Annotated in this window: 47 protein-coding genes (2 of these 47 cut by a window edge); 40 read left to right on the forward strand and 7 right to left on the reverse strand. The window is 71.7% G+C overall.

Going from position 1 to position 57671, the window contains the following annotated elements; translation table 11 throughout:
* The 20 genes from nusA to IT347_09170 form a co-directional block, all read left to right on the forward strand.
* Positions 1 to 1006: the 3' portion of a transcription termination/antitermination protein NusA gene (gene nusA, locus IT347_09075; protein ID MCC6349726.1), read on the forward strand. It extends 377 nt beyond the left edge of the window; 1006 of the gene's 1383 nt are visible here — the last part of the coding sequence; its start codon lies beyond the left edge, outside the window; the stop codon is at positions 1004 to 1006.
* Between the two features lie 49 nt (positions 1007 to 1055).
* Positions 1056 to 3578 (forward strand): translation initiation factor IF-2, encoded by a 2523-nt coding sequence (gene infB, locus IT347_09080; GenBank protein MCC6349727.1) that lies wholly within the window; start codon positions 1056 to 1058, stop codon positions 3576 to 3578.
* A gap of 62 nt (positions 3579 to 3640) precedes the next feature.
* Entirely contained in the window at positions 3641 to 3922 is a 282-nt protein-coding gene (locus IT347_09085) for a DUF503 domain-containing protein (protein ID MCC6349728.1), read from the forward strand.
* The gene (gene rbfA, locus IT347_09090) at positions 3919 to 4290 is read left to right on the forward strand and encodes a 30S ribosome-binding factor RbfA (protein MCC6349729.1); all 372 of its coding nucleotides are present in this window, start codon (positions 3919 to 3921) and stop codon (positions 4288 to 4290) included. Before IT347_09085 ends, rbfA begins: the two co-directional genes overlap by 4 nt.
* Positions 4287 to 5249: a tRNA pseudouridine(55) synthase TruB gene (gene truB, locus IT347_09095; protein ID MCC6349730.1), complete on the forward strand. Its 963-nt coding sequence runs from the start codon at positions 4287 to 4289 to the stop codon at positions 5247 to 5249. Before rbfA ends, truB begins: the two co-directional genes overlap by 4 nt.
* Positions 5246 to 6175 carry a bifunctional riboflavin kinase/FAD synthetase gene (locus tag IT347_09100; protein MCC6349731.1) on the forward strand — a complete coding sequence of 310 codons (930 nt, stop codon included), beginning with the start codon at positions 5246 to 5248 and terminating at the stop codon, positions 6173 to 6175. Before truB ends, IT347_09100 begins: the two co-directional genes overlap by 4 nt.
* 132 nt (positions 6176 to 6307) lie before the next feature.
* Entirely contained in the window at positions 6308 to 6595 is a 288-nt protein-coding gene (rpsO, locus tag IT347_09105; protein MCC6349732.1) for a 30S ribosomal protein S15, read from the forward strand.
* A 154-nt stretch (positions 6596 to 6749) separates the two neighbouring features.
* Positions 6750 to 8939, forward strand: a complete 2190-nt coding sequence (gene pnp / locus IT347_09110; GenBank protein MCC6349733.1) for a polyribonucleotide nucleotidyltransferase — start codon at positions 6750 to 6752, stop codon at positions 8937 to 8939.
* 107 nt (positions 8940 to 9046) lie between these two features.
* On the forward strand, positions 9047 to 10327 hold the full coding sequence (locus tag IT347_09115) for an insulinase family protein (protein ID MCC6349734.1): 1281 nt from the start codon (positions 9047 to 9049) through the stop codon (positions 10325 to 10327).
* A 180-nt stretch (positions 10328 to 10507) separates the two neighbouring features.
* Entirely contained in the window at positions 10508 to 11398 is an 891-nt protein-coding gene (locus IT347_09120) for a DUF3108 domain-containing protein (protein ID MCC6349735.1), read from the forward strand.
* Positions 11398 to 12348, forward strand: coding sequence for a hypothetical protein (locus tag IT347_09125; protein ID MCC6349736.1), 951 nt, complete (start codon positions 11398 to 11400; stop codon positions 12346 to 12348). Before IT347_09120 ends, IT347_09125 begins: the two co-directional genes overlap by 1 nt.
* Positions 12349 to 12679: 331 nt before the next feature.
* Positions 12680 to 13438 carry a polysaccharide biosynthesis/export family protein gene (locus tag IT347_09130; protein ID MCC6349737.1) on the forward strand — a complete coding sequence of 253 codons (759 nt, stop codon included), beginning with the start codon at positions 12680 to 12682 and terminating at the stop codon, positions 13436 to 13438.
* A gap of 13 nt (positions 13439 to 13451) precedes the next feature.
* Positions 13452 to 14825 (forward strand): hypothetical protein, encoded by a 1374-nt coding sequence (locus IT347_09135; protein MCC6349738.1) that lies wholly within the window; start codon positions 13452 to 13454, stop codon positions 14823 to 14825.
* A 23-nt stretch (positions 14826 to 14848) separates the two neighbouring features.
* Positions 14849 to 15643 carry a CpsD/CapB family tyrosine-protein kinase gene (locus IT347_09140; protein ID MCC6349739.1) on the forward strand — a complete coding sequence of 265 codons (795 nt, stop codon included), beginning with the start codon at positions 14849 to 14851 and terminating at the stop codon, positions 15641 to 15643.
* 82 nt (positions 15644 to 15725) lie between these two features.
* Complete coding sequence (locus IT347_09145) at positions 15726 to 16922, forward strand: hypothetical protein (protein MCC6349740.1); 1197 nt, start codon at positions 15726 to 15728, stop codon at positions 16920 to 16922.
* Positions 16919 to 18067 carry an alkaline phosphatase family protein gene (locus IT347_09150; protein ID MCC6349741.1) on the forward strand — a complete coding sequence of 383 codons (1149 nt, stop codon included), beginning with the start codon at positions 16919 to 16921 and terminating at the stop codon, positions 18065 to 18067. Before IT347_09145 ends, IT347_09150 begins: the two co-directional genes overlap by 4 nt.
* Complete coding sequence (locus IT347_09155) at positions 18064 to 19650, forward strand: oligosaccharide flippase family protein (protein ID MCC6349742.1); 1587 nt, start codon at positions 18064 to 18066, stop codon at positions 19648 to 19650. The genes IT347_09150 and IT347_09155 overlap by 4 nt, the downstream gene beginning before the upstream one ends.
* Positions 19647 to 20351 carry a glycosyltransferase family 2 protein gene (locus IT347_09160; protein MCC6349743.1) on the forward strand — a complete coding sequence of 235 codons (705 nt, stop codon included), beginning with the start codon at positions 19647 to 19649 and terminating at the stop codon, positions 20349 to 20351. Before IT347_09155 ends, IT347_09160 begins: the two co-directional genes overlap by 4 nt.
* A gap of 13 nt (positions 20352 to 20364) precedes the next feature.
* Positions 20365 to 20745: a DUF2304 domain-containing protein gene (locus IT347_09165; protein ID MCC6349744.1), complete on the forward strand. Its 381-nt coding sequence runs from the start codon at positions 20365 to 20367 to the stop codon at positions 20743 to 20745.
* Positions 20742 to 21734 carry a flippase-like domain-containing protein gene (locus IT347_09170; protein MCC6349745.1) on the forward strand — a complete coding sequence of 331 codons (993 nt, stop codon included), beginning with the start codon at positions 20742 to 20744 and terminating at the stop codon, positions 21732 to 21734. The genes IT347_09165 and IT347_09170 overlap by 4 nt, the downstream gene beginning before the upstream one ends.
* A gap of 29 nt (positions 21735 to 21763) precedes the next feature.
* Here the strand turns inward: IT347_09170 and IT347_09175 are convergent, their stop codons facing one another.
* The gene (locus IT347_09175) at positions 21764 to 22924 is read right to left on the reverse strand and encodes a DegT/DnrJ/EryC1/StrS aminotransferase family protein (protein MCC6349746.1); all 1161 of its coding nucleotides are present in this window, start codon (positions 22922 to 22924) and stop codon (positions 21764 to 21766) included.
* 156 nt (positions 22925 to 23080) lie between these two features.
* Between IT347_09175 and IT347_09180 the strand changes: the two genes are divergently transcribed.
* From IT347_09180 to IT347_09210, 7 genes are read left to right on the forward strand one after another with little or no spacing between them, the layout of a single operon-like run.
* Positions 23081 to 24625 carry an oligosaccharide flippase family protein gene (locus IT347_09180; protein ID MCC6349747.1) on the forward strand — a complete coding sequence of 515 codons (1545 nt, stop codon included), beginning with the start codon at positions 23081 to 23083 and terminating at the stop codon, positions 24623 to 24625.
* The gene (locus IT347_09185; protein ID MCC6349748.1) at positions 24622 to 26631 is read left to right on the forward strand and encodes an NAD-dependent epimerase/dehydratase family protein; all 2010 of its coding nucleotides are present in this window, start codon (positions 24622 to 24624) and stop codon (positions 26629 to 26631) included. Before IT347_09180 ends, IT347_09185 begins: the two co-directional genes overlap by 4 nt.
* Complete coding sequence (locus IT347_09190) at positions 26628 to 27500, forward strand: hypothetical protein (protein ID MCC6349749.1); 873 nt, start codon at positions 26628 to 26630, stop codon at positions 27498 to 27500. The genes IT347_09185 and IT347_09190 overlap by 4 nt, the downstream gene beginning before the upstream one ends.
* Entirely contained in the window at positions 27497 to 30049 is a 2553-nt protein-coding gene (locus IT347_09195; protein ID MCC6349750.1) for a hypothetical protein, read from the forward strand. The genes IT347_09190 and IT347_09195 overlap by 4 nt, the downstream gene beginning before the upstream one ends.
* A gap of 11 nt (positions 30050 to 30060) precedes the next feature.
* Positions 30061 to 32001 carry an asparagine synthase (glutamine-hydrolyzing) gene (gene asnB / locus IT347_09200; protein MCC6349751.1) on the forward strand — a complete coding sequence of 647 codons (1941 nt, stop codon included), beginning with the start codon at positions 30061 to 30063 and terminating at the stop codon, positions 31999 to 32001.
* Positions 32002 to 32004: 3 nt separating this feature from the next.
* On the forward strand, positions 32005 to 33102 hold the full coding sequence (locus IT347_09205; protein ID MCC6349752.1) for a glycosyltransferase family 4 protein: 1098 nt from the start codon (positions 32005 to 32007) through the stop codon (positions 33100 to 33102).
* A complete protein-coding gene (locus tag IT347_09210) occupies positions 33099 to 34250 on the forward strand; it encodes a glycosyltransferase family 4 protein (protein ID MCC6349753.1) in 1152 nt (383 codons plus the stop codon). Before IT347_09205 ends, IT347_09210 begins: the two co-directional genes overlap by 4 nt.
* Positions 34251 to 34287: 37 nt before the next feature.
* Here the strand turns inward: IT347_09210 and IT347_09215 are convergent, their stop codons facing one another.
* The 6 genes from IT347_09215 to IT347_09240 form a co-directional block, all read right to left on the reverse strand.
* A complete protein-coding gene (locus tag IT347_09215) occupies positions 34288 to 35163 on the reverse strand; it encodes a polysaccharide deacetylase family protein (protein ID MCC6349754.1) in 876 nt (291 codons plus the stop codon).
* Positions 35160 to 37259, reverse strand: coding sequence for a hypothetical protein (locus tag IT347_09220; protein MCC6349755.1), 2100 nt, complete (start codon positions 37257 to 37259; stop codon positions 35160 to 35162). Before IT347_09220 ends, IT347_09215 begins: the two co-directional genes overlap by 4 nt.
* A gap of 103 nt (positions 37260 to 37362) precedes the next feature.
* Complete coding sequence (locus IT347_09225) at positions 37363 to 37773, reverse strand: acyltransferase (protein MCC6349756.1); 411 nt, start codon at positions 37771 to 37773, stop codon at positions 37363 to 37365.
* A gap of 104 nt (positions 37774 to 37877) precedes the next feature.
* Positions 37878 to 38906: a GNAT family N-acetyltransferase gene (locus IT347_09230; GenBank protein MCC6349757.1), complete on the reverse strand. Its 1029-nt coding sequence runs from the start codon at positions 38904 to 38906 to the stop codon at positions 37878 to 37880.
* A 34-nt stretch (positions 38907 to 38940) separates the two neighbouring features.
* Positions 38941 to 40869: an asparagine synthase (glutamine-hydrolyzing) gene (gene asnB / locus IT347_09235; protein ID MCC6349758.1), complete on the reverse strand. Its 1929-nt coding sequence runs from the start codon at positions 40867 to 40869 to the stop codon at positions 38941 to 38943.
* 138 nt (positions 40870 to 41007) lie between these two features.
* Positions 41008 to 42462, reverse strand: a complete 1455-nt coding sequence (locus IT347_09240; protein ID MCC6349759.1) for a hypothetical protein — start codon at positions 42460 to 42462, stop codon at positions 41008 to 41010.
* 209 nt (positions 42463 to 42671) lie between these two features.
* On the opposite strand from IT347_09240, the gene IT347_09245 reads away from it, so the two are divergent.
* From IT347_09245 to IT347_09305, 13 genes are all read left to right on the forward strand, one after another.
* Positions 42672 to 43439, forward strand: coding sequence for a glycosyltransferase family 2 protein (locus IT347_09245; GenBank protein ID MCC6349760.1), 768 nt, complete (start codon positions 42672 to 42674; stop codon positions 43437 to 43439).
* Positions 43440 to 43454: 15 nt separating this feature from the next.
* Entirely contained in the window at positions 43455 to 44420 is a 966-nt protein-coding gene (locus IT347_09250) for an NAD-dependent epimerase/dehydratase family protein (protein MCC6349761.1), read from the forward strand.
* Positions 44421 to 44425: 5 nt separating this feature from the next.
* Positions 44426 to 45286 carry a class I SAM-dependent methyltransferase gene (locus IT347_09255; GenBank protein MCC6349762.1) on the forward strand — a complete coding sequence of 287 codons (861 nt, stop codon included), beginning with the start codon at positions 44426 to 44428 and terminating at the stop codon, positions 45284 to 45286.
* Positions 45283 to 46704 carry an MBOAT family protein gene (locus IT347_09260; protein ID MCC6349763.1) on the forward strand — a complete coding sequence of 474 codons (1422 nt, stop codon included), beginning with the start codon at positions 45283 to 45285 and terminating at the stop codon, positions 46702 to 46704. The genes IT347_09255 and IT347_09260 overlap by 4 nt, the downstream gene beginning before the upstream one ends.
* 2 nt (positions 46705 to 46706) lie before the next feature.
* Positions 46707 to 47888: a hypothetical protein gene (locus IT347_09265; protein MCC6349764.1), complete on the forward strand. Its 1182-nt coding sequence runs from the start codon at positions 46707 to 46709 to the stop codon at positions 47886 to 47888.
* Positions 47889 to 48419: 531 nt separating this feature from the next.
* A complete protein-coding gene (locus tag IT347_09270; GenBank protein ID MCC6349765.1) occupies positions 48420 to 49184 on the forward strand; it encodes a sugar transferase in 765 nt (254 codons plus the stop codon).
* A 104-nt stretch (positions 49185 to 49288) separates the two neighbouring features.
* Positions 49289 to 50770 carry a glycosyltransferase family 39 protein gene (locus tag IT347_09275; GenBank protein MCC6349766.1) on the forward strand — a complete coding sequence of 494 codons (1482 nt, stop codon included), beginning with the start codon at positions 49289 to 49291 and terminating at the stop codon, positions 50768 to 50770.
* A gap of 47 nt (positions 50771 to 50817) precedes the next feature.
* The gene (locus tag IT347_09280) at positions 50818 to 52134 is read left to right on the forward strand and encodes a nucleotide sugar dehydrogenase (protein MCC6349767.1); all 1317 of its coding nucleotides are present in this window, start codon (positions 50818 to 50820) and stop codon (positions 52132 to 52134) included.
* The gene (locus IT347_09285; GenBank protein ID MCC6349768.1) at positions 52118 to 53335 is read left to right on the forward strand and encodes a glycosyltransferase family 4 protein; all 1218 of its coding nucleotides are present in this window, start codon (positions 52118 to 52120) and stop codon (positions 53333 to 53335) included. The genes IT347_09280 and IT347_09285 overlap by 17 nt, the downstream gene beginning before the upstream one ends.
* Positions 53302 to 54504, forward strand: a complete 1203-nt coding sequence (locus IT347_09290; protein ID MCC6349769.1) for a glycosyltransferase — start codon at positions 53302 to 53304, stop codon at positions 54502 to 54504. The genes IT347_09285 and IT347_09290 overlap by 34 nt, the downstream gene beginning before the upstream one ends.
* Positions 54501 to 55475 (forward strand): glycosyltransferase, encoded by a 975-nt coding sequence (locus tag IT347_09295; protein MCC6349770.1) that lies wholly within the window; start codon positions 54501 to 54503, stop codon positions 55473 to 55475. Before IT347_09290 ends, IT347_09295 begins: the two co-directional genes overlap by 4 nt.
* Positions 55469 to 56650, forward strand: a complete 1182-nt coding sequence (locus IT347_09300; GenBank protein MCC6349771.1) for a glycosyltransferase family 4 protein — start codon at positions 55469 to 55471, stop codon at positions 56648 to 56650. Before IT347_09295 ends, IT347_09300 begins: the two co-directional genes overlap by 7 nt.
* Positions 56650 to 57671 carry the 5' portion of a glycosyltransferase family 4 protein gene (locus tag IT347_09305; GenBank protein ID MCC6349772.1) on the forward strand. Its footprint extends 79 nt past the window's final position, so 1022 of the gene's 1101 nt are visible here — the first part of the coding sequence; the start codon lies at positions 56650 to 56652; the stop codon falls past the right edge of the window. The genes IT347_09300 and IT347_09305 overlap by 1 nt, the downstream gene beginning before the upstream one ends.

Here is a 57671-nt window from a genome sequence, read left to right on the forward strand (position 1 = left end):
GTTCAAGGAGTACGCCGACAAGACCGGCCAGCTCGTGCGCGGCGTGGTGCAGCAGGTGGACCGCGGCAACGTCATCGTGAAGCTCGACTTCTCCGAGGGGCTGCTGCCCGCGCGCGAGCAGATCCCGCGCTCGTACCACCGGCAGGGCGACTACGTGCGCGCGGTGGTGATCAACGTGGACAAGGCCGCGAAGGGTCCCCAGGTCATCCTGTCGCGCACCCACCCGGATTTCCTGCGCCGGCTGTTCGAGTCCGAGGTGCCCGAGATCGCGGACAAGATCGTCGAGGTCAAGGCGGTCTCGCGCGAAGCCGGCGCGCGCTCGAAGATTTCGGTGCTCTCGACCGACCCGCGCGTGGACGCGGTCGGCTCGTGCGTCGGCCTGAAGGGCTCGCGCGTGCAGAGCATCGTGCGTGAGCTCGGCGGCGAGCGCATTGACATCGTGCCGTGGTCCAGCGATCCGGCCGTGTTCGTGTCGCGCGCGCTCGCGCCGGCACGGGTCATGGACGTGAAGGTTGCCGAGGCCGACCAGCGCATGATCGTGGTGGTCGCCGACGACCAGCTGTCGCTGGCGATCGGCAAGGGAGGCCAGAACGCGCGTCTCGCGGCGCGGCTCACGGGCTGGAAGATCGACCTCGTGTCGAAGAGCGAGGAGAAGAAGCGCCACGAGCTCGAACGCGCGAGCCGGCTCGAGGTCGAACGCCTCGAACTGGGCGAGGCGACGACCGAGAAGCTCATCAGCGCGGGAATCGAGACGGTGCAGGAGCTGGTCGCGACGCCGCTCGAGAAACTCATCGAGATCCCCGGCGTCGGCGAGAAGACGGCCGAGAAGGTGCTCGCGACCGCGCAGGAGTTCATGGCCGCGCAGGCCGCGGCGCTCGCCGCGGCGGCGGTCGAGCACGAGTTCTCGCCGGAAATGGAACCGGCCGCGGAGGCCCTGCCCGCCGGGGAGAACTCCGGGGCGTCCGCGTCGCCTGAAGCCGCGGAAGGAGCGAGCCGTGGCGAATAGTCCCGCAACGCGGAAGCAGCGAATCTACGAAGTCGCCAAGGAACTCGGCATGTCGAGCGACGTGATCATCCAGATCGCGAAGAAGCTCGGCGTCGAGGTCAAGAACCACATGAGCACGCTCGGCGGCGACGTGGTGGACAAGGTCCGATCCGAACTCGCGCAGGGCAAGGCCGCGGCCCGCGAGGAGGTCGTGCGTCACCAGGAGGCCGAGGCGCAGCGCGCCCGCGACGAGCGCGCGCGCGCGCAGGCGGCTCCCGCGGCCGAGCGGCTGAATCCGAACCTGCCATACAACCGCCCTCCCGGCGCGGGCTCGGCCGTCGTCTATCGTCCGCCGACGCCCACGGTGCCCGGTGCGCGGCCCGCGCCGACGGGCCCTGGACCGCGACCGCAGGGAGCGCCCGCGCGCCCCGGTGGCCACGGCCCGGGCGCACCGCGCACGGGCGGATACGGCGGCAGGCCCGGCGGCCCCGGCGGCCCGCGCCCCGGTTTCGGCGGTGCGCCTGGCGGCGCCCCCCGCAGCGGATTCGGCGGTGGCGCTCCGGGCGGAGCGCCGCGCGGCGGTTTTGGCGGCGGACCCGGATACGGCGGCGGTGGCTATGGCGGGCGACCGGGTGGCGGCGCGCCCGGCGGCGGACCTCCCGGCGGCGGTCCGCGCGGAACCGGCCGGCGCGATCGCAAACGCAAGAAGAACGTGGACGAGAAGCTCGCGGCCGAGAGCGTTCGCAAGACCCTCGCGAGCCTCGACACGGGACTCACGAAGCGCAAGCACCGGCGGCGTGACGAGGAGGGCGGCGACGCCACCGCGGAAGCGGCCAAGATCCTGAAGGCCGCCGAGTTCATCACCGTCGCCGAGCTGGCGAACGCGATGGAGGTGCGGCCCCAGGAGGTCATCACCGCCTGCATGCGCATGGGGCTGATGGCCACCATCAACAAGCGGCTCGACAAGGACTCGATGATGGCCGTGGCCGACGAGTTCGGCTACGAGATCGAGTTCGTCTCCGAGTTCGCGGAGGAGGACGTCGCCGGGCAGGCCGAGGAGGCCGCACCGGAGAAGCTCGTCCCGCGCGCCCCGATCGTGACCGTCATGGGGCACGTGGACCACGGCAAGACGTCGCTGCTCGACTACATCCGCAAGGCGAACGTGATCGCCGGCGAGTCCGGCGGCATCACGCAGCACATCGGCGCCTACGAGGTGCAGCTGCCCGACGGCCGCCGCGTGACGTTCCTCGACACGCCCGGCCACGAGGCGTTCACCGCCATGCGCGCCCGTGGCGCGCAGGTGACGGACATCGTTGTGCTCGTGGTCGCCGCCGACGACCGGGTGATGCCGCAGACCATCGAGGCGATCGATCACGCCAAGGCGGCGAACGTGCCGATCGTGGTCGCGATCAACAAGATCGACCTGCCGGCCGCCGATCCGCAGCGCATCAAGACCGAACTGGCCGGCCACGGCGTCGTGGTCGAGGAGTTCGGCGGCAAGTACGTGTGCGTCGAGATCTCGGCGAAGAAGGGCACGAACGTCGACAAGCTGCTCGAACTGCTGCTGCTGTCGGCCGAGCTGCTCGAGCTGAAGGCGGACCCGTCGCGCCGCGCGCGGGGCGTGGTCATCGAGGCCCGCGTCGAGCAGGGACGAGGCGTCGTCGCCAGCGTCCTCGTGCAGTCGGGAACGCTGCGCGTCGGCGACGCGTTCGTGGCCGGCCAGAACTTCGGGCGCGTGCGGGCGATGTTCGACGAGCGAAAGCGCACGGTGAAGTCGGCCGGACCCTCGACCCCGGTCGAGGTCCTCGGCTGGGATTCGACCCCGGGCGCCGGCGACATGTTCGTGTCGCTCGAGGACGAGCGCGAGGCGCGCGAGATCGCCGGCAAGCGCTCGGCGCTGCACCGCGAGCAGGAACACCGGGCGGCGAACCGGGTCGTGCTCTCCGAGTTCCACAAGCAGCTCACCCAGGGCGGCCCGAACGAACTCAAGGTGCTCATCAAGGGCGACGTGGACGGTTCTGTCGAGGCGCTCAGCGAGTCGCTGCAGAAGCTCGGCACCAGCGAGGTGGCGGTGCGGGTCATTCGCCAGGCCGTCGGCCAGATCACCGAGTCCGACGTGCTGCTGGCCGCCGCCTCCGGCGCCATCATCGTCGGCTTCCACGTCCGACCGGACGCGAAGGCCCGCGAGCTGGCGGAGCGCGAGAAGGTCGAGATCCGCTTCTACGACATCATCTACAAGGCCGTCGAGGACGTGAAGCTGGCGCTCGAGGGCATGCTCAAGCCCGAACTCAAGGAAGTCGTGCTCGGCAGCGCCGAGGTGCGGCAGGTGTTCAAGCTCTCGAAGGGCGCCGTCGTCGCCGGCTGCATGGTCGCCTCGGGGAAGGTCTCGAGGAACGAGCAGATCCGGCTGGTGAGGGCCGGCGAGACGCTGTGGACCGGGCGCGTGGACATGCTCAAGCGCTTCAAGGACGACGTCCGCGAGGTGCTGCAGGGCTTCGAATGCGGCGTCACGCTCAACGGCTGGAACGACATCCAGGAGGGCGACCGGCTCGAATCGTTCAAGATCGAGGAGCTGGCGCGCACACTTTCGTGACGGGAGGCGGGCCGCGTGCGGCCCGCCTCCCGCCCGCGGCACCCGTGGCCGGGACCTTCGCCATGGTCGTCGGAATCGTTCGAATCGAGCTGCACCTGCCCGCGTCGCGATCGCTCAAGGACAAGCGGCAGGTGCTGCGAAGCCTCAAGGACCGCATTCGCGAACGCGCGCAGGCGTCCGTGGCCGAGGTGGAGCACCAGGACCTCTGGCAGCGGGCCGCGCTCGGTGTGGCCGTGGTGGCGACCGACGGCGGCCAGGCCCGCGAACGACTGCAGGTCGTGCGCGGGCTGGTCGAGCAGGCGTTCGAGGCGCAGATCACCGACTGGCAGGAGAGCTTCGAATGAGGATCCGTCCCGAAAGGGTCGCGCACCTGATGCGGCGCGAGGTCGCGGACATTCTCGAGCGGCGGCTGCGCGATCCGCGGCTCGGCGCGACCGTGACCGTGACCGACGTGCAGGTGACGCACGACCTGTCGTTCGCGCGCGTGTTCGTGACCGTGCTCGGCGACGAGGCGGCACGCGGACCGGCCATGGAAGCGCTGCGTCACGCGAGCGGTTTCGTCCGTCACGAACTGGGTTCGCGTCTCGACCTGCGCGAAGTGCCCGAAATCCGCTTCGAGTACGACGCCTCGCTGGACCAGGGACGGCGGGTCGAAGGCCTGCTCCGGCGCATCGAGCAGGGCGATCCCGTCCAGGACGAGGAGTCCGAGTGAGGCGCGACCCGCCGGCCGGGTCCGGCGCCTGGGCGGGCCTGCTTCCCGTGGACAAGCCGGTGGGCGTCACCTCGCACGATGTCGTGGATCGCGCGCGCCGCTCGCTCGGACTGCGCGCGATCGGCCACCTCGGCACGCTCGATCCGGGCGCGAGCGGGCTGCTGGTGCTCGCGGTCGGGGTCGCCACGCGCTGCGCGCTCGTCTGGCAGGGCGGCGAAAAGACCTACGAGGGCGTCGCGCGGCTCGGAATCACGACCGACTCGCAGGACCTTCACGGCCGGGTGCTCGCGACGCACGAAGTGCGCGCCGGCGAAACCGCGATACGCGCCGCCGCGGAGGCGCTGACCGGCGATCTGCTGCAGGTGCCGCCGATGGTCTCGGCGCTCAAGCACCGCGGCCGTCGCCTGCACGAGATCGCGCGCGCGGGCGGGACCGTCGAACGCGCGCCGCGCCCGGTGCGAGTCGAAGGCTGGGAATGGCTCGGGTTCGAGGGCCCGGATGCGGCGTTTCGCGTGCGCTGCTCGGGCGGGACGTACGTGCGCACGCTCGTGCACGACCTGGGCGTCTCGCTCGGCTGCGGGGCGGCACTCGCGGCGCTGCGGCGCACGCGCAGCGCGCCGTTCGGCATCGAACAGGCCTGCACGTGGGAAGACCTCGGCGGGCTCGGCGCCGTCGAACTGCTCGGGCGCCACGGGATTCCGCTCGATCGGGCGCTCGAAGTCCTGCCCGCCGTGACGCTCGACGCCGTCGCCGCCGAGGCGCTCGGGCACGGGCGCGGCTTCGCGGTCGCGGCCGATTCGGCGCCGGTCGGCACGGGCGAGCGGTCGGTGGTGTTCCGCGACGTCTCCGGGCGCGCCCTCGCGCTGGGCGAACTGCGCCCCGGCGGGTTCGCCGGCGAGGCGCTGGCGGCGCCGCGGGTCGTCTTCCCGTGGGCGCTTCGCGAGGGGCGCGCGGCGTGAGCGGCGCGGTCGCGGTCGGCGTCTTCGACGGCCTGCACCGGGGTCACCAGGCGTTGATCGCCCGCGCCGTCGCGCGCGCGGCCGGTGGACGCTGCGTGGCGGTGAGTTTCGATCCGCATCCCGACCTGGTGCTCGCGAAGGAGTTCCTCGCCCGCGCGCCGCTCACGCCGATTCCCGAGAAGCAGGAGCGGCTCGCGGCGCTGGGTGCGGAGCTGCATGTGCTGCCGTTCACGCGAGAGCTGGCGGCGCTGTCGCCCGAGGCGTTCGTGGACGAGCACCTGGTCCGGCCGCTGCGGCCTTCCTGGCTCGTGGTCGGGGAGGACTTCGCGCTCGGGCGCGCCCGCGCCGGCGACGTCGCGCGCCTGCGGGCGATCGGTCGCGAGCGCGCCTTCGAAGTCGAGGCGGTGCCGTTGCTCAGCGATGGCGGTGAGCCGATCACGAGCACCCGGATTCGCGAGCTGCTCGCCGCCGGGCGCGTGGCCGAGGCGGGCAGTCTGCTCGGGCGGCGCTACACGCTCGCGGGCCATGTCGTGCGCGGCGACGGAATCGGCCGCAAGCTCGGCTGGCCGACCGCGAACCTGCGCCTGCACGAGGAGAAATGCCTGCCCTCGCTCGGCATTTACGCCGTGTGGGCGAGGATCGCGGGGGAGGATCGCTGGCGGCCCGGGGCGATGAGCATCGGGGTCCGGCCGACCTTCGGAGGTCAGGCGGTCACGCTCGAGGTCCACTTGATGGATTGGGAAGGGGACCTCTATGGCCGGGAGCTGGAGGTCCAGTTCGTGGACTGGCTGCGGCCGGAGCTCTCGTTCGACGGGGTCGAGGCGCTGGTGGCCGCCATCGCCGCCGATGTGGCGCTTGCCCGGCAACGACTTGAGGCGGCCCCGCCAGCCGAGGACCTGTTCGCCGGACACCGTCCGGGAAACTGAGATCCCGCTGGAGTGCGGGCGCGCGTGGTGCTACATTGCCCCGTCGCTCCGATCCCCTCGGGGCCACGGGACGCACCCCGCTCCCTCCGTGGAGACCCTGACACTCCCGGAAGGGGCCTCCATCCCCACCTCATGGCAGGAGACGCCGCTGTGACGCTCACGAAGGAGCAGAAGCAGGGCATCATCGAGAAATTCAAGACTCACGAAGGCGATTCGGGCTCCCCGGAAGTCCAGATCGCGCTCCTCACGGAGAAGATCAACTACCTCACGGAGCACTTCAAGGTGCACAAGCGCGACCATGCGTCGCGCCGCGGCCTGCTCCGCATGGTGGGCCAGCGCCGCAGGCTGCTGGACTACCTCAAGGCGACCAAGGTGGATCGCTACCGAAAGGTCGTCAAGGAACTGGGACTCCGCCGCTAGGAACCTCCTGGCGGCACGGAAACGCGGCTCCCTCGGGGGCCGCGTTTCTCAAGGGCGGGGAAGGCCTCCGCCCGACCCGGCGGACATCGCAGATCCGCGCGGGTGTCACCGCGCCCGGGAAGGTCCCGGGGGCTTGCGAGAGACAGGAAGAGGAATGGCAGAGCACAAGGTCTCCGTTGATCTCGGAGGCAAGGAACTGACCATCAGCACGGGCAAGTGGGCGAAGCTCGCCGGCGGCTCGGCGGTGGTGCAACTCGGCGGGACGATCGTCCTGGTCGCGTCGAGCGCGGCGAAGAGCGCCAAGCCGGGGCTCGATTTCGTGCCCCTGACGTGCGACTACCGCGAGCGGACGTACGCCGCCGGCAAGATTCCGGGCGGCTTCTTCAAGCGCGAGGGGCGGCCGACCGAGAAGGAGACGCTGTCCTCGCGGCTCATGGACCGTCCGATCCGGCCGCTGATGCACAAGCAGTGGACGTTCGAGACGCAGGTCATGGCGACGGTGGTTTCGTCGGACCAGGAGCACGACGCGGACGTGCTGGCGCTCGTCGGCGGCTCGTCGTCGCTGGTGCTGTCCGACATTCCGTTCCCCGAGCCGGTCGCGGGCGTCCGTGTCGGCCGCGTGGACGGCAAGTTCGTCGTCATGCCGACGTTCGCGGAGCTCGACGAGAGCGACATGGACATCATCGTGGCCGGCACCGCGAACGACATCATCATGGTCGAGGGCGGCAGCCGCGAGGTTTCCGAGGCCGACATGATCGGCGCGCTCGACTTCGCGATGGGCCACATCCGCAAGCTGGTCGCGGCCCAGAACGAGCTGGTCCGCCTCGCGGGCAAGCCGAAGCGACCGGTGGTCGAGAAGGTGGACGTTTCCGATCTCGAAGCCGAGCTGCGCGCCTCCTACACCGAGCGCCTCAAGGCGGCGATCCGCATCCCCGGCAAGGAGCGCCGGCAGGAGGAGATCGACATCATCACCGCCGAGGCGGTGAAGGCGCTGGCCGAGAAGTACGCCGACAGGGCGGCCTTCATCGGCAAGATCCTGCACGAGGTCGAGAGCGACTCGCTGCGCGGCATGATCCTCGACGAGGGCGTGCGCGCCGACGGCCGCAATCCCGACCAGATCCGCCCGATCACGATCGAGGTGGGCACGCTGCCGCGCACCCACGGTTCCTGCCTGTTCACCCGCGGCGAGACGCAGGCGCTGGTGGTGACCACGCTCGGCACCAAGGCCGACGAGCAGCGCGTCGAGGAGCTCGAGGGGCAGTCGTGGAAGTCGTACATGCTTCACTACAACTTCCCGCCGTTCTCGGTCGGTGAGACCCGCCCCATCCGCGGGCCGGGTCGCCGGGAGATCGGACACGGGGCGCTCGCCGAGCGCGCCGTCGAGCCCGTCATCCCGGCCGACACGCACTTCCCGTACACGATCCGGATCGTCAGCGACATCCTCGAGTCCAACGGCTCGTCGTCCATGGCTTCCGTGTGCGGCGCGTCCATGGCGCTCATGGACGCCGGCGTGCCGATCAAGGCGCCCGTCGCGGGCGTGGCGATGGGCCTGATCAAGGAAGGCGACAAGGTCGCCGTGCTGACCGACATCCTCGGCGTCGAGGACCACCTCGGCGACATGGACTTCAAGGTCACCGGCACGACCGACGGCATCACCGCCTTCCAGATGGACACCAAGATCGGCGGCATCAGCCTCGAGATCATGAAGAACGCCCTCGAGAAGGCGCGCACCGGCCGGCTGTTCATTCTCGGCAAGATGAACGACTGCCTGCAGGCGCCGCGCAAGGAGATGTCGCCCTTCGCGCCGCGGATCACGATCCTGCACATCCACCCCGACAAGATCCGCGAAGTCATCGGGCCGGGCGGCAAGGTGATCAAGAAGATCACCGAGGAGACCGGCTGCCAGATCGACATCGAGGATTCGGGTGAAGTGCGCATCGCCGCCGTCAACATGGAAGGCAGCAAGCGCGCCGAGGAGCTGATCCGCAACATCACCGAGGACCCGGAAGTGGACCGCGTCTACCAGGGCAAGGTCCGCAGCGTCGTCAACTTCGGCGCGTTCGTCGAGATCGTGCCGGGCCGCGACGGCCTGCTGCACGTGTCCGAGATCGACTGGGGCCGCACCGAGAAGGTCGAGGACGTGCTCAACGTCGGCGACATGGTGATGGTCAAGGTCATCGGCGTGGACCGGGACGGCAAGATCAAGCTGTCGCGGCGCGCGCTGATCCCGCAGCCGGAAGGCTACGTGGGCAGCGCCGTCGGCCAGGGCGGACGTCGGGACCGTGAAGGCGGCGACCGCGACCGCGGCCGTGACCGCGACCGGGGCCGAGACCGGCGCCGGTAGGAACAGAGTCGAAAACGGCGGACGGCGCGAGCCGTCCGCCGTTTGTGTTTCGCATCCCCGGGTGTCAGGGTGCCGCGCCTGTGAAGCCCGCGACCGAGGAGGAAGCCATGAGCGCCGGCGTCGACAAGAGCACGCTCGCTTCCGGGATCACGCTGCTCACGCAGCCGATGCCGGACCGCCGGACCGTGTCGCTCGGCGTCTGGGTGCGGACCGGTTCGCGCGACGAGACCCCCGAACGCCTGGGCATCGCGCACTTCATCGAGCACATGATGTTCAAGGGCACCGAGACGCGCGACGCCCGGGCGATCGCCGCCAGCCTCGAGTCGCTCGGCGGGCAGCTCGACGCGTTCACGACCCGCGAGCAGGTGTGCTACACGGCGCGGGCGCTGAGCGAGCACCTGCCCGAAGCCGTGGACGTCCTGGCCGACATCCTGTGCCGCTCACGCTTCGACTCGTCGGAGGTCGAGCGGGAAAAGTCGGTGGTCCGCGAGGAGATCCTTTCCTACGAGGACAATCCCGAAGAACGGCTCGGCGACCAGCTCGCCGCGCAGGTCTGGGGTGATCACGCGCTGGGCCGGCCGATCCTCGGAACCGCGGACACCGTTGGCGCCTTCACGCCCGAGTCCCTGCTCGCGAATTTCCGCCGCCGCTATCGCGGCGATCAGCTCGTCGTCGCCGCGGCGGGCGACCTCCGGCACGAGGACCTGTTGCGCCTGATCGAATCCTCGTTCGCGCCCCCTTCGGGCGAGCCGCCGGTCGCGGACCCCGTGCCGCGCGCCCTGCCGCCGAGCGTGCGCCACACGGTGGACGACGTGCAGCAGCTCTACCTCTCGCTCGGGGCGCCGGCGATGCCCTACGGCGATCCGCGCCGCTACGCGCTGGTCGTGCTCGACACGCTGCTCGGCGGCGGCATGAGCTCGCGACTGTTTCAGCGCATCCGCGAGGAAGCCGGCCTGGCCTACTCCGTCTACTCGGCCCTCGATTTCCTGCGCGATGGCGGCTCCCTCTCGATCTGCCTGGCGGTCGCGCCCGAGCGAGGGAGGAAGGCGCTGGAGCTGCTGCGCGAGGAGCTCGCGAAGATCGCGGCCGAAGGCCCGGCCGCGGCGGAGGTCGACACGACGAAGCGCCAGTTGCACGGCTCGATCGTGATCGCGCAGGAGAGCGTTTCGGGCCGCATGTACCACATGGCGCGGCAGGAGCTGTACACCGGCGCGTACACGCCGCCCGAGCGCCAGGTCGAGCGCATTCTCGCCGTGACGCGCGAGCAGGTGGCCGCGCTCGCCGCCGAGTTCCTGCGCCCCGAGCGGTTCACCCTCGGCGCTCTCGGCCCCGCACCCGGCGGCCCGATCACGGAAGCTGATTGGCAGGTGGAGTCGAGCGCGTCGTGAGCGCGGAGCGAATCGGGCGCATGCCGCGGACCGATTCGAGTGTGCGATCCCGCCACGCGGGAGTGGCGAGCGGGCGACGAGGGTCGAAAGACTGTTCTCGACTCGTCACGGCGTCGTCCAGGCGAGTCGCCGAGGGCGGGCGTTGACAGTCCTCCGGGGGCTGAGGATAGTCGCGATGGCATGCCCGAGCCGTTCGGCACCGGACTTGCGTGTGACCCGTTCATGACCCAGAGCGCCCATTCGTCGCAGTCGCCGCCCCTTCGCGCGCGTACCCCGCGAGCGCTGGCCTGCCTGTTCGCCGTGCTGATCCAGTGCGCGGGTCCCGCGGTCTTCGCGCAGGACGATTCGTTGCCGGATTCGAGCAGCATCCAGCCCGGTCCCGTGCTCGAGGTGCTGCCGGCCTCGCCCGAACCGTTCCGGGCGGGCGAGTCGCTGCGCTTCTCGGTTCGCTACGGGTTCATCTCCGCCGGCTCGGCCTGGCTCGAAGTGCCCGAGGTGGTGGACTGGCACGGCCACCCGAGCTGGCGACTGGTCGCACGGGCCGAATCGAACGGCTTCTTCGACAAGGTGTACAAGGTTCGCAACCGCATCGAGTCGGTCTGGGACCAGCAGGGCCATTTCAGCTGGCGCTACTTCGAGGACCGTCACGAGGGCGGGTACACCGCGAACGACACGCTCACGTTCGAGCCGGATTCGGGCCGGGTGCGCTACAAGAACGGCATGACCTACCCGGTGCCGCCGCAGGTGCAGGACGCGCTTTCGGCGTTCTACTTCACGCGCTTCCAGGCGCTGCCGCTCGGCGGCTCGGTCACGTTCGACTATCATGCGAGCCGCAAGAGCGCGCCGATGGAAGTGAAGGTGCTCGGGCGCCAGCGCATCAAGACGCCGGCGGGGCGCTTCAACTGCATCGTCATCGAGCCCCTTCTCAAGGCGGGCGGCATCTTCAAGAACAAGGGCCGGCTCGTCATCTGGCTCACCGACGACGAGCGGCGCATGCCGGTCCAGATGCGCAGCAAGGTGCTCATCGGTTCGATCAGCGTGACGCTGCAGGAAGCGAAAACGGGGAGCTGATGTCTCGATACCGCGAGGCCGATCTGTCCCGGCTCACCAACACCTCCGTGGCCGACCGGCCGACGCGGGTGAGTGTCGCCGACTTCGCGAAGCCGCTCGATCCCGGCGTCGCCCGAACCGTCCTCGAGTCGCTGCCGGACCAGCTTGCCGCGCGCGCCCTGCGGGAACTCGTCGCCCGCACCGCCGCCGCCCACCGGGAGGGACGTCCGATCGTGGCGATGATCGGCGGGCACGTGATCAAGGTCGGCGTCTCGCCCTGCCTGATCGCGCTGCTCGATCGCGGCGTGGTGACGCATCTCGCCATGAACGGGGCGGCCGCCATCCACGACGTCGAGATCGCCCGGATCGGGCGGACGTCCGAGGATGTCGAGGCGAACCTGCATGCCGGCCGATTCGGCATGGTGGACGAGACCGGCGACTTCATGAACGAGGCCATGCGGGCGGGCGCGGCCCTCGGCGAAGGGCTTGGCGAGTGCTGGGGGCGTGCGGTCGAGGAGGCGGGCGCGCCGCACCGCGACGTCTGCCTGCTCGCCGCGGCCTGGCGCCGGCGGATTCCGGCGACGGTCCACGTGGCGATCGGCACGGACACCATCCACCACCATCCGCGGTGCGATGGCGCGGCGCTGGGCGAAACGACCCTGCGCGACTTCCGGATCTTCGCCGCGACGCTGGCGGAGGCGCGGGGCGCCGTGGTGTTCAACTTCGGCTCGGCGGTGCTCATGCCGGAGGTGTTCCTCAAGGCGCTGTCCGTCGCCCGGAACCTGGGCGCGGACCTGGCCGGGCTGACGACCGCCAACTTCGACCAGATCCAGCACTACCGGCCGCGCGTGAACGTCGTGGAGCGTCCCACCCGGGGCGCCGAGGGCGGGAAGGGTTACTCGCTCACGGGCCACCACGAGATCCTCCTGCCACTGTTCACGGCGGCCGTCCTGGCCCGGCTCGGGGACTGAGGCTCCGGCACAGCGATTGCGTTTCCTTCCAATCGCTCGACCCGAGCGGCCGGGACCGTTGACAGTCGCAAAACCCGACACCTATACTTCATGCCCTGAAGTCGCTGACACTTACGGCGACGAGCCGGTCGCAGGTGGAGGAACGACCCAGACGCGTCTTGCTACTGCTTCGGGAGGGGTCCTGTGTCTTTTGACCCCGCCGTCGTTCTAGCCGGGTTCGATCGAAAGGAACCCGAGCGCGTCCGGAAACCTGCGCGCCATCCCCCAGATGGCGAGCCAGACGGCACGTGCTCGCGCTCCGGTTCGAACCCAACCTGGACCGGGAGAACTCGTGAATCGCCACGCCGCCCTGTTTGCCTGCAAGCTCGTGCTCGTCGGAATCCTCGCGCTCGCCGCGGGGCGGCCCGCACTGGCCCAGCAGGTGGAAGCCGATTCGCTCGCGATGGACTGGAGTCGCGTCCCCGAGTACCGGATCGTGCCCGGCGACAAGCTGGTGCTCGACCTGGGGCCACGCGCCGACGCTCCCATCAACAATCGGATCGAGCAGGTCGTGCGGCCGGACGGCCGGATCACCGTCTACCCGATCGGGGACGTGGTCGCGGCCGGGCTCACGCCCATGGATCTGCAGCGTTCGGTCACCAGCCTGCTGTCGGCGGACCTGCGCTCGCCACGCGTGACCGTCGAACTCTCCGCGACGACCACCAACCTGGTCCACGTGCTGGGCCGCGTCACCAGGCCCGGTCCCGTTCCGGCGGGACCGTTCATCACGGTCTCGCAGGCGATCGCCGGCGCCGGCGGCTTTTCCGACGACGCGGCGCGCAACAGCGTCGTGATCATCCACCGCAACGGCGCGAACTCGGTGCGGGTGGCGCGCCTGCGCATGGACCGCGTTCTGAAGGGCGAGGATCTCGTGGATCCGCCGCTGTCGCGCTTCGACATCGTCTATGTGCCCCGTTCGTCGGTCGGCAACCTCAGTGTGTTCATGAAGCAGTTCTTCGAACCCCTTGCCCCGATCATGGACACCGCGATGAAGGGCTGGGAACTGTTCAATCTCGACCGCGTGTACGTCACGCGGGTCGTCCGGGACTGAGAGCGGAGGCGGCATGAGCACGGTCGAATCCCCCTCGCCCTCCACGGGCCGCCAGGCGTCGCTGCGCGAATTCGTCGCCGTGCTGTTCCGCCGGCGGGCGCTCGTGCTGGGCCTGTTCGCGGTCGTGACCGTCACCGTGGTCGTGCTCACGCTCACCGCGCCGGTCACCTACACGTCGTCCGGCCGAGTGCTCGTGTACCGCGGCGAACGCACCAGCGCCCTCAACGCCACCCGCATGTTCTACGGCGAGTGGGAGTCCGAACTGGGCAGCGAGGTCGCGCGCGCCAGGAGCGCCGCGGTCATCGCGCGCACGCGCGAGGTGCTGGAGCAGCGCGCCCGGCAGACCGGCCGGACTGCGCCGAAGTTCGATCCCCAGGCGGTGGACGTCGAGGTGATGGGACGCAGCGACGTGCTCGGCATCGCCTACACCGACCGGGATCCGAACGTGGCGCAGGCGCTGTGCGACGCGCTGATCACCGCCTATCTCGAAGTCCGGCAGACGTCGGCCCTCGGTCGGCCCGAGAGCTTCTTCCAGGCCGAGATGCAGAACCTGCAGGGCGAAATCGCACGACGCATGCGCGAACGGGAGGACATCGGCGAAGCGAGCGGCGTCACGAGCAACCTCGAGCAGTCGCGGGCGTGGAGCAACCAGCTCGCGATGATGGAGGCGAAGCGCGCCGACGCCGCCGCCGACCTGGCCGAGGCCAGCACGACGCTCGACGCCATGCTGCGCCTGCAGCAGGACCCCGACGCGGACGCGTCCTCGTTGTCGCTGGTCTCCGAGAAGCAGACCGCGGTGGACGCGCTCAAGACCCGGATCGTGGACCAGCAGGGCCGCATCGCGTCGCTGCGCGAGCGGTACCGCGACGACGCGCCCGAGGTCCAGAACGCCGTCTCGACGCTCGCCACCCTGCAGGCGCTGCTGCGCAAGGAGATCGAGGCCGGCATCGAGGTCGCCCGCCAGCGCATCGGGCTGCAGAAGTCGCGCGTGGACGTCCTCGACCACGACATCGCCGACATCCGCGCGCGCATGGACATCATCCCGCGCAACCAGCGGCGCACGGACGAACTCGAGGCCGAACTCAAGACCCTGCGCATGCGCTACGACGACTACGCCAAGGCGCGCGACATGGCGCGGATCAGCTCGAACACGTCGCAGGCGCTCAACGTCGTGCTGCTGAATCCGGCCGCGCCGGCGCACGCCGGCAACACGCGCGACTGGGTCCGGCTCGCGCTCGCCCCCGCGTTCAGCCTGGTCGTCGGCATCGGCCTGGCGTTCTTCATTGACGGCCTCGACCTCACCGTCCGCACGTCCGCGCAGGCGGAGGAGTACCTCGAGGCGCCCGTGCTCGCTTCGCTTTCGGAGCGGCGGCGGCGGCGCGGCTAGTTCACCCGGAGAGACCCTTCGCCATGACCCGCATCTTCGACGCGCTCAAGAAGGCCGAGGCCTCCCGGCAGGCTCCCGCACACGCGCCGGCGGTCGTGAATCCGCTGCCCGCGGCGGCCCCGCACGTGCAGGGTCTGCGCGTGCCGTCGCGGGGCCCCGAGGCCCAGCACGCGGCGCTGCCGCTGCTCGGCGGCCTGCCGATGTCCGAGGAGGTCGTGCGCGAGATGATGTCGCTGCGCGTCACGCTCGACGTGACGCTGCGCGACCGCATGCCCCGCATCGTCATGTTCACCAGCCCGCAGGGCGGCGAGGGAACGAGCACGATCGCGCTGCAGTTCGCGCAGATCCTCGGCCGGGACTCCGGGCTGCGCCCGCTGCTCGTGGACACGCACGTGCGAAGGCCCGCCTACGAGCCGGATCCGTCGCGCCGCTGCGCGGTGCTCTCGCCCGGGCTCGTCGAGGATGCGCCGGATCAGGCGGCCGTCCTGGCGCCGAACCTGCTCGTGGTGCCGGTGCCCGAGCCGCAGCGCGCGAACGGCATCTACCAGCCCGCGGCGTTGCGGCAGCTTCTCGAGCAGCTCGGCTCGGACTTCGACTGGATCGTGCTGGACGGCCCGCCCGTGCTGGAGTCGCCGGATGCGTCGGCGATCGGCTCGATCGCCGACGGGGTCGTGCTGGTGGTGCAGGCGGGGCGCTCCAAGCGCCCGGTGCTTTCGCGCGCGGCCGAGTTGCTCCGCAAGTCCGGCTCGCAGGTGCTCGGCAGCGTCCTCAACCGCCGCGTTCACGAGATCCCGGAGTTCATCTACCGCCGCATCTGATCCGGACCCTGCGCCCGAGCCTGCCGCCTTCGTCCGTTGCTTCGGCCGCAATCCGACGCCCCACTGGGAGCCTCGCCCGGGCATGACGGCACCCTCACCGCTTTCCGCGGAGTCCGTGACGTCGGCGGAGCCGGCGCGGGGTTCGCTCCCCGCCGCCGTCGCCGAGGCGGTCGCCGTCGCTCGAGAATGGGCGTCCGGGAGCCTCGTCGCGCTGCTGCTGTCGGGCAGCCACGCGACCGGCGAGGCCGTGTGGCTCGAGCTCGACGGGCGCGCCGTCACGCTCTCGGATGTGGACGTTTACGCGGTCCTCGCGCACGCGCGCGCCTGCCGCGAGGCGGCGGCCCGGTCCCGCGCCGGCCGGCGCGCGGCCGAGCGCAGGCTTCGTGAAGCCGGACTCGCGGCGCCGCTCGAGGTGGGTTTCCTCACGCCCGAAGGCCTCTCGCGCATGCCCGCGAAGCCCGGCACGATCGAGCTCTCCCGCCACGGGCGCGTCGTCGCCGGCGATCCGGAAACGCTCGCGCGGGCGCCCCGCTGGACGGCCCGCGACGTTCCGGCCGAGGAGACGCGGCTGCTGCTCGAGAATCGCGCCTTCGAGCTGCTGCTGGCCTGGCCGCTGCTCGGCTCGGTCGGAGCGCTCGAGCGCGCGCAGGCGCGCCACGGCACGCTCAAGGCCGCGGCCGATCTCGCCGCGGTGCTTTGCCTGCGCGAGGGCGAACTGCCCGACGGCACCGCGGCACGCATCGCGCGCGCCCGCGAACACCTCGCGGCCAGGCCCGGTCTGCCGCCCGCAGCGCGCGAGGGGCTCGAGAGGCTGTGGGATTCCAGCCGGCTCTGGCGTTCGGGCGGCGCGACACCGCCGGACGCCGGCGCGGCACGGGAAGAATGGCGCATGGCCGTCTCGGCCTGGTGTGCCGTCTGGCGGAGCGGACAGGCGGGTGGGAGCGACTCCTGGGAGGACGCGCTTCGGAGCGCCGCCCGTGCTCCGCTGCCGCGCAGATTGCGTCGCTCCCTGCAGGCCCCGCGCGCGGGCTCCATCGCGGATCGCGTCAGGCTGGGATTGCGCGGCACGCCCCAGCACCGGATCAATGCCGGCGCGGCGGTGCTCCTGCTCGCGGCCGATGCGACGCCCGCGGCGCCGCGGCTGCCCGGAGCGGCGGCCGCCGCGCTGCGCGGGCTCGGCGTGAGCGCCGCCGGGGAGTGGGAGGACGCGCGCCGCGACGTCGTGCGCGCCTGGGACGAGGTCGTCCTCGGCGGCCGGCGCGGAACGGAAGGCGCGTGAAGCCCGTGATGGTGATCCTGTTCGTGGACGCGCTGGGCTGGCGTCTGGCCGGTTCGGTCCCCGGCTTCGCCTCCGCGCTCACGAACCGGCGCGAGCTCGCGACGATCCTGGGATTCAGCTCGGGTGCCCTGCCGACCGCGTTCTCGGGCCGACTCCCGCGCGAGCACGGACGCTGGCTCATGTACCGCCGCGCCGGGGAGGGCGGCGGCGTGTTCAAGGGTTTCGAGCGCTTCGCCTGGCTGCCCGGGCGGCTGCGCCGCAGCTGGCGGCTGCGCCGCTGGCTCGCGGGCCGGCTCGGGTCGCGCGCGGTGAAGGGCTACTTCAATCTTTACGAGGTGCCGCTCGACGAGCTCGCGCGCTTCGACCTCGCCGAGCGCGACGACCTGTTCGCGCCCGGGGGGCTGCCGGTGGACACGCTGTGGGACGAGTTCACGCGCCGGGGCATCGCCTGGCACGGCTGGAACTGGCGCACGCCCGAGGCGCAGGCGCTGTCCGAGCTGCACGCGCGCCTCGCCGCGGGCCGTGACGACGTGCTGTTCCTGTACACCGCCGACCTCGACGCGCTGCTGCACCACGAAGGCTCCCGCGGTCCCCGGGTGCACGAACGACTGGGCCGCTACGACGCCGGCATTCGCGAGCTGGCGCGGACGCCGGCCGGGGCGCGCCCGCGCTGGCTGTATCTGTGTTCGGATCACGGCATGGTGGATGTCACCGAGCGCGTGGACGTGATGGGCGCGCTGGCGCGGCTGCCGCTGCGGCGCGGGCGCGACTACGACGCGTTCTTCGACTCGACCATGGCCCGCTTCTGGTGGCGCTCGCGCGACGCCCGGCGCCGGGTGCGCGACGCGCTGGCCGCCGAGCCCCGCGGCCGCTGGCTCGACGCGGACGAGCTGGCCCGTGAGGGCGCCGACTTCGCCGGGCACGAGTACGGCGAGGACCTGTTCCTGCTGCGCCCCGGGGCGCTGCTGGTGCCGTCGTTCATGGGCTCGCGCCCGGTCGCCGCGATGCACGGCTACGACCCGGCCCATCCGGACATGACCGCCCTGCTGGCCTCCAACCGGACGATCCCGGACGGGGTCCGGCACCTTTCCGACCTGCGGGGCTTCCTGCAGCGCGAACTCGACGCAGCGGAGGCCGCGGCATGAAGCGCGGCGAGATCGCCGGAAACTTCACCCGCGGCGCCTTCTTTCTCGGGATCGAGAAGGGCGTGGCCATGGCGTCCACGCTCCTCTACACGGCGCTCATGGCGCGCTGGCTGGGGCCGCACAACTACGGAATGCTCACGGTGGCGTTCTCGATCGTGACGCTCGCGACGGCGTTCACGGGCAACTTCGAGATGTTCATGGAACGCTACTCGGCCGAGTACCAGATGCAGAACCGGCTGGGCAGGCTGCGCCGCGCCTTTCTCATCGCGCTCGCCCTCAAGACGGCGCTCGGGCTGGTGGCGTGCGCGGGCCTGCTCTCGCTGACCGGCTGGCTCGCCGGCTTCTACCGCATCGAGGAACTTCGCCTGCTGGTTCCGCTGCTGACCGTGTTCGTCGCGACGGACGGCCTGTCCACGACGGGACGGGCCCTGCTCTTCGGGCTCCAGCGCTTCGAATGGGTGAGCGGCCTCTCGCTCATCTTCAACGTCGGCAAGACGGTTCTGGTCGGCCTGCTGTGGCTGGGAGGGCAGGGTCTGGTCTCGCTCGCGATCGGATTCTCGTCGCTGGCCGCGCTGCAGGCCATCGTGACGTTCATCGCCGCGGAGCGCGTGCTGCGCCGCACCTCCGGTCCGCCCGCCGCCCCTGCGCCTCCGGCGGGCCCCGAAGGCGGACTCCTGCGCGCCATGTTCGCATACTGCGTTCCGTTGTACGGCGCGCGGCTCTCGTTCCTGTCGGGCCAGAACCTGGGCAAGCTGGTGCTCGGCAAGCTGCTCGATCCGTCCGCGCTCGGCCTGTTCACCTTCGCGTTCCAGACCGTCGAACGCTTCGTCGAGCTCGCCCATACCGTGCCGAACTCGCTGCTGCCCTCGCTCACCCAGCTCGTGGCCCACGGCGACCGCGAGAGACTTCGCTACATCACCGACCAGGCGTTCCGGCTCATCCAGCTGCTCGCCTGCGCGCTGTCGTTCGTGCTGTTCGTGTACGCGCACGAGCTCGTCCGGATCGTCGGGAGCTCGTCGTTCCTGCCGGCGGTGCCGTACCTTCGCATCCTCGCGCTGGTGCCGATCGCGCGCACGGCGCAGCAACCGCTGACCATGCTCTTCCAGGCGATGCGCCGGCCCGGTTACGTGTTCCGGCTGGCGGTGCTCAAGCTTGCCGCCGAGGTCGCCGGCTACTTCCTGCTGCTGGTGCCCTTCGGCGCCGCCGGGGCCTGCTGGGCCAACCTCGGCGGCGCGGTGGTTTCGTTCGCCGGCGCCCTCGCGCTCGCCGCCGTGCTCGTGCCCGAGGGAGTCGAGGAGCGGCTCGGCGCGGTGGTGCGGAACCTGCTGCTGCTGACCCCCGGGCTGCTGGCCACGATGTTCGCCGAGCGCGAACTGGGCACGCTGGGGTCGCTGCCGGTCCGCCTGTTCCTGGTCCTGCCCGCCGTGCTCGGAGTGTTCGCCCTCGGCCTCGTCACCCGGTACGATTTGGACAAACTCGCCCACCTGGCCCTGCCGGGAACGTGGCTGCCCCGGCTGCGCGACCGCGTCGTCGCCGGGGCGGATCGCCTGGCCCGGGTGTTCGAGAATCGGAGAACCGCATGAGTCCCCCGCGCGTGCTGGTCATCGTTCCGGCCCACAACGAACAGGAGAGCCTGCCCGCCACGCTCGCCGAGGTGCGGGCGGCCGCTCCCGAACTCGACCTGCTGGTCGTGGACGACGGCTCGCTCGACGCGACGTCGAAGGTCGCGCGCGAGGCGGGCGTGAACGTCGTGCGGCATCCGGTCAATCTCGGCGTCGGCGCGGCGCTGCAGACCGGTTTCCGCTGGGCGGTCGAGCATGGCTACGACATCGGCGTCCAGCTCGACGCCGACGGCCAGCACGATCCGCGCTACCTGCCGGCGCTTCTGGCTCCCGTTCTCGAGGGCGGGTGCGACGTCTCGATCGGTTCCCGGTTCGTCGCCGCGAGCGGCTATCGTGCGCCGCTCAACCGCCGTGTCGGCATGGTCCTCTTCCAGGCCGTGGTGAAGCTGGCGATCGGGCGGCGGATCACCGACACCACCTCCGGGTTCCGCGCCTACTCGCGGAGCGTGATGCAGGTCTGCCAGCACGACTTTCCGAAGGACTTTCCGGACGCGCCGCTGCTGATCGGCCTCGCCCGGCGCGGTTTCCGGCTGGACGAAGTGCCGGTCCGGATGCGCGAGCGGCAGGCGGGACGGTCCTTCTACACGCTCGGCAAGCAGCTCTACTACCCGTACAAGAACCTGCTGGCGTCGCTCATGGCGATGATTCGCAGACCCGTCTGAAGCGGAGGTGTCCGTGCACTTCTTCCTGTCGAAGGCCCAGGTGGTGACGGCGTTCGGTGCCGTGCTGCTGACGCTCTACGTCCTCGATCTCGTGCGGCGTCGCAAGCTGTCCGAGGAGTACTCGCTGCTGTGGGTGATCGCCAGCCTCGCCATCGCGGTGCTCGGCTTCTCGACGCCGATGCTCGTCTGGATCACGCACGCCCTCGGAGTTCTCGGCGAAGCGTCCACCGTGTTCGCCTTCGGGCTCGCGTTCGCCGTGGCGATGCTGCTGTACCTCTCGCTCAAGCTCTCACGGCTCGGTTTCGAGAATCACGCGCTGACGCGCGAGCTGGCGCTGTTGCGTCACGATCTCGAGGAGCTGCAACGGGGCCGCGCCGGAGAGCAGCGGCGGTGAAGCGCACCCTGCAGTTCGCGGTCGCGATCGGCATCTCGGCGCTGTGCGTCTGGCTGTCCATGCGCGAAGTGGACCTGGCGCGCGTGGCCGAGTCCCTGCGCAACGCGAACTACCTGGGCTTCGCGGCGGTCATGGCGATCACCCTGTTCGCCTTCTGGGTGCGGGCGATTCGCTGGCGGCTGCTCCTGCGGGTGGACCGGCCGATCGCCGGCATGAGCCTGTTCAGCGCCACCATGATCGGCTTCATGGCGAACAACGTCCTGCCCTTCCGGCTCGGGGAGTTCGTCCGCCCCTGGGCGCTGGCGAGGCGCGAGAAGCTCTCCAAGTCCATGACGCTCGCGACCATCGTGGTCGAGCGCGCGATTGACATGCTGACGCTGCTCGCGATCTTCGGCGTGGCCCTGCTCGTGAGTCCGATCGCCGAGAACACGTCGGCGGGCCGGCTCGTGCAGGGCGGAGCTCGCATCCTGCTCGTGCTGTCGGTGGTCCTGACCGTGTTCGTGGTCGCGGCGGAGCGCAACCGGCGCCTCGCGCATTCGCTCCTGCGTCTGGCCCCCGCGGCCATCCGCGACCGCGCCGGCCGGCTGCTGGACCGCTTCCTGGACGGATTCGCGCTGTTCCGCGATCTCGGCCGGCTGGCGCAGGTGTTCGCGCTGTCGTTCGGGATGTTCCTGAGTTTCGCGTTCGCGCTCTGGATCACGGGCTGGTCGCTCGACATCGCGCTGCCCTGGTACGCCGGGCTGGTGATGCTGGTCGTGACCGCGATCGGCATCATGGTGCCCGCGGCCCCCGGCTACGTCGGCACCCTGAACGTGGCGTGCACCGCCGGACTCGCCCTGTACGGCGTCGGCAAGACCCCCGCGAGCGCCTACGGCTGGTTCTACTTCTTCAGCCAGTGGCTGCCCATCACCGCGGTCGGCCTGTGGTTCCTGAACCGCGAGGGCCTGTCGCTCCAGTCACTCGGCCACGTGCAGGACGACGCCCCGTGACCCACGACCGCACCCGTCCCCGGCCGCGCTCAGCGCCGGAAGGCTCCCGCGACCCGGCGCACCGCCTCGACCACGTCGTCGGCGTCGCGGTCGGACATACGCGGGAAGAGCGGCAGCGTGATCGCGCGCCGGTAGGCGTTCTCGGCGACGGGGAAGGCGCCCTCGCGCAGACCGAGGCTGTCGCGGAAGTGCGGGTGAAAGTGGATCGGAATGAAATGCACCGACGTGCCGATGTTCTCGGCGCGCAGCTCCTTGATGAAGCGGGCCCGGTCGATCGAAAGCCGCTCGAGATCGAGCGCGATCGGGAACAGGTGCCAGGCGTGCTCCACCTCGGGCCGCTCGATCGGCAGGCGCACCTCGGGCACGTCCGCCAGGCCCGCGCTCATGCGTGCGACCAACTCGCGCCGCCGGCGTTGGAACTCCTCGAAGCGCTCGAACTGCCCCACGCCGATCGCGGCGAGCACGTCGCTCAGGTTGTACTTCCAGCCCGGCGCGACGACCTCGTAGTACCAGGAGCCGGTGTCGCTGTAGCGCTTCCAGGCGTCCCGGCTCATGCCGTGCAGGCTCAGCAGCCGGATGCGCTCGGCGACGGCTTCGTCGTCGGTGACCGCGGCGCCGCCTTCGCCGGTGCTGAGGTTCTTGGTCGCATAGAACGAGAACGCCGTGACGTCGGCGAGGGTGCCCACGGGCCGTCCGCGGTAGCTCGCGCCGAGCGCGTGCGCGGCGTCGTCCACGATCACGAGGCCATGGCGGTCCGCGAGGGCCTGCAGACGGTCGTACTCGCACGGGTGTCCGCCGTAATCCACGGTCAGGATGGCCTTCGTGCGCGGCGTGATCGCCGCTTCGACCGCGGCCGGGTCCAGGTTCAGGGTGTCGGGTTCGACGTCCGCCAGGACGGTCGTGGCGCGCACGTGCTCGATCACGTTGACCGTGGCGACGAACGTGTAGGCCGAGGTGATGACCTCGTCTCCCGGGCCCAGGCCGAGGGCTTCGAGCGCGAGGTGAAGCGCGCCGGTCGCGCTGTTGACGACGACCGAGTGCCTGGCGCCCGAGAGTCCGGCGATCCGCTGCGCGAGCAGCTCCGATTTCGGTCCCGTCGTGATCCAGCCGGATTCGAGCGATTCGAGCACGAGCTGCTTTTCGCGCTCGCCGATCCACGGCAGGGCGACGGGCAGGAACGTGGCGCGCACCGGAGTGCCGCCCTGCGAGGCGGGCGCCGGGGAAGCCCCGGCGCCGGGTTCGGGAGTCGTCACGAAGCCAGTCTAATGCGCGGACTCGCGGCCGCGCCAGCCACCAGTCCGCCCGGAAGCGGCGGCTGACCGGCGCACGAGGAAGCGTTCCCCCCAATGTATCCTCGCAAGTTCATCCGGGATTCGTTCGGCATCGCGCTCGCGCAATACGTGGTGCGCGGCACGCTGATGCTGCGGACGCTGCTCGCGGCGCGGCTGCTCGGGCCTCTGCCCCTCGGGGCCTGGAACGCCATCCAGCTCGTGCTCGACAACGGCTCGTTGCTGCTCCTCGGCAGCCAGCAGGGCCTCGACCAGATGGTTCCGCCGCGGGTCGTCGCGGGGGACGCCGACGCCGAGCGCCGCGTGAAACGGGCCGCGCTGTTCAACATCCTGGTGCTGACGGGCCTCTACGCCCTGTGCTGCCTGGTGTGGATCGCGGTCGGACGCAGCAAGATCCGCGACGCCTGGGGCTTCGCCGGCATGGCCGTCGCGCTCGCGTGCGTGGTCGCGACCAACCTCTCCAACTACCAGACCTCGATCCAGCGCTCGCACGGCGACCTGCGGACCGTCCGCTACTGGATGCTGATCCAGGGCGCGATCGGCGGCCTGCTCGGGCTGGCGCTGATCCCGGTGCTGGGCCTGTGGGGGCTGCTCGGAGGCTGGGCGGTGGGCTGCGTGGCGGCGCTCGTCTACACGAGCGTGCGTTCGCGCCGGCTCGCGCCGCTTTCGCCCGCGCCGGCGGCCGAGGGGCTCGATCTCGTCCAGACGGGCTTTCCGCTGTACGTCTACCTCTCGTCCTCGCTGATGATGCGTCAGCTCGACCGGCTGATCATCCTGCGCTTCCTGGGCGTCGAGATGCTCGGCTACTACGGGCTGGCGGTCATGGCACTGGCGTTCATGCTTTACATGCCCGACGCCGTGACCTACGTGCTCTATCCGCGGCTCCAACGCGACTTCGCGGCCGCGGGCGGCAACCCGGAGGCGATACGCGAACAGGTCGAGCGCGTGCTGCGAACCTACTCGATTCTCGTTCCCGCGCTCGGCGCTCTGGCGTTCTTCCTGGCCGGCCCGGCGGTGCAGTTCCTCCTGCCCGACTTCACGCCCGGGGTCCGGGCGATCCGCGTGCTGTGCTTCGGGGCCGTCGGGCTCGCGTTCGGCAACCTCGCCTCGATCGTGCTCATGACCGTCGGACGCCAGACCCTGCTCATGCCCGGCGCGGTGCTGTCGGCGGTGGCGGGCGCGGGTTTCGACCTGCTCGCCGTCCGCCTCGGCCACGGCATCCACGGCGTGGCCTGGGCGACGGTCACGACCTACTCGGTGAGCGGGGCGATGCTGCTGACGATGGCGCTGACCGGCCTGGCCCTCGCGCCGCGGCGGGTGCTGGCACTGCTGGGGCAGCTCTTCCTGCCGCTGGCGGTGGCGATCGCCCTGACGCTCGCCGTCTCGCAGGTCGTGCCGTGGGTGGGAAGCTCCTCTCTGGGCCTGCGCGCCGCCCGGTTCGCGATCTCGGCCGTGAGCTTCACGCTCCTTTACCTGTTCGCCGTCCGGCCCCTGGGCCGCGGGCTCGGCCTGCGGCGCCTGCTGTTCGAACTCAACGTTCCCGTCGTCGGGCCGCTCCTGCGGCGATTCGGCGGCGCGGACTTCCAACGGGACAACCCATGAAGATCCTCGTCACCGGCGCGGCCGGATTCATCGGCATCCGGCTCGTCCACCGGCTGCTGGCCGAAGGCCACGAAGTCGTCGCGTTCGTCCGCACGCCGCGCGGCGAGCTCAAGCTCGCTCGTCCGGGCCTCTCGGTGGCGCGCGGCGACATGACCGACCGCGACTCCCTCGCGAAGGCGGTGCGCGGATGCCAGGCCGTCGTCCACCTCGCCAACGCGACGCTCGTGACGGACTGGGACCGCGCCCGCGCGATCAACGTGGACGGCACCCGCGCCCTGCTCGAGGAGGCGAAGCGTGCCGGCGTCGGACGGGTCGTGTTCACCTCGACGCTCTCGGCCGTGCGCGAGCGGCGCGGCCCCTACGGCCAGACCAAGCTCGAGGCCGAAGTCGTCGTGCGCCAGTCGGGATTGCCGTTCGTGATCCTGCGGCCGTCGCTGGTTTACGGCGTCCACGGCATCGGGCTGGTGGCGAACCTCGCGGCCTACCTTCGCGGGCTGCCGGTCGTCCCGGTCATCGGCGACGGCCGGACCGAGCTGGACCCGATCCACATGGACGACGTGAACGAGGTGATCGTGCAGTGTCTGACCCGGGACGATGTCCTGGGGCGGGCCTACGATCTCCTCGGACCGGACCGCGTGACGTTCGACCAGTTCCTCGACCGCCTGAGCGCGGAGATCGGCGTGCGCAAGCCGTACGTCCACCTGCCGGGCGGCCTGATGCTGCTGGCCGCCCGCGTCGCGACCCGGCTGCTGGCGAAGCCGCCGGTCACCGAGGACAACGTCCTCGGGCTGATCTCTCCGGTGAAGGTGGATCGCGAGTCGGCGTTCCGCGACTTCCCGATCCGCTGGACGAAGCTCGAGATCGGCCTGCATGACGCGCTCGAGGAGCCCGATCCCGGAGACGAGGGCGCTCCCGCCGCGGGTCGCGCCGGCGTGCCGGTCGCGCCCGGGATGCGCGAAATGGCGAGGCCGGCGCGCCCGGTGCGCGTCGCCGTGGCCGGACTCGGCAAGCTCGGCGTGGCGCACACCGCGGTGCTCTCGATGGTGCCGGGCGTCCAGATCGTCGGGTTCACCGACACGCTGCCGGCGGGCGGCAAGAACCTGCGTGGAATGGGATTCCTCGCGCCCTTCTATCCGACGCTCGCCGGGCTGCTCGCGCAGGCGAAGCCCGACGCGGTGTGGGTGTGCACGCCGCCGCACGCGCACGAGCCGGTTGCGAAGCAGTGCGTCGAGGCCGGCGTGGCCGTGTTCATCGAGAAGCCGCTGGCACAGTCGGTCGAGAGCGCCGAACGGATCGCCGAACTGGCGCGCCGTCCCGGGGCGCGTGTCGCCTGCGGTTACACGCTCGCCTTCTGGCCGACCTTCGCGGCGGCCCGGCATGCCCTCGCGAGCGGCACGATCGGCGAAGTCCGGCGAGGACGCTCGAGCATGTTTCTTTCACAGGTGTTCGGCCCGCAGAAGGGCTGGATCGCCGATCCGTCGAAATCGGGCGGCGGCGTCGTGGCGAACATTTCCTCGCACCTGCTGTTCGTGATGCGCTGGTGTCTCGGGCAGCCGGTCGCCGTCCACGGCGAATGGAAGAAGGTGCACGGACAGGTCGAGGACGAAGTCACGGCGGCGTGGCGGTTCGCGAGCGGCGCCGAGGTCTCGTTCGAAACGTCGTGGAGCGTTCCGGGCTATCCGATGTCGGAGACCGTCCTCGAGCTGGAGGGCGACCACGGAACCCTGCGCGTCACGAACGAGTCGTTCGAGCTGGACCTGCGAGAGGCGCGCGCCGGCTGGCCGGCCGGGCGCACGAGCCTGTTCCACTCCGAGTTGCCGCAGCCCTCGCGCTTCGACTTCAACGGTGAGGCCTACGTGCTCGAGGACGCGTCGTTCGCGGCCTGGGTCGCGGGAGGCGAGCCGCCACCGGGCTCGACCGAGCTGGCGCTCGACGTGCAGCGGATGATGGCCGCGCTGTACGCCTCGTGCGAACAGGGCGGCGCCGAGACGGAGGTGGCCCGATGAGCGCGCCGAGGCTGCTGCTTTCGACCGAAACCCTGCTCGGGGTGACCCGCCATCCGCGCGCCGAGGCCCGCGCGCTCCAGACCCGCTTCGCGGACGCGGCGGCGCTCGCGCAACAGATTTCGGCGGCGCTCGACGCCGGCGCGGACGGCGTTCTCGCGGCGCCCTCCGCCGTCACGCGCGCCGCGCTCAGCGCGGCCGGCCGGCCGGTGCCGACCTGGGCGCTGCTTCCCAACGTGCCGGCCTACGTTCGCGACTCCTCGGAGGCTGGACTCGCCGGCGCGGCGATCAAGCGCGTCCGGGGCGCGGGTCCGGGAACGCTCGCGCGCCTCGGCCTGACCGGAGTCCAGCACGCGCTGGGGGTGGTGGGCGGGGATTTCGCCTCCATGGTGCCGCTGCTGCTGGAGCTCGAATCGGCTGCCCTCGGGGCGGCGAGGCTCGAAGGCGTCGTGATCGCGGCGGCGATCACGGATCTGGCGCTCGCCGGCCGCAATCGCCGCTTCTTCGCCCACCTGACGGCGTTCATGCGCGCGCGCTTCCGGGCGCGGGCCGGCTTCGAGACCCACAACGTCGGCCACCTGTTGCGCGCGCTGCGGGACTGGGGCGTCGAACCGGATCTCGTCGTCGGGCCGATGAACCCGCAGGGCTTCATGATGAAGCCCACCCCGGAGCGCGCGCTCGAGGAGATCGCCATCGCCGATGTCCCCGTGCTCGCCAAGGAGCTGACGGCGGGGGGGATCGGCGACCTCGCGACGGCAGCGGCCTGGGCAGGCGAACACGGCGCTCACGGGCTGGTCGTGGACCTCGCCGACGTGCGCGGTGAGGCCCGGGAACTCGCGAAGCTCGTCCCGGTCGCGGGAGCGCGCGCATGACACGAAGGCGCGCGGCCGCCCTCGCCGCCTCACAGCTGGCGATCCACCTGCTGCTGCTCACGGAGATCGCCCACTTCCTGCCGGGCGGAGCGCGGCTGGCGCTGGCGTTCGTGGCCCTGGTGCTGCTGCCCGGCGCCGGCTGGCTGGCGGCGATCGGAGCGCGGGTGCCCGGCGGCGCCTGGCTCGCGCCGGGATGGGCGCTCGGCCTTGGGGTCGCGTGGCAGGCGGCGCTGGTGCTGGTCACGCACTTCGCACACGTGCCCTTCACGGCGCTGGCGGGAGCGGGCGCGGTGGCATCGCTGCTGCCGTGGGCGGTCGCCGCGGCGCGCGGGGGCGAACTCAGGACGCGGACCACGGACGAGAGCGCACTCGGGGGCGCGGCGCTCGCCGCGGTGCTGCTCGCCGCCGGACTCGCCGCCTGGCACTGCGCGCGGCTCGGGACGCCGGTGACCTACTACACGGACTCGCCGGATCACATCGGCACGATCCGGCGCATGCTCGCGAGCGGGGACGCGTTTCCGACCGACGCCTTCTTCCGGGACGCGGGCGCGCTGGGCGCCGATCCGCGCAAGGGTCTCTGGCACCCGGTCGTCGCGCTGCTGTGCCGGCTTTCGGGCGTGGATCCCTGGCCCGCCTGGAAGATGCTCGGTGCGCTGATCGCGCCGCTGTTCGTGCTCAACGCGGCTTCGTTCGCCTGGCTGCTGGGCGGGGCGCTGCCGGCGGCCGCCGGAGCGTGGGCGCTGCTGCTCACCTACGGCGGATCGCTCTCGACGGTGTTCCTGCGCGAGGCGGGCCTCGCGACCAAGCTCGCCGACCAGCTCGCGATCGCGGTGGCCGCCGCGGTGCTCGCCGACCTGCGCGAACGCTCGGCGCGCAGCCGCACGGTCGCGATCGCGCTGGCCCTCGGCGCGGTCGTCACGCACGTCTTCGCCGCCCTGCAGTTCGCGACCGTCTTCGGCGCGCTCGCGCTCGGCCTGCTCGTGCGCGACCGGCGCGCGGGCCCGGAGCTGCGCCGGCTGCTGATCACCTCGCTCACGCTCGGGCTCGCGTGTCTGCCCTACCTGCTCTGGCGCACGCACGGCGCCTACGCCCCGGGCAACCCGATCCATCTCGAGCGCCAGGGCCTGCTGTACGTGAGCGATCATCTCTTCACGGTCGGCCTCGGTCCCTTCTGGGAATGGCTCGGCTTCGGCGCGCTGCTGTTTCCGCTTTCCTGGTGGGCGTGGGCGCGCGCCTCGGGGCGCACCGCGGTGCTCTACCTGCTGACGACCTCGCTCGCGGTCTTCGCGATCATGCTGTTTCCGCCGGTGACGATGGCCCTGGAGCCCCGGCTCGGTTACCTGCTCATGCGTTTCGTCTGGGTGCTGCCCCTGTTCGCGGCCTACGCGTACGCCTTCGCGGCGGTCGTCGGAAGGCTGCGCGCGGGCGCGACGCGGGCGAGGCTCGCGGGCGCCGCGGGGCTTGCGGGACTTCTGGCGCTGCTGGCCCATCCGCTCGTGGACGCGGGGCTCGTCTTCGCCGACCCGGCCAGGCACGCGGGTGGGCGCGAGGCGCTGGCCGGCATGGAGCGCTGGCGCGCGCCGCTCGCGTGGATGGACGGGCACCTGCCCGCAGGTTCGGTGGTGCTCAGCGACCCGGCGACGTCGTACGCGATCCCGATGGCGACGCGGCACTGGGTCGCGGCACTCGTGGACCAGCACAGCTCGCCGAACGACTCGCTGGGGCTGGTGCGCATCCTGCAGGCACGCGACGCGCTCGACCCGCACGCGGACTGGGCGACCACGCGGGCGGTCGTCGCCGCACGCGGGGTCACGGCGATCGCCCTCAACGACCGCTTCCGCGAGGTGCCGAGCCTGGACTACTGGACTCCGCGTCACGCGTGGTTTCGCGCCGCGCGCGCGCGGCTGGACGCCGAACCCCGGGCCTTCCGGCGCGTCTACGACCTCGGGGACTTCGTGATCTACGAGGTGGACCCGGTCGCGCTTTCGCGGCTCGCCGCCGGCGGCACGCCGCGCGGCTACGTCTCGGCCGCCGATCCGACGCCCGGGACGCCGCCCGTCGCGATGGGCCCGGGGCTGCCGGACCTGGCGTCGTTCGCGCTCTCCCGCGACCAGGTCGTGGCGGGGGAGACGCTGGTGGCCGTCTGCGTCTGGCACGCGCCGCGGGCGCTGCGCGCCGGTTCATACAAGGTCGCGCTGCGCTTCGACCGGAACCTGCCGCCCGACCTGAAGTCTCCGGCGTGGCTCGCCAAGCCCGCCCGCAAGCTGTACGAATCCCGCGCCGGCGAGCGCTATCGCTTTCGTGCCGACCATCTCCCGGTGGGCGGCGCCTACGGACCGGATCTGTGGACGGCCGCGCAGTGGATCGCCGACTCGGCGGTCGTCACCGTTCCCGCCGACGTCGCGCCCGGCGAATACGAGGTGCAGGTGAAGATGATCCGCGAGCCGCACTACCCGAACTACCGGCTCGGCGACTTCTTCTTCGATCACGACTACTACTCGGGGCCCGCCGTCGCGACGTTGCGGGTGCTTCCCCGGGCGAAAGGCTGAGGCCCACGACCATGTGCGGCATCAACGGCGTCTTCCACTATCGCGAGGGCGCACCCGACCTCGCGCTCGTACGGCGGCAGACGCACGCGCTGCGGCATCGCGGTCCCGACGACGCGGACGTGTGGAGCGAAGGTCCGGCCGCGCTAGGGCAGCGCCGCCTTTCCATCCTCGATCTGAGCCCCGCGGGCCACCAGCCGATGTCCAACGAGGACGGCACGGTCTGGGTGACCTACAACGGCGAGCTCTACAACTGGCCCGAGGTGAAGCCGCAGCTCGTCGCCCGCGGCCACCGGCTGCGCGGCAACAGCGACACCGAGATGCTGCTGCACCTGTGGGAGGAAAAGGGCGCCGCGCTGGTGGACGACCTGCGGGGCATGTTCGCCTTCGCGCTCTTCGACACCCGCCGCCGCACGCTGCTGCTGGCGCGCGACCGCGTCGGCAAGAAGCCGCTCTTCTGGCACGACGATGGCCGCAGGATCGTGTTCGCCTCGGAGCTCAAGAGCCTGATGCTGGATCCGTCGGTGCCGCGCGAGGCGGACCCGCGGTCGGTGGCCGACTACCTCACCTTTCAGTACGTCCCCAGCCCGCAGACCATCTTCGCGGGGGTCCGCAAGCTGCCGCCCGGGCACCGGCTCGTGTGCGACGCGAACGGCCCGCGGGTCGAGCGCTACTGGTCGCTGCCGGTGGAGCCCGATCCGACCATCGGACCGGCCGAGGCGGTCGAACGCCTGCGCGAGCTGCTCGCCGAGGCCGTGCGCATCCGGCTCATGTCGGACGTGCCGCTCGGCGCGTTCCTATCCGGCGGCCTCGACTCGAGCGCGGTGGTCGCGCTGATGGCGCAGGCGGGCGCCACCCCGGTCCGGACGTTCAGCATCGGCTTCGACGCCGCCGACTACAGCGAGCTCGAGCACGCGCGCACCGTCGCCCGCCATCTCGGGACGGAGCACCACGAGCTGATCGTGAAGCCGGACGCGCTCGATCTGCTCCCGAAGCTGGTCTGGGGCATGGACGAGCCGTTCGCGGACGCCTCGATGCTGCCGACCTTCCACGTCGCGCAGATGGCGCGACACCACGTGACGGTCGCGCTCTCCGGGGACGGCGGCGACGAGGCGTACGCCGGCTACACCACCTATGGATTCGCGCGCGACTATGCGCGCCTGGACGCCATTCCGGCGCCGCTGCGGCGGCTGGCGGCGCTGCCCGCGCGCTGGCTGGCGGGCGACCACCCGCTCGGGCGCAAGCTGCGTCGCGCGGGTCAGGACGTCGCCGGACGTCACCTCGAGGTCATCGCGCACTTCCCGCCGCACGAGCTCCCGGGCGTGCTGTCGCGTGAGCTGCGCGAACGCACGCGCGGACACGATCCGTTCCGCGCCGCGCGCGCCGTGCACGCGCGGGCGGCCGGCCCCGCCGGGCCCGTCGCGGCGCTGCTGCACCTCGACGCGGCCACCTACATGTGCGACGACGTGCTCGTGAAGGTGGACCGCACCTCGATGCTCAACTCGCTCGAGGTGCGGGCGCCCCTGCTCGATCAGGTCGTGCTCGAGTACGTGGCGCGACTGCCCTTCCACCACAAGCTGCGCGGCAACGTGACGAAGTGGGTGCTGCGCGAGGCGGTGCGACCGTTGCTGCCGCCGGCGATCCTGCAGCGGGGCAAGCAGGGTTTCGGCGTGCCGCTCGAGCACTGGTTCGGCTCCGGCTTCGGCGATCTCGCCCGCGACGTGCTGCTCGATCGCCGCTGCCGGGAGCGAGGCTGGCTCGACCCGACGGGCGTCGAGCGAGTGCTCGTGCCGGGCCGCCAGCGAGACGACCGCCGCGCGCGGCAGGTGTTCACGCTGCTGGCGCTCGAGCTGTGGGCGCGCACCTGGCTGGACCGTCCGCGCGAGGAACTGGACCGTCCCGAGTCGGGCGCCTGGCCGCTGCATCCGGCGGTCGCGGGCGTCGCGAAGGACTGAGACGTGCACCTCGCGATCGTCATCGGCCGCTTCCCGCCGGGAGTGATCGGCGGGGCCGAACTGCAGGCCGAGGCCTGGGCGCGCCGACTCGCGGCGCGACATCGCGTCACCGTCGTGACGCGCCTCGATGTGCCGGGTCAGCAACCGGTCGAGGAGCGCGACGGCTTCACGGTGCGCCGGCTGCCGGTCTCGCCGCTGCCGGGCTGGAGGACGTTCGCCGACCTCACCGGGATCGAGCGGCTGCTCGCCGGGCTGCGGCCGCGGCCGGACGTGCTGCTCGGGTTCATCACGTTCGCTTCCGGGCTCGCTGCGGTCCGCGCGGGCCGCAGGCTCGGCGTACCGGCGGTCGTCTGGATCCGCGGCGAAGCCGAATACCGCCTCGGCGCTTCGCGCTTTCATCGTTATCTCGCGCCGCGCATCTGGCGCGGTGCGACCGGCGTGCTGGTCCAGAGCGACTGGAACCGGCGCGAACTGCTCCGCGAGCTCGGTTCGGTTTCGCCGTCCGCGGCCCGGGACGTGGAGGCGAAGCTCGACGTGGTCCCCAACGGCCTCGAGCTGCCGGCAGGTCCGTTCCCACCCGGCGACGGCGTGCTCGCGGTGGGACGGCTGATCGCCGACAAGGGCGTGGACGTGCTGGTGGACGCCTGCGCGTCGGCGGGGCTTGCGCTGGTGATCGCCGGCGACGGCCCCGAGCGGGGCGCGCTCGAAGCGCGCGCTCGCGCGCGTGGCGCGTCCGTGCGGTTCACGGGCCCGCTGTCACGACCGCAGCTCGACCCCCTCTATCGAGCGGCCGCGGTCTGCGTGCTCGCCTCGCGGCGCGGCGAAGGACTGCCGAACGCGGTGCTCGAAGCCATGTCGTATGCGCGGGCGCTCGTCGTGACGCCTTCGGGCGCGACGCGCGACCTGCTCGTGGACGGCGAGAGCGGACTGTTCGTGCCCGCGGACGACCCTGAAGCGCTCGCCGCCGCGCTGCGGCGGCTGCACGGCGAGCCGGCGCTGGCGGCGCGCCTGGGAGCGCGGGCGCGCCAGGCCGCCGAGGCCTACGCCTGGGAACGCGTGGTGCCGCGGCTCGAGCAGACGCTCGGCAGGTGGCTGCGGTGAGCGTGCAACCGGTGCGCGTGTGCTTCTTCTCGCCGCTCCTTTGGCCGGTGTGGAGCGGCGGCGCGGTGCCGTTCGCCGGCGGCGCCGAGATGCAGCAGGCCCGCCTCGCGCGCGGACTCGCGGCGCGCGGCTTCGACGTAACGGTCGTGACCTGCGACTTCGGGCAGCCCTCCCCGGTCACCGTGGACGGCGTGCGCGTTCTCAAGACCTACCGGCGCGAATCCGGAGTGCCGGTGCTGCGCTTCTTCCACCCGCGGCTCTCGCGCAGCGTCGCGGCGCTGCGCGCGGCGGCCGCGCACGTCTACTACGTCCGCGCCGCCGGGCTCGAGGCGGGCATCGCCTTCGACGTGGCCCGCTCGCTCGGGGCCGCGTTCGTGTTCGCCGCGGCGCACGATCACGACGCGCGCCGCGCGCTGCCGCTGCTCGGCAATCCGCGGGATCGCTGGTGGTACGCGCGCGCGCTGCGCGGAGCGGACGCGGTCATCGCCCAGTCCGGGGCGCAGCGCGAGCTGTTTCGCCGGGAGTGGAATCGCGAGTCCGAGGTGGTGCCCAACCTCGTCGAGCTGCCGTCCTCGGCCGGACCCCGCACGGGCACCGACGTGGTGTGGCTCTCGACCTACAAGGCCGCCAAGCGCCCGGAGTGGTTCACGGCGCTCGCGCGCGCGTTGCCGGCGCAGCGATTCGTCATGGCGGGCGTGGTGCCCCGCCCGCCCGACCCGGTCGAGGCATGGGAGGCCGCGCAAGCCGCCTCCCGCGAGTTGCCGAACCTCGAGGTGCGCGGTTTCGCCGATCCGGCAGGTGTGTCCGAGCTTCTGCGCGGCGCCGCGCTGTTCGTGCACACGTCGCCGGCCGAGGGCTTCCCGAACACGCTGCTCGAGGCGTGGGCGCACGGCGTGCCGGGCGTCTCGTGCGTGGACCCCGACGGCGTGGTCGCCCGGGAGGGACTCGGCGAACAAGTCGCGGACCGCGAAGGGCTCGTACGGGCGGTCGGTACGTGGATGGCCGACCCGGCCCGCCGCCGCGCCGCGGGCGAGCGCGCCCGCGCCTACGCCGCGCGCGCCCACTCGCCCGCGGCCACGATCGAAGCGCTGGCGCGGATCCTCGGGCGCGCGGCCGGTGCCCGCCCGCGCACGTCCGGCCGCGGCTGAACGCGGATCCGCGCGTCCGCGGCCGCCGGCGCGCCGCTCACTCCTGCAGCCAGCCCTCGCTCACGAGGATCTCGCGCATGGGCGCCCATTCGTAGCGCCGAAACAGGTTCTCGAGCTTGCCGACGACCGAGTGCAGGTTGACGTAGGTGATGAAACGGTTCAGCGGATCGAGCGGCATGCGGCGCGATTCGGGCGTGACCTCGCGCGGGTGCAGGTAGAGCACGAACGGGCGGCGGCGCAGGATGTAGTCGAGGCCGGCGCGAAACACCGGCAGCGGCAGCGCCCGCAGGTAGAAGCCGCCGCCGAGCGGGAAGCGCATCCGGTAGATCTGCGCGGTCGCGACCGGGAACTCGACGAGGTCGGCGTGCGGGTCGTGCTTCGTCAGGTCGGTGGGCGAGGGGCGGTAGATCCAGCACGGCGCGCCCCGCGTTCCGTACATCTTCACCTTCATCGGGAAGATGCTGGAATCGTAGCGATAGCCCTCGGCGCGCAGCACGTCGAGCGCCCACGGGTTCGAGCGGTCGATGCTGAAGGTCGGCGCGCGAAAGCCCATCACCGGAAACTCGCCGAGCGCGTCGGTGACGACGTCGCGGAACTCGCGCAGCTCCGCGCGAAAACTCTCGGGGCTGGCCCTCCACAGCGGCCGATGATCCATGCCGTGACAGGCCAGCTCGTGGCCTTCGTCGCGCATGCGCCGCGCCAGGTCGGGGTGGGCGCGGACCACGGCGCCGAGCACGAAGAACGTGCTGCGCAGCCCGTGCCGCCGGAGCAGGTCGAGGATCTCCATCGTGCCCTGGCGCACGATGCTGTCGTGCCCGCGCTGGCCCGTCTCGACGCGATTCACCTCGCTGTGATGCCAGTCCTCGATGTCGAACGAGAAGGCCGCCTTGTGCGGGAAAGGGGAGGGGCTCAAGGCGACTCCAGCAGCACGAGCCGGTAGATGCGGTAGCCGTCCGCGGAGTAGCGCCGCTCGGCGCGCGCACCGGCCGCGGCCTCGAGGCGCGCCCACGGCGCGTCGCCCGGCGCGAAGTCCTGGGCCCGGTAGAGCAGGTGGATCGCGCCCACGCGGTGCACGCGCCGCGCGCGCGCCACCACGTCGGCCAGGTACCCGGCGTCGGCGTCGAACGCGGCGACGGGACCGAAGAGGTCGGCGGTGACCTCGCGGCGGCGCTCGAAGTCGTGGAGCGGGTAGCCGGCGCGGTCGGCCCCGGCGCGCGTCGCGACCAGCATGCGGCGGGGCCCCTGCACGGTGAGCAGGTCGCGGTTGGCGGTCTCGAGGAAGACATCGTCGGGTGAGGTGTTCGAGCGGAGCCACGCCAGCATCGCCTTCTCGCCGGGCCGGGGGTTGAGCGCCGGCGATTCGGTGCGCATCGGGTCGCGCACGACCCCCTGCAGGAACGCCAGCGGCGGAACGGCGAACAGCAGCACGATCACGACCGCGAACGCGGGCCGCCCGAGCCGGGTCCGCCAGCGCTCGAGGGCGGGCAGGAACTCGACCCCGCCGAGCAGCGCCAGGACGAGGAAGGCGACCCAGACGTACTTGTGCTCGTTGCCCTCGGGCAGGTGGACGACGCACTGCATGAGCACGACGCCCAGCGCCCACAGGGACAACCAGGCCGCCAGCGGCGCCCGCTCCCGCCAGGCGCGGCGGATTCCCGGCCACGCGAACAGCAGGGTCACCCCGCACGCGGTGGCGAGCGTCCACGGCATCCGCCAGCCGGGTTGAATCCAGTGCTGGTCGAGTCCCGTCACGTCGTTCCGCCAGCCGCTCGCGATCGAGATCAGATAGGGCAGCCCGAGCGCGAAGCCGACGCACGACGCCACCCAGAACGGCAGCGTCTGGCGCGCCGACGGCAGCCAGGGCGCGCGGCCGCGCAGCAGCCAGCCGAGCGCGAGCGCGCCGGTGGTGACGGGAATCATGCCCATGCCCACGACGCTGTGGGGAAGGATGCTGCCGAGGCCCGCGAGGAGGGCGACGGCGAGCCACCGGCCGCCGCCTCCGCTCAGCACCCGCGCGAGCGCCAGGAAGTGCACGAGCAGGAAGAGATAGGCGTAGCCGAGCGGACCGCCGAGCGTGATCTTGTCCCAGAACTGCACCATCCACGCGAAGGGCGCGGCGATGACGTAGATGACGTCCCAGGAGCCGACGTGCATCAGCGAGAGCTGCCGGCGGATCTCGTCCATGCCGCGCACCTCGCCCGAGAGCGCGAGCAGGAAGCGAAGCGGCGTCAGCAGGTAGGCGCCCGCATTGAGCCCGAAGGTGAACAGGACCAGCGTGCCGCGCGCCGCGCGCTCGCCACCCCACAGCGCCCAGGCGAGCTGCCAGACGAGCAGGAACTGGATCGCGGTCGTCACGACGTTGAGGAGGGCCATGAACACGAACGGATCCTGGCCGCGCAGGGACGCCAGCTGGGCGATGAAGTACTGGTAGATCCAGACGTAGTTCAGGTGCAGGCCGATGAACCGCGGGTCCACCGGCGGCACGCCGTGCAGGCGGATCTCGCCGCTGATCGCCGCGTGCACCCACGTGTCGGAGCGGATCAGCGACCACGGGTTGAGCGCGAGGCAGGCGACCACGAAGGCGACCGCCCCGAGCGTCCAGCCCCACGCGAAGCGCGACACCGGCGCCTCGAGCGGATCGTCCGCCGGCCGGCCCACGGCCCGGGCCTCGCCACCGGCGAACAGGATCCAGCCCCCGACGCCGACGAGTCGCGCGGCGGTCGCGAGCTCGAGGCCGCCGCGCACCAGGGCGAGCCCGGCGAGGACGCTGACCAGCGGCGAGAGCGCGAGGCCGATCGTCCAGCGGGTGGAGGCGCCGGCCCGCGGGAGCACCAGCCGCGCGAGCGCCATGCCCGGGAACACGCCGAGCCAGACGAACGCGCCCGCCTGTCCCGCCAGGCCCGGCAGCGCCAGTCCGCCCGCCGCCAGCGCGCTCAGGGCCAGCAGGGCCCAGACGCTCGGAGCCAGCGGGCCAGCGAATGCACCTCGCCCCGGTACGCCGCTCGTCAAGCAGCCTCCCGGAAGCACCGCGTCGCCGGGCCGCCCGGCAACGCCGCGAGCGGCGGTGGCCGGCGCCTCCGGAGCTTCGTCACTTGGACCCGGGGCGCCTGCTTCATCGCTCGGCTTCCTTGAGCCGACGCGCGGGAACGCCGCCCACCACCGCGCCAGCGGGTACGTCGCGCGTCACCACGGCGCCCGCGGCGACGACGGCGCCCTCGCCCACCGTGACGCCGGGCAGCACGATGCAGCCCGCGCCGAGGTAGCAGCCGCGTTTCAGCACGACGGGCGCGACGGTGCCGTCGCCCGCGCCGGCCTGGGTTCGGTCGAGGCGCTTGGCGTCGTCGTGAACCACGACCATGACGCGGAACGAGATCGTCACGTCGTCCTCGACCACGACGAGTTCGGGGAACTGGTCGTCGAGCCAGGTGTCGAGTCCGATGAAGACGTGGCGCCCGACCCGCACGCCCATCCAGCGGTAGAGCTGGTTGCGCAGGGCGGGGGCGATCGTCGCGCGGGCGATCATGTGCAGCTGCTTCTGCCAGAACGTGCGGAGCAGCGTTCGCGGCGCGATGCGTGTCTCGTACTCGCGCCGCGCCACGCGGCCGGCGATCTTCGGGTGCTCGTCGCTCACATCACCTCCGGGAACAACCGCTTCGCCGGCTCGCCCAGCAACGCCGCCAGCGGCAGCGGCAGGCGCTTCCAGAGTTTCGTCGCAAGATCGAGCGAGCCCTTCTGGTCGTCGAGCGTCGGAAACCGCTTCGCCGTGCCGAGTACGTACTGGTAGTGCAGCGGCACCGGCTGCGCGCCCCACTGTTCCTTGAAGCGGAAGGTCGGAGAGCCCCACTGGCTGCGGCCGAAGTCGAAACGCCTGAGTCCCCGGGCGATGGCCCGCTGGATCGCCTCCCAGTAAAGCACCTGGTTGGGGCAGCGCACGAAATGCCGGCGCAGCGACGACGCCCAGGGATCCATGAGCGTGTCGCGATGCGTGACCGTGAACATCGCGCCGGCCGCGTCGCCGGCGTGCTCGATCACCAGCAGGTCGGCCGCCGCGCCGAGCAGCTCGAGCGCCAGCCGGTAGTAGGCCGGGCCGCGAAGCGGGGTGCCGAGGTCGCGCATGTTCTCGAGCATCACGCGGTGAAAGGCCGCGAGGTTCGCGTGCCCCCAGCGCCGCTCGTACCCGGCCTTCTCGCCCTTGCGGATCTGGTTGCGGAGCTTGGCGCCGAAGCGCGCCCACTGCCCTTCGGGTTCGCGGGTGAGTTCGAGAACCATCGTGAGGTGCTCGCGATTCGTCTCGAGGTCCGGCCAGGCGCGCGGCTGGTCGCGCAGCTCGAGCCAGGCCAGGCGCTCGCGCGCGACCTCCTCGCGCGCCGGCGCGAGCAGTGCCGCCGCGACGGCCTCGTCGTCCGCGAGCAGCCCCCCCGGCGCCGAGAACAGCGCCGGCCGCCGGCCGCGCTTGCGAAACAGGGGCAGCACGCCGCGCACGCGGCCGTCCTCCTCCGCAAGCCAGTAGCGCGCGGACACGCCGTACGCGCGCGTGGTCAGATCCCTCCAGGCGATCCGCTGCCCGAAGTGCGAGAGCGGGCTGGCCTGCACGTAGGCGTCCCAGGCGGCGCCGTCGGCGGCCTCGCAGGGCCGCACCCGAAGCGTCGCGCTCACGCGGGCCGCTCCGCGTGCCGGCGGCGGGCCCGCCTCACGCGGGCACTTCCGCGGCGGCGCGCGCGGGGGGCGCCCAGGCGGACGGCGGTTCGGGGGCGCGATCCACCCACTGCCGGTGCCACAACTCGAGCGTCAGCAGCGTCCAAAGTTCCCGCCCGCGATCGCGACGCCCGGCCAGATGGTCGTCCACGTAACCGCGCAGCACCGCGGGCTCGAAGTAACCGCGCCCGAGGCACGCGGGGGAGAGCAGCGTGTCGGCCAGCAGTTCGCGGAGCGGACCGCGGAACCACGGTGAAAGCGGAACCGTGAACCCGACCTTCGGCCGGTCCACCACCTCGGCGGGCAGGAGCTTTCGCGCCAGGCGCTTGAGCAGCACCTTGCCTTCGAGGCCGCGGATCTTGTGTCGCGGCGACAGTCGCAGGGCCCAGTCCACGAGCGGGTTGTCGAGCAGCGGCACGCGCGCCTCGACCGAAGCGGCCATGCTCATCTTGTCCATCTTCATCAGCAGGTCGTCGGGCAGCCACAGCCGCAGGTCCGCGTCGAGCATGCGGTCGAGCGGCTCGCGCGCCGCGCTCCCGGCGAGCGCGCGCCGGAACGGGTCGGTGGCGGCCGGCGCGTGCGGGCGCAGTACCGGGCCGAGCAGCCGGTCACGCTCGCGCCCCGCGAAGCCGGCGAACCAGGCGGCGAGCCGGTCGCCCTCGTCGCGGAAGCGGGCGCTGCGTCCGACCACCTGCAGCTTGCGGAAGCCGAACGGCAACCGGTCCACGAGGTGGTCCAGGAACGGATCGCGCAGCGGCGCCGGCACGCGCGCGAGCGCGCGTGCCCACGGCTCGACGGCGTACTTGGGGTAGCCGGCGAACAGCTCGTCGCCGCCCTCGCCGGTGAGCACCACGGTGACCGTGTTCCGCGCGAGCTGCGTGACGAGGTAGGTGGGAATCGCGGCCGGCTCGGAGAGCGGCTCGTCCTGGTGCCAGACCAGCCGGGGCAGCTCGCGCAGCACGTCGGCCGCGCCGACGACGAGTTCCCGGTGATCCGTGCGGCAGTGCGCGGCGACGAGGCGCGCGTAGGGCAGCTCGCTGTACGGCCCCGGCGCGTCGAAGCCGACCGAGAACGTCTGCACGGGCCGCTCGAGGATGCGCGACATGAGCGCCACGACCAGGCTCGAGTCCACCCCGCCCGAGAGCAGCGCGCCGAGCGGAACCTCGCTCATCAGGTGCGAGCGCACCGAGGCCTCGAGGCGTGTCTCGACCTCGGCGAGCGCCTCGTCGTCGGACGGATCGAGGCGCGGCTCGAACGCCGGGCGCCACCAACGGCGCACCGACTCGCGGCCGCCGTCCACCGTCAGCGAATGCCCGGGGGGCAGCTTGTGAATGCCCTCGAAGAGCGTCGCGGGTGAAGCGCAGTAGCGCAGCGTGAGGTGCTCGACGACGCCCTCGGGCCGCGGCCGGCGCCCGACGCCGGGGAACGCGAGCAGCGCCTTGATCTCGGACGCGAACGCCCATCCGCCGCCGCTGCGGGTCCAGTACAGCGGCTTGATGCCCACGCGATCGCGCGCGGCGAAGAAGCGCCGCCGCGGACGGTCCCAGAGCGCGAACGCGAACATGCCGTCGAAGCGTCGCAGGCAGTCCTCGCCCCACTGCTCGTAGGCGTGGACGATCGTCTCGGTGTCGGAGTGCGTCCGGTAGCGGTGCCCGAGCGACTCCAGTTCCCGGCGCAGGGCGGCGTGGTTGTAGATCTCGCCGTTGTAGGCGATCCACACGTCGCCGTTCTCGTTCGAGATGGGCTGGTGGCCCGAAGTCACGTCCACGATGGCCAGGCGGCGAAAGGCGAGCCCGGCGCCCGGCTCGGCGAGGAAGCCCTCGTCGTCGGGTCCGCGGTGCCGCAGCGCGTGCGCCGCGGCCGCGAGCCACGCGGGCTCCGGCGTCCGGCCGTCGGGATCGTGGTAAGCCGCGAAACCGCACATCAGCGACGAACGACCGGGCGGAACCAGGCGCGCATGCGTGAATCACCGGAGGGGAGCGGGGGAACGTATCGGGGAGCGCGGATCACGCGGAAGCGTATCCCAGCGATTGCAGGCCCGGCAACGCGCGGCCGCCGGGCCTCATGACGCGGGCGCCCGGGAGCCGGCCGCGGGGTTTCGCGCCACCTTGTAGGCGGCGGTCCACACCGAGAACATCGCCCAGACCACGATCTGGTACGTCGGATTGCGCAGGTAGTCGATCTTGAACTCGTTGATCGCGAACAGCGCGAACTGCACGTGGGCGATGATCAGGAACGATTCGGCGTAGGGACCGTGAACGAGGTCGTCCGTCCGCGGCCGTGTCATCTGCCAGAAGCGGAACATCATGATCAGGAAGAACGCCAGCCCGATGAAGCCGACGATGTTCGCGTAATAGAGGTACACGTTGTGGGGCCACGTCGGTTCGAAGCCGAACATGGTGCCGTAGTGAGGGCCCTTGCCGACGAGCGGATGGACCCAGGCGCGCGCCCAGGCGTTCGTCCAGGCGTCGGCGCGCGAGTCGGGCATCCAGCCCCCGACCAGCTTCGTGCCCTCCAGCCGCCCCAGCAGGTCGCCCGAGCGGGTGAAGTGGGAAACCATGAAGTTCATGCCCAGGAACAACGCCAGGCCGGCGCAAGCGGCGATCGTGAGCGGGACGACTTTGAGGCGGCGGCGAATCGACCAGAGCAGCACCGGCAGAGAGAGCAGCAGAGACAGGATCGCCCCGCGCGTGACGGTCGCGAACAGGATGAAGACGTTCAGCACCATGAAGAGGGTGTACAGGCTGCGCTCGTTGTTGGATCGCGCGCGCGCCCAGCGAAAGCCCGCGAGCAGCAGCGTCAGCGCGCTGTACTCGGAGAGCAGCTCGTAGTCGAAGAACGCCGAGCCGATCCGGACGTTGCGGGTGCCGAAGTCGGTGCCGATCGTGTGCTGGAAGCCGAACCAGCCGGGAATGAAGTCCTGGCCCGGATGGTTCAGCTCCCACAGCCCGAGCAGGAAGATCGTCAACGCGGAGAAGAGCTGCGCGTCGTGCAGGCGCTTGAGACCACGTTCGTCGTGGACGTTGTTCGTGATCAGGAAATACATGAAGACCGAGCCCACGAACAGGATCAGGTTCCGCAGGCCGAGGTCGAGATCGATCGGGTCGCGCACGTTGCTGAACGACAGGATGTAGACGATGAACAGTCCGATCAGCGGCAGGTCGATCGGAGAGCGTCGCGGCGCCGCGAGCTGGCGCGTGGAGACGCGCACGAGCCAGAAGATGACCAGCATCAGGATGAACGCGATGTTGGTCGTTCCGAAGACGGTGCCGCGCGGGAAAGGCAGCGCGACGATCAGCAGGCTGATGCCGGCCAGCATGTCGAGCCGCCAGGTGATCCCGACGACGACCACGCTGATCAGCAGCGGGATCATTCGCTTGTCCGGGAACACGTACTGCTGGCCGATCAGGATGCCGGCGGCGGCGATCAGCAGGCCCTGCAGCCAGCGGCCGACCCCGGTCGCCTGTGAGCTTGCGGGGACGCGCGGGCGTGCCGGACTGACCGTGGGCGGATTCATCGGATCGAAAGGGTCCTCGGGACGTCGCGCTGCGCTCGCATACCCGCTGAAAGTCTAGCGCGGACGATTCGTGAGCCGCCAGCCGGGAGTGAGGCCCGGCGCGCCGCGGGCGGCGCCCCGGTCCACCGCGCCGGCGTCCTCAGTGCAAGATGCAATCCGACCCCCGCCGCCCTCGCCGCCCCGCTTCGCTGTGCTACCGTGCGCCGTCCATGTCCGCGCCGCGAAGCATCCCACCGGAGCCGCCCGCCGGGCAGCTCGCGCTGATCGACCCGGCGCGTGTCGCCATCGTCGTTCCCGCGTGGAACGAGGCCGGCAAGATCGGCCAGGTGGTGCGCAGGATCCCGCGCCGCTGGGCGGGGTGCGTGATCGTGGTGGACGACTGCTCCGGCGATTCGACGGCGGACGAGGCGCGCGCCGCCGGGGCGGACGTCGTCCTGCGGCACGAGCGGAATCTCGGTGTGGGCGCGGGTATCCGCACCGGCCTGCTCGAGGCGAAGCGGAGGGGCTACGAGGTCGCGGCGGTTCTCTCGGGCGACGACCAGCATGTGCCCGACGAGCTGCCGCGCATCCTCGCGCCCGTCTTCGCCGGCGAAGCCGACCTCGTGCAGGGCTCCCGCTGGCTGCCGGGCGGCGCGACGCCCGGCATTCCGCCGGCGCGGCGCTGGCTCACCCGGCTGTATCCGCTGCTGTTCCGGCTGGCGAGCGGATTCCCCGTGACGGACGGCACGAACGGAATGCGGGCGTTCCGGCTTTCGCTGCTCGACGATCCGCGCATCCGGCTCGAGCAGGCGTGGCTCGACCGCTACGAACTGGAGCCCTATCTGCTCTATCAGGTCGTCCGTACCGGCCATCGCGTTTGCGAGGCCCCGGTCACGGTCTGCTACCATTCACGCGGCACGACCAAGATGAAGCTGCTGTCCGACGGCTGGCGCATCCTGCGGCCGCTCGTCTTTCTGCGCCTCGGACTGCGGCACTGACCCCCGGAGAACCGCTTGATTCCGCTCGAAGACACCCGCGTCCTGGTGACGGGAGGCGCGGGATTCGTGGGCAGCAACCTGGTCCGCCGCCTGATGAGTGCCGGCGCGCGCGTGACGGTGCTCGACGACCTGTTCACCGGCCGGCTCGAGAACCTGCCCGCATCGGGTTTCGAGTTCGTGCACGGTTCGGTGTGCGAACCGGCGCTCGTCGGCAGGCTGGTGGCCGAAGCGGAGGTCGTCTTCCACGCGGCGGCGCGCAACATCGTGGTCTCGACCCAGAACCCTCGCGAGGACTTCGAGACCAACATCGGCGGAACGCTCAACGTCCTGCTCGCCGTGCGCGAGCACCCCGAGCGCGTCCGCCGGGTGCTGTACACGTCGAGCACGTCCGTGTACGGCAACCCGCGCTACCTGCCCATCAACGAGGACGACCACCTTTCGCTGCTCACGCCGTACGCGGTTTCCAAGCTGGGCGGCGAGAACTACTGCATGGCGTTCTACGAGTCGTACGGGCTTCCGGCGACGGCGGTGCGCTACTCGAACATCTACGGACCCGGCCAGGATCCCGCGAACCCGTACTGCGGGGTGGTCGCCAAGTTCATCGAGTCGCTGTTCGCCGGCGAACCGCCGGTGATTCACGGCGACGGCAACCAGACCCGCGACTTCACGTTCATTGACGACGCCGTCGAGGCCACGGTGCGGGCCGCCACGAGCGACCGCGCGCTCGGCGAGGTGTTCAACGTCGGCACGGGGACCGAAACGCGCGTCAACGAGCTCGCCGCGCTGCTGGTGCGCATCGTCGGTTCGGACCGGGTGCCCGTGCACAAGGACCGGCGCGACGTGGACAACATCCGCCGCCGGGTGGTCAACATCGAGAAGACCCGGCGCGCCCTGCGCTGGATTCCCGAGACGACGCTCGAGCAGGGACTGCAGCTGACCGTCGCGTGGCAGCGCGCGCGGAGCTCCGCCGGCACGAGCTGACCCGCATGACGAAGTCCGCCCCCCCCCGAGACGGCACGGGATCCGCGCCGAACCCCGCCGAGGTGCTGCGCCGCTCCGAGCACCACCGGCGTTTCCTCGAGCACACGCTCGCGCAGCGCACCGACGAACTCGGGCGCGCGATGCTCCGCCAGGAATGGCACTACTACGCCGACCTGATGCGCACGCGGCCGGAAGACGCGCGCGTGCTGGATCTCGCCTGCGGCAGCGGCCTCTATTCTCTGGCGTGGGCGGAGCGCGGCGCGCGCGTGACCGGCATCGACTTCGACCGTGGACTGCTCGAAGCGGGCCGTGAGCGGGTTGGCCGGGTCGCGCCCGGGGCGCATCCGCCCGGCTGGACGGCCGGAGACGCCTCGCGACTTCCGTTCCGGGCAGGGTCCTTCGACCTCGTCTTCTGCAACTCCCTGCTCGAGCACGTCCCGTCGTGGGAGGCCGTCGTGGGCGAGGCCGCGCGCGTCCTCAAGCCGGGGGGGGTGTTCGTCGTCTACACCACCAACCGCGCGTGCCCGATTCAGGCGGAGGTGAACCACTTTCCGTTCTACTCGTGGCTGCCGGATCCGATCCAGCGTCGCGTGCTCGCGTGGATCATGAAGCACCGGCGCGACCTGGTGAACTGGACGGACTTCCCGGCGGTCCACTGGTTCACGTTCGGACGCATGCGCAGGGCCTTCGAGGCCGCGGGCCTGGAGCCGTTCGACCGGCTCGACCTGCTCGCGCGCCGCGAGCACGGCGGACCGCGGGCGGCCCTCGCGCGTGCGAGCCGGGCGTTTCCGCCGCTCCGGTGGTCCTACCAGGTGTACGCGGTCTCCATGGCCCTCTACGGCGTGAAGCGAGCCGGACGCGCATGACCTTCGTCAGCCTCGTCTTCCTCGTCTTCATGCTGATCCTGTACCCGCTGTACCTGGTGCTGCCGCACCGCTGGCAGAACCACCTGCTGCTCGTCGGCAGCCTGATCTTCTACGGCTGGTGGGACTGGCGATTCCTCGGGCTGCTCGGCTTCACGAGCACGCTCGACTGGTGGGTCGGACGGCTGCTCGAGCGCACCTCGGATCCGGCGCGCCGGCGCTTCCTGCTGACCGCCTCCATCTCGGCGAACCTCGCGACGCTCGGATTCTTCAAGTACTTCAACTTCTTCGCGGGCTCGCTCGCGTCGCTGCTGGCGCCGTTCGGGATCCACCTCGGCTGGACGACGCTGCACATCATCCTGCCGATCGGCATCTCGTTCTACACGTTCCAGTCCATGAGCTACACGTTCGACGTGTACCGGCGGCACATGCCCACCTGCCGCAGCTACCTCGACTTCATGACCTTCGTGTCGTTCTTTCCGCAGCTCGTCGCGGGCCCGATCGAGCGGGCCGTGGACCTGATCCCGCGCGTGCAGGCGCCGCGGAGCATCACCCGCGACGCCCTGACGCGCGGGCTGTTCCTGATCCTGCTCGGGCTGTTCAAGAAGATCGCCGTCTCGGACGGCGTCGCGCCCTCCGTGGACGCCGTCTACAACGCGACGCACGCGCTCTCGGGCGCCGACGTGCGGATCGCCACCTGGCTGTTCGCGGTGCAGATCTACTGCGATTTCTCGGGCTATTCCGACATCGCGCGCGGGCTCGCGAAGGTCATGGGTTTCGACCTCATGACGAACTTCGACCAGCCCTACGTGTCGGTGAACCCGAGCGAGTTCTGGCGGCGCTGGCACATCAGCCTCAGCACCTGGCTGCGCGACTACCTCTACATCCCGATCGGCGGCAATCGCGGCACGGAGCGGCAGACCTACCGGAACCTCATGGTCACGATGGGCCTGGGCGGGCTGTGGCACGGGGCGGCGTGGAACTACGTCCTGTGGGGGATCTACCAGGGCGCGATCCTGTGCGTGCACCGGTGGTTCACGCGCGGTCGCCGCGCGCTGCGCGAGTTCGCGACGCCCGGCTGGCTTCGGGTGCTGCAGATCGCGATCTTCTTCCAGGTGGTCTGCTACGGATGGCTGCTGTTCCGTGCCCGTTCGTTCGGGCAGATCGTCGCGTTCACGCGTGACGCGCTGCTCGAATGGCGGCTGCCGGCGCACGTCCCGACCCCGTCGCTGCCCGCGCTCGCGGGGCTCGCGCTGCTGGTCGCGCTCGAGGCCTGGCAGGCCGCGGCGGCGGGCGGCCGCGCGACGTTTTATCGCTCCTGGCCCGCGCCGGTGCGTGGCGCGGTCTACGCCGCGCTGCTCGCGGTCTTCTTCATGGGGCTGTCGAACGCCCCGACCCAGTTCATCTACTTCCAGTTCTAGGCATGAATCCCCGCCGCTCCGACCTGCTCGCCACCGCGCTCTGGACGCTGGCCTTCCTGATCGCCGCCGACTTCGCGCTCGGCCGCGTGTTCCGGATGCCCGCGGACCCGCGCCAGCCGCCGGCGCCGCTCGCGCAATACTTCGATTTCGGCGCCTCGATCGAGTCCAAGATGCGCCGGATGGTGGCCGCGGAGGACTCCGCGAGCGCGCCGGTCGCGCTCGCCGGCTGGCTCGAGCCGTTCAACGACGGGAACGCGCCGCTGGCGGCGCCCGCCGGCCGGCGACTCGTCGCGGTCTACGGGCAGTCGTTCACGTTCCAGCTGACGCAGGCGCTGGCGGCGCTCGACTCGACGATCCTGCTGCGCACGCGGGGCGGTCCGTCCTCGCCCGCGAGCCACGGCTACGCGTTCTGGCAGTCCGACCGCGGCCGCGTCCACGCCGAGGTCGCCATCCTCGGCGTGCTGGCCTCGAGCGTCCGCGGGCTCGACGCCTCCTCGGCGGCCACCTGGGAGTTCGAAGCGCCGCCGCTCTACACGTACCCGCGCTACCGCGTGGACGCCCGGGGCCGCCCGGTCCCGCACCCGCCCTACGTGCTTTCGCTCGCCGGCGTGCGCGCGGCGCTCGCGGATCCGGTCCGCATGCGCGCCTGGCAGGCGCAGCTCGCACGCGACGACGACTGGTACGACCCGCTCCTGTGGCGCGCCTCGTGGCTCGACCATTCGGTCTTCGCCCGTGTGCTGCGCCGGGCGTGGGCGCAGCGCCAGCAGCGCGAGCATCTCGCCCGCGTGCACGGCCGCGCGGGCTTTCGCGAGGATTCCGACAACCTGCGGACGCTGCGCGCGCTGATCGGCTCGTTCGTGGAGGGCTGTCGCGCCGACGGCACGCTGCCCGTCGTGCTGTTGCTCGAAGACGCCGGCTACGCGGATCATCTGTCGCGCGCGCTCGGCCCGGAGCTGGACCGGAGGGGCGCCCTGTGGATGGGAACACACGAACTGGCGGACGCGGGCAACCCGGCGAATCTCAAGGCCGATGGCCATTTCATCCCGGCCCTCAACGAGCGGCTTGCCCGGGCGCTGCTCGCCCGCCTGGATTCCGTCCGAGGGGTGGCCGGCCCGGGTATCGCTCCGCCACGCCAGGACTCCCCGCGGCGTCCGGCGCCGGCGTCCGAGCGGGCCGGAAAATGATTGCGGCGACGTCAAAAGGCCATTGAATACCGTGTCAGAGCCTTGCTAATCTCACCCCGTGACGGAGGCGAGGGGCCGCCGTCCCGACCGTGTGGAGGACGCCGAGAACGATTCCTTGCTAACTGGGTTTGTATCGCAGGACGAGCAGGATCAAGGGCTGCGCATCGCCCCGGTGACCGGAGCAATCCGGGAGCCGCACCTCTAGGAAGTGACACCTTGGTTTTCCCCCAGTCGCTCGTACTCGAACAGTCCAGCGCGGTGTCAGAACGGATGACTCGAGTTTCCTGAGAGCCGAGGGGCGCCGCATGCCTCCCGGCTCTGCTTGCAGGGCGACCACAACTGAGAGTCGCATCGATGGAGCCCGAAACTCGCGCGTCCGCTGGCGAAGCCACGACCGGTAGACCGGACTGGTCCGCTTCGATCGAACACCCGGCAAGGGAAACGGATCTCGTGGACACGACAACTGAGCCCGGAACTCGTTCGGCCCCGCTGCCCCTCGCCGCGGCTTCCCCTGCCGTTCGGCCGCGCCCGTTGAACGGCAACGGCCATTCGGCCGCGGGAACCCACGGCTACGCGAACGGCCACGCCCGCCCGCGACCGGGCGCTCACCCGGTGCGGGGAGGCGCCCGCATCGCCGTCACCGCGACCTCGCCCGCGCACGTCGTGCCGTTCGAAACGCCGCGCCAGGCGGGACTCTACCTGCGCTTCGGCAAGCGCCTGCTCGACCTTGCCGGAGCGGCGGTCGCGATGGTGCTGTCCGCACCCGTCGTCGCGATCCTCGCGGCGCTCATCCGGCTCGAATCCCGCGGCCCGGTGTTCTACAGGTCGGTTCGCATCGGTCGCGGCGGGCGCCCGTTCGTCTTCTACAAGCTGCGCTCGATGGTCAAGGACGCCGACCTCGAACGCCGTCACCTCGAGCACATGAACGAGTGTGACGGGCCCGTCTTCAAGATCGAGCGCGATCCGCGCGTCACGCGCATCGGCCGCTTCCTGCGCTCGACCAGCCTCGACGAGTTGCCGCAGTTCTACAACGTCCTTGTCGGCGACATGAGCCTCGTCGGGCCGCGGCCGCCGATCCCCGCCGAGGTGGCGCAGTACGAGCCGTGGCAGCTGCGGCGGCTCGACGTGCGGCCGGGCATCACCTGCCTGTGGCAGATCAGCGGTCGCAGCCGGATCGGATTCCAGGAGTGGATGCGGCTCGACCTCGAGTACATCCGCCACCAGTCGCTGGCACTCGACCTCAAGATCCTGGCGCGCACGCTGCCGGCGGTGCTGTCCCGGGAGGGGGCCTACTGACGGGAGCGAGCGTTCGCGACAGCGCGCACCTGCGGCCGGCCGCTGACCCCAATCCCGCCCCGCTCGACTCGGCCCTGTTCCGCACCCTCGCCGCCGCGACCCTCGTGGCGGCGCTCCTGCGCTTCTACCGCCTCGGCGGACCGAGCCTGTGGATCGACGAGATCTTCACCTGGCTCGCGAGCGGCGGGGGCGGACCGCTCGCGTGGCGCGACCTGCTCGGGGACGTGCACGGCCCGCTGCACACGCTCGCCGTCCACCTGTCCTGGAGCGCGTTCGGAGTTTCGGAGTGGGCGCTCCGGCTGCCGGGCGCGGTCGCGGGAGTGCTGACGGTGCCGGCGATCGCCTGGGTGGCGTTTCGCTGGCTCGGGCGGGAAACCGCGGCCCCGGCCGCCTGGCTGGCGGCGGCTTCGCCGTTCCTGGTCCGCTACTCGCAGGAGGCGCGCGGTTACTCGTGGGTCGTGCTCGGAACCTGCGCGAGCGTCGCGTTGCTGCTCGAGCTCCAGCGCCGGTGCGACGCGCGGGGAGTCGCGGCCTGGTTCCTGGCGACCGCGTTCGGCGCGCTGTCCAATCCGTCCTTCGCGCTGCTGGCGCCGCTGCAACTGCGGTTGTGGCTGGCGGGCGACCCGGCGACGCGACGCGCCCGGCGGCGCTGGCTGGGCGTCGGGGCGCTCGCGGCGCTGCTGCTCGCCGCCGCGCTCGCGCCGCCCGTGCTCAGGACCTGGGACTGGAGCCGGCTCGCGCCCGCTCGCGCTCCGGTCGCGGGCGAATCGCCGCTGCGTGGCGCGACCACGCTCCACCCGGGGGCGATCCCGTTCGCGCTGCACGCGTTCGCGGTCGGTTACACGCTCGGGCCGTCGCTTCGCGAGCTGCGCGCCGACGTCGGGCCGGCGGTGTTGCTGCGGCACGCGCCCGAGCTCGTGACCGTCACGCTCGTCTTCGGCGCGGCCGGGCTGCTCGGACTCGCGGCGCTCGCGCGACGGCGCCGGCTGATGGACGCCCTGCTCTGGCTCGCCGCCCCGGCGCTGGTCGTGGTTTACTTCGCGATGCAGAACTTCAAGGTCTTCAATCCGCGGTACCTCGCCGTGTCGCTGCCGGCCTTTCTGCTCGTCGTCGCGGCAGGCTGGGCCGACCGGGGCGCGCTCGGGCGCCGGTTGCTCGGCGGGGCGATCGCGCTGCTGTGGGCCGTGTCGCTCTTCCACCACTACTTCGACCCGGGATACGCGCGCGAGGACTACCGCGCCGCGCTGTCCACGGTCCGCCGGGGGATCGCCCCCGGCGAGCAGGTGCTGGCGGTCGGGGCGATGGAGCCGGTGGACTTCTACGGCCGGGGACTCCCGGTGCGGCATCTGTGGCTCGGCTTCGCCGCCGATTCCACGAGGCTGGAGCAGGAACTCGCGCGCGCGCTGTCGGGCGTGCGGGGGACGTGGGTGGTGCTGAGCCGGAGCGAGGATCTCGACCCGGCGGGGCGCTTTGCGAAGCGGATGGACGAAATCGCACCCGGCGCGCGGAGCGGGTATCCGGGCGTGCGGGTCTGGCACGTCTCGCGGCCGCCGGACGGGAACGATCGCCCGGTGCCGGGGAACTGAGCGGCCCGAAACGGGAGGCGGCGCCCGACGCCGCGAGAGGAACGCGCATGCAGGTCGTGGTCGTCGGTCTGGGTTACGTGGGCTCCGTCTGCTCCGCCTGCCTCGCGGGGCGCGGTCATTCCGTCGTCGGCGTGGACACGAGCCGCTTCAAGGTGGACTGCCTGCTCCGGGGCGAGAGCCCGATCGTCGAGAAGGGCCTCGGCGCGCTGATCGCCGAGGGCCGCGCCTCGGGCCGCCTGCACGCCACGACCGACATCCGCGAGGCCATGCCGGGCGCGGACGTCGTGCTGGTCTGCGTCGGCACGCCGTCGGCGGAGGACGGCTCGCTCGACCTCGGGCACGTGAGCCGCGCCTGCGCCGAGGTGGGCTCGGCGCTGACCCTCACGGGGAGGTTCACCACGCTCGTCATGCGCAGCACCATGCTGCCCGGCTCGGTGCTGGAGCGGCTCGCGCCGGTGATCGAGCAGGCCAGCGGCGGTCGCGCGGGCGCGGACTTCGGCATCGCCTACAATCCCGAGTTCCTGCGCGAGGGCAGCGCGGTCGCCGACTTCTTCGGCGCCGAGTACACCGTCATCGGCGCGGGCTGCGAGCGCTCCGCCGCCGCGCTCGAGGAACTCTACCGGGACGTCGGCGGCGAGCAGGTCGTGACCTCCATCCCGGTGGCCGAGATGCTCAAGTACGTCAACAACTCCTTCCACGCGCTCAAGGTCTCGTTCGCGAACGAGATCGGCCGGATCTGCAAGCGCGAGGGCATCGACAGTCACGAAGTGATGCGGATCATGGTCAAGGACACCAAGCTCAACCTGTCGCCCTACTACCTGAGCCCCGGTTTCGCCTTCGGCGGCTCGTGCCTGCCCAAGGACGTGCGCGCCATCACCGCCCGCTCGCGCGAGCATCGGCTCGAGCTGCCGGTGCTGCAGAACATCCTTCGCTCGAACGACGTTCACGTGGAGGAAGCCATCCACCTCGTCGAGAAACTCCGGCAGCGGCGGCTGGGCTTCCTCGGGCTGTCGTTCAAGGCCGGCACCGACGACCTGCGCGAGAGCCCGATCCTGCGCGTCGTCGGCACGCTGGTCGGCAAGGGCTACGCGATCCTGCTGCACGACCCGAACCTCGACATGGAGCGCGTGCTCGGGGCGAACCGGCGCTTCGTCGAGGACGAAGTGCCCTACCTCGCCGAGCGGCTGCGCACGGACCTCGAGGAGGTGATCGCGGGCAGCGACGTGCTCGTGATCGGCAACCGCTCTCCCGAGTACCGGGACATCGGCGCGCGGCTCCGGCCCGGGCAGGCGGTCGTGGATCTCGTCGCGGCGGTGGACCGGAGCACGGTCCGCGCCGGGGACTACCATGGCCTCGCCTGGTAGGGTCCTGCACCTGTCCGAGAACCTGACGCTGCCGTTCGACCGGCGCGTGTGGCTGGAACTGGGCGCGCTGCGCTCCGCCGGCTGGGAGGTCTCGGCCATCTGCCCGACGGGGGAGGGCGGAACCGAGGCGCACGAGGTGCTCGACGGCATCCACATCTGGCGCTACCCGGCGCCGCCGGAGACCCGGGGATTCCTGAGCTACGCCTGGGAGTTCCTCTACTGCTGGCTGCAGACGGCGCGGCTCACGCTGCTCGTTTCCGCCCGCCGCGGCTTCGACGTGATCCACACCGCGAATCCGCCCGACCTCTTCTGGGCGATCGCGCTGCCGTTCAAGGCGCTCGGCGTCAAGTTCGTCTTCGATCACCACGACCTGTGCCCGGAGCTCTACCTGTCGCGGTTCGGCGAACGAAAAGCCGGCTCGCTTCCGCACCGGCTCCTGCAGTGGCTCGAGCGCATGCAGTACCGGACCGCGGATCTCGTCGTCGCCACGAACGAGTCGTACCGGCAGGTCGCGCTCGCGCGGGGCGGAAAGCGTCCCGAACAGGTGCGCGTCGTGCGCAGCGGCCCGAGCCGGAAGCGCTTCGGCCTGCTTCGCGAGCCGGACCCGGCCCTGCGCCGCGGGCGGCCCTTCCTGGTCGCCTATCTCGGCGTGATGGCGCCGCAGGACGGGGTGGACCACCTGGTGCGCGCGGCGAAGGTGATCGTCCAGGACCACGCACGATCGGACGTGGCCTTCACCTTCATCGGCGCCGGCGACTCCTTCACCGAGCTGCGCCAGCTGGTTCGCGATCTCGGTCTCGAGGACGCCTGTCAGTTCACCGGGCGGATTCCCGACGCCGACGTGGAACGCATCCTCGTGACGGCCGACGTGTGTGTCAGCCCCGACCCGAAGAATCCGCTCAACGACGTGAGCACGATGAACAAGGTGCTCGAATACATGGCGTGCGCGAAGCCCGTCGTGTGCTACGACCTGCGGGAACACCGCTGGTCGGCCGGCGAGGGGGCGCTTTACGCGGTGGCCGACGACGTGTCGGACCTCGCCGCGCGCATCGAGCAGCTGCTGGCCGACCCCGAAATGCGCGCCCGGATGGGCGCCTACAACCGCGAGCGGTTCCTGTCGAAGATGGCATGGGAGCACAACGCGGGCGAACTGTTGAAGGCCTACGCATGGCTCACCGCGGCACCGAACCGAAACCGCTGAACGTGCTGCTCGCCGAGAGCGGGCGGAGCATGGGCGGCACCGAGCGCGTCGTCTGGGAGCTGGCGACCCGGCTGCCCGCGCAACGCTACGCGGTGCGCGTGTGGCTCAGCCCCGCCGCGGCGCTCGACGAGTTCGCCGCCGCGCTCGCCGCCCGCGGACTGCCGGTCGAGCGCGTCGCCGAGGTGGATTCGCGCTGGGACGTGCGCGGCATGGTGGACACCTGGTCGAAGCTGCGGCGGGCGAAGCCCGACGTGCTGCACGTCCACCACGTCTGGCCGGCCGCCGACCGCTACCTGGCGACGCTCGCGCGCGCCGCCGGAGTGCCCCGCCTGGTCGTGACCGAGCACATCGTGGGCGAATCGCACTCGGGCGGCCAGCGTGCGCTCAAGCGCGACGAGCTCGCCCGCGCCGACGCGGTGACGGCCGTCTGCGGCGCGGTGGCCGACACGCTCGTGCGCGACTACGGCGTCGGACGCGGTCGCGTGCGCGTCGTGCCCAACGGCGCCGACCTGCCCGACGAGGAGGCGGAGGCGCCGCTGGCGCGCCTGTGGCGCGAGCGCTTCGCGGCGGGCCTGCTCCGTCCGCTGTGGGTCGTCGCCGCGCGGCTCGAGGAGCAGAAGGGGCACGCGGTGCTTCTCGACGCGCTCGCCGAGGTCTGGAAGCGCGGGCTCGACTTCACGCTCGCGGTCGCCGGGGACGGCTCGCTGCGCGGAGCGCTCGAGGAACGGGCGCGGCAGCTGGGCATTGACCGGCGCACGCATTTCCTCGGCGCCCTCGACGACCTCGGGGGCCTGCTGGCCGCGGCCGACGCCGTCGTGCTGCCCTCGAAGTGGGAGGGGCTGCCGCTGACGCTGCTCGAGGCCATGGCGCGCGGACGCCCGGTCGTCGCCAGCGCGGTCGGCGGGGTGCCCGAGGTGGTCGAACACGGCGAGAACGGCTGGCTCGTCCCCGCGGGCGACGTGGCGGCGCTCGCGGACGCGCTCGAGCTGTTCCACCGCAAGCCGGAGCGCGCGCTGCGCCTGGGCCGCGCCGCCGCGGCGCTGGTCCGGAGCGACTACCACTGGCAGGCCGTCGTCGAGGGATTCGAAAGCGTCTACGACGAGGTGGTCGGACTGGCCACCTTCTCGCCCGACGGGACATCCTCCGACTCGCGCGGGAGCGGAAGATGAACCTCGGCGTCGTGATTCCCTGCTACCGGCAGGAGCGCTTCCTGCCGCGCACGCTGGCCGCGCTCGAGCACGCGCTGAAGGACCGGAGCTGGAGCGGCGCGCTGGTGCTCGCGGATCCGGGCGGCTCGGGCGCCCTGCCCGAGCTTTCCCCGCACTGGACGGTGGTGCGCGCGGGCTCGGACCGGCCGCTGACCCCCGGCGCCGCCCGCAACGCGGGACTGGCGCGCTGCGCGCCGCCGTGGGTGCTGTTCGTGGACGCCGACGTCGAAGTGAATGCGTCGTGGCTCGAGCGCGCGCTGCACGAGGCCGCTTCGGCCGACGCCGGGCTGGCCGGGCTGTGGGCGCGGCTCGAGGAGTGGTTCACGGACGGCCCGGGAGAGCGTCCGGGAGCGCCCGATCTGTACCGGATCGGCGACGCGCCCCGTGAATGCGACTACCTGGCGACGCTGGCGCTGTACCGCACCGAGGCGCTCCGCGCCACGGGCGCCTACGACGCGCGGCTTCGCAGCGAGGAGGATTTCGAGCTCGGTCTGCGCCTGCGAACCGCGGGCTTCCGCCTGCGCAGCACCGGTGGCCTGGCGGGCCGGCACTGGAGCGCGCCGCGCCCGAGCTTCGGCGAGATCGGCCGGCGCTGGCGCAGCGGGCTCTGCTTCGGCCAGGGTCAGGTGCTGCGGCTCTACCTCGGGCGCGCCGGCCTCGGTTCGCACCTGCGACGACAGGCGCACTACCTCGCGATGCTCGCGGTGTGGCTGGCCGCGCCGCTCGCCTGGGCGGCGGGCGGCGCGAAGGGACTGGCGTTCTGGTCGCTCGTGCCGCTCGGGTTGCTGCTGCTGATGACGCTGCGCAAGCGCAGCGCCCGGCTCGCCGTGCACTCGCTGCTCACCTGGTCGGTCAACGCGGCGGGCCTGGTCGTCGGCTTCGTGCGGGGCGCGGAACGCGTGCCGGCGCTTCCCGGGGAGTCGCCGTGCTGATCCACTCCGCGGTGGACAACGACATCCATCCGCCGCGCTTCGGCGGGGCGCAGCGCTCCTTCGGGCTGGCGCGCGGGCTGGCGCGCCGGCACGAGGTGCGCGTCCTGTGCGTGACCCCGAACCGGGCCCCCGGACCGGAGCGGGAGCGCGTGGACGGCGTCGAGCTGGTGCGCCGCCGGTCGTGGCACACGAGCGTGGCCTGGCGGCTCGAGCGCGCGCGGCTCGCTCCGCTGTTCACCGCGGCGTCGGGCCATCGTGCGAACGCGAAGCGGTATGCCGCCGCGCTCGGCGCGGGCGCGGACGTGTTCGCGGCCGATCTGAACCTGGGCGGCATGCTCGGCGTCTCGAACGCGCCGCTCCGGCTGCACACCTCGCACAATGTCGAGTACGACCGCTTCCGCCGCTCGGCGCCGCCGGTGCTCGCGCGCTCGCGCTGGGCGGAGCGGCTCCGCCGCCTCGAGCAGCGCGCCGTGGACGCGGCGCACGTCACGGTGGTGTGCACCGAGGAGGACGCCGCGCGCATGCGCGAACTCTACGGCCTGACCGCCGCGCGGCTCGAAGTCGTGCCGAACGGCTACGACGAGACCCGCCTCGCCCCGCCCTCGGCCGGGGAGCGCCGGCGGGCCCGCCAGTCCCTCGGCTACGGCGAGAGCGACTACGTCGCGGTGTTCGTCGGGGCCGACTGGGGGCCCAATCGCGAGGCGCTTCGGCTGCTCACCGGGCGTGTGCTGCCGTCGCTCGCCGCCGACGGCGTCCGGCTGCTGGTCGTGGGCTCCGTCGGCCGGGCGATGCGCGGGCGCCGCGAGCCCTGGCTCAGGGTCACGGGCGAGGCGCCGGATCTGGCCCCGCTGCTGCACGCGGCCGACTGCGGCCTCAATCCGGTGCTCACGGGAGGCGGCAGCAACGTCAAGGTGCCCGGGTACCTGGCCTGCGGGCTCGCGGTGCTGAGCACGCCGTTCGGGATCCGCGGCTACGCGCCGCTCGAGCCGTACTGCACGGTGACCGGTCCGGACGGCTTCGCCGACGCGCTGCGCGCGCGCCCGCGCGGCTTCGCCTCGCGCGGCGAAGCGCCGCCGCCGGCGCTCGGCGAGTTCGCGTGGGGCCGCCTCGGAGAGCGGCTGGGCGAGCGTTGCGAGGCGCACCTCGCCTCGCGCGGTGCGAAAGGGGCGGCCTGATGCGCGTCGCGATGATCGGGCAGAAGGGCATTCCCGCCACCTACGGCGGCATCGAGCGTCACGTGGACGAGATCGCCCGCAGGCTGGTGCCCATGGACATCGACGTGGACGTCTTCTGCCGGCTGCACTACACGCCGGCCGGCGCCACCTACCACGGCGTGCGGCTGCTGCGGCGCCCGAGCCTGCACACGAAGCACCTGGACGCGATCACGCACGTCTCGTGGGCCACGCTGGAAGCCATGCTGAGGCGCTACGACGTCGTCCACTACCACGCGCTCGGGCCGGCGCTGCTCGCGGGACTGCCGCGCCTGACCGGCGCGAAGACGGTGGTCACGGTGCACGGACTGGACTGGAAGCGGGAGAAGTGGGGGCGCTTCGCGCGCTGGTTCCTGCACCGCTGCGAAGGGCCGGCGGTGAAGTTCCCGGATCGCACGATCGTGGTCAGCAAGACGCTGCGCGAGCATTTCCGCGCCGTGCACGGGGCCGAGACCGAGTTCATCCCCAACGGCACCAGCCTGCCGCAGTCGCGGCCGGCCCGGAAGATCCTGTCGCTCGGCCTGACGCCCGGGAAGTACGTGCTGTTCGTCGGCAGGCTCGTGCCCGAGAAGGGCGTGCACTTCCTGTGCGAGGCGTTCCAGGGCATCGACACCGACATGACGCTCGCCCTGGCGGGCGGGCTGTCCTTCTCGGGCGACTACGCGGACCGGCTCCGCGCCTACGAGGGCGAGCGCATCAAGCGGCTGGATTACGTCTTCGGTGAGGCGCTCGAGGAGCTGTGGAGCAACGCCTACTGCGTGGTGCAGCCCTCGACGATGGAGGGCCTTTCGATCGCGCTGCTCGAGGCGCTCTCGTACGGCCGCTGCGTGCTGATCTCGGACATCCCCGAGAACCTCGAGGTGGCCGAGGAATGCGGGCTCAGCTTCCGCAGCCAGGACGTCGGCGACCTGCGGGCGAAGCTCCAGTACCTGATCGGCAATCCCGGCGTCGTGGAGCGGTACGGCGAACGGGCGCGCCAGCACAT

This window comes from Candidatus Eisenbacteria bacterium (genome assembly GCA_020847735.1).
Taxonomy (GTDB): Bacteria; Eisenbacteria; RBG-16-71-46; order RBG-16-71-46; family RBG-16-71-46; genus CAIXRL01.

What these genes read in the sequence shown, in the direction of transcription:
- IT347_09155 (MCC6349742.1), top strand. Translation starts at nt 18,064, where the DNA reads ATGAAGCGCGGCGAGATCGCCGGAAACTTCACCCGCGGCGCCTTCTTT.
- IT347_09260 (MCC6349763.1), top strand. Translation starts at nt 45,283, where the DNA reads ATGACCTTCGTCAGCCTCGTCTTCCTCGTCTTCATGCTGATCCTGTAC.
- IT347_09085 (MCC6349728.1), top strand. Translation starts at nt 3,641, where the DNA reads ATGGTCGTCGGAATCGTTCGAATCGAGCTGCACCTGCCCGCGTCGCGA.
- IT347_09185 (MCC6349748.1), top strand. Translation starts at nt 24,622, where the DNA reads ATGAAGATCCTCGTCACCGGCGCGGCCGGATTCATCGGCATCCGGCTC.
- IT347_09160 (MCC6349743.1), top strand. Translation starts at nt 19,647, where the DNA reads ATGAGTCCCCCGCGCGTGCTGGTCATCGTTCCGGCCCACAACGAACAG.
- IT347_09245 (MCC6349760.1), top strand. Translation starts at nt 42,672, where the DNA reads ATGTCCGCGCCGCGAAGCATCCCACCGGAGCCGCCCGCCGGGCAGCTC.
- IT347_09120 (MCC6349735.1), top strand. Translation starts at nt 10,508, where the DNA reads ATGCCCGAGCCGTTCGGCACCGGACTTGCGTGTGACCCGTTCATGACC.
- pnp (MCC6349733.1), top strand. Translation starts at nt 6,750, where the DNA reads ATGGCAGAGCACAAGGTCTCCGTTGATCTCGGAGGCAAGGAACTGACC.
- infB (MCC6349727.1), top strand. Translation starts at nt 1,056, where the DNA reads ATGTCGAGCGACGTGATCATCCAGATCGCGAAGAAGCTCGGCGTCGAG.
- IT347_09115 (MCC6349734.1), top strand. Translation starts at nt 9,047, where the DNA reads ATGAGCGCCGGCGTCGACAAGAGCACGCTCGCTTCCGGGATCACGCTG.
- IT347_09240 (MCC6349759.1), bottom strand. Translation starts at nt 42,462, where the DNA reads ATGAATCCGCCCACGGTCAGTCCGGCACGCCCGCGCGTCCCCGCAAGC.
- IT347_09290 (MCC6349769.1), top strand. Translation starts at nt 53,302, where the DNA reads ATGGCTCACCGCGGCACCGAACCGAAACCGCTGAACGTGCTGCTCGCC.
- IT347_09265 (MCC6349764.1), top strand. Translation starts at nt 46,707, where the DNA reads ATGAATCCCCGCCGCTCCGACCTGCTCGCCACCGCGCTCTGGACGCTG.
- IT347_09125 (MCC6349736.1), top strand. Translation starts at nt 11,398, where the DNA reads ATGTCTCGATACCGCGAGGCCGATCTGTCCCGGCTCACCAACACCTCC.
- IT347_09285 (MCC6349768.1), top strand. Translation starts at nt 52,118, where the DNA reads ATGGCCTCGCCTGGTAGGGTCCTGCACCTGTCCGAGAACCTGACGCTG.
- IT347_09195 (MCC6349750.1), top strand. Translation starts at nt 27,497, where the DNA reads ATGACACGAAGGCGCGCGGCCGCCCTCGCCGCCTCACAGCTGGCGATC.
- IT347_09280 (MCC6349767.1), top strand. Translation starts at nt 50,818, where the DNA reads ATGCAGGTCGTGGTCGTCGGTCTGGGTTACGTGGGCTCCGTCTGCTCC.
- IT347_09190 (MCC6349749.1), top strand. Translation starts at nt 26,628, where the DNA reads ATGAGCGCGCCGAGGCTGCTGCTTTCGACCGAAACCCTGCTCGGGGTG.
- IT347_09140 (MCC6349739.1), top strand. Translation starts at nt 14,849, where the DNA reads ATGACCCGCATCTTCGACGCGCTCAAGAAGGCCGAGGCCTCCCGGCAG.
- IT347_09135 (MCC6349738.1), top strand. Translation starts at nt 13,452, where the DNA reads ATGAGCACGGTCGAATCCCCCTCGCCCTCCACGGGCCGCCAGGCGTCG.
- asnB (MCC6349751.1), top strand. Translation starts at nt 30,061, where the DNA reads ATGTGCGGCATCAACGGCGTCTTCCACTATCGCGAGGGCGCACCCGAC.
- IT347_09145 (MCC6349740.1), top strand. Translation starts at nt 15,726, where the DNA reads ATGACGGCACCCTCACCGCTTTCCGCGGAGTCCGTGACGTCGGCGGAG.
- IT347_09180 (MCC6349747.1), top strand. Translation starts at nt 23,081, where the DNA reads ATGTATCCTCGCAAGTTCATCCGGGATTCGTTCGGCATCGCGCTCGCG.
- rbfA (MCC6349729.1), top strand. Translation starts at nt 3,919, where the DNA reads ATGAGGATCCGTCCCGAAAGGGTCGCGCACCTGATGCGGCGCGAGGTC.
- rpsO (MCC6349732.1), top strand. Translation starts at nt 6,308, where the DNA reads ATGGCAGGAGACGCCGCTGTGACGCTCACGAAGGAGCAGAAGCAGGGC.
- IT347_09295 (MCC6349770.1), top strand. Translation starts at nt 54,501, where the DNA reads ATGAACCTCGGCGTCGTGATTCCCTGCTACCGGCAGGAGCGCTTCCTG.
- IT347_09225 (MCC6349756.1), bottom strand. Translation starts at nt 37,773, where the DNA reads ATGATCGCCCGCGCGACGATCGCCCCCGCCCTGCGCAACCAGCTCTAC.
- IT347_09255 (MCC6349762.1), top strand. Translation starts at nt 44,426, where the DNA reads ATGACGAAGTCCGCCCCCCCCCGAGACGGCACGGGATCCGCGCCGAAC.
- asnB (MCC6349758.1), bottom strand. Translation starts at nt 40,869, where the DNA reads ATGTGCGGTTTCGCGGCTTACCACGATCCCGACGGCCGGACGCCGGAG.